Genomic DNA, 55,572 nt, shown 5'->3' on the forward strand with positions numbered 1-55,572 from the left:
GTCACCCTTGATGTCCGCGGCGAACACCGCCACCCCGGCATCACTGAAGGCTTCCGCCAAGCGCTGCAGGGTGACGGTCTTGCCCGTGCCGGTGGCGCCCGCCACCAGACCGTGGCGGTTGGCCAGGCGCATGGCCTGGGCGATCGGCTGACCGTTGAGATCGGCACCGATAACGAGTTGCAATGAGTCAGGCATTTTGTCACCCCTGGTTAATCTTTGGCCTTACACGGTCGATATTAAGAATTGATGGATCAGAAGTATCTGAAATAAAGGTCAGGTAATTCCCTTGGGATAGATGGAGATATCAGCTTACTTATAACACCGCCTATTTTGCGCGCCCTTCCAACCCGATGCCCTGGACTCAAAGACCTTAGCGGACACCCAAGCCATGAACAAAAATCTGCGCTTCAGCCACAAGATCCTGCTTGCCGCCTCGCTGATCGTCATAGCTGCCTTTGCACTATTCACGCTCTACAACGATTACCTGCAACGCAACGCCATTCGTGATGATCTGGACAACTATCTTCAGGAAATGGGCGACGTCACGGCAAAAAATATTCAGACCTGGCTCGCCGGCCGCGCCTTGCTGATCGAAAACATCTCGCAGTCGGTGGCCCTCAACACCGATCCGGCCAATGTCAGCAACCTGCTGGAACAGAAGTCGGTGAGCTCGACCTTCATGGGCGCCTACCTGGGCAACCAGGATGGCACCTTCATCATCCGCCCGAACAGCAAGATGCCCGACGGCTACGATCCACGCGCGCGCCCCTGGTACAAAAGCGCCGAAAGCACCAGCGGCTCAGCCCTCACCGAACCCTACATCGACCTTGCCTCCGGCCAGTTGGTGATTTCCATCGTCGACAGCGTGGTCAAGGCCGGGCAGAAGATCGGCGTGGTCGGTGGCGACCTGAGCCTGCAAGTGATTGCCGACAGCATCAATGCCCTGGACTTCGACGGCATGGGCTACGCCTTCCTGATCAGTGCCGACGGCAAGATCCTGGTGCACCCGGACAAGAACCTGGTGATGAAGACCCTCAAGGATGTCTATCCCCAGGACACCCCGAAGATCAACAGTGAACTGAGCGAGGTCAGCGTCGACGGCAAGACCCGCATTGTCACCTTCACGCCGATCAAGGGCCTGTCCTCGGTGAACTGGTACATCGGCCTGTCAGTGGACAAGGACAAGGCCTTCTCCATGCTCAGCGAATTCCGCACCTCGGCCCTCATCGCCACCCTGACGGCCGTGGCCCTGACCATTGCTCTGCTGGGCTTGCTGATCCGCCTGCTGATGCAGCCGCTGCATGTGATGACCCGGGCCATGCAGGACATCGCCGACGGCGAAGGTGATCTGACCCGGCGGCTGAACATCCATAACCAGGACGAATTCGGCATCCTCGGCACCGCCTTCAACCGCTTTGTAGAGCGCATCCACGGCTCGATCCGCGAAGTATCCTCGGCCACCGAGCACGTCAACGAAGTGGCCCTGCGGGTGGTCAGCGCTTCCAACTCGTCGATGCTCAACTCCGACGAGCAGGCCAGCCGTACCAACAGCGTGGCTGCGGCAATCAATCAACTGGGGGCCGCGGCCCAGGAAATCGCCCGCAATGCCGCCCAGGCCTCGCAACAGGCCAGTGATGCCCGCAACCTGGCCGAAGACGGCCAGCAAGTGGTGGATCGCAGCATCCAGGCGATGAACCAGCTGTCGGACATGATCAGCGCCTCCAGCAGCAACATCGAGACCCTCAACAGCAAGACCGTGAACATCGGGCAGATTCTCGAAGTCATCACCAGCATTTCCCAGCAGACCAACCTGCTGGCGCTCAACGCGGCCATCGAAGCGGCCCGGGCCGGTGAAGCCGGTCGCGGGTTTGCCGTGGTCGCCGATGAAGTGCGCAACCTTGCTCACCGCACCCAGGAGTCGGCGCAGCAGGTGCAAACCATGATCGAGGAACTGCAAGTGGGTGCCCGCGAATCGGTCAGCACCATGAGCAACAGCCAGCGCCATAGCCAGGACAGCGTGGAAATCGCCAACCAGGCCGGGGAACGACTGAACAGCGTGACCCAGCGCATTGGTGAAATCGACGGCATGAACCAATCGGTGGCCACCGCCACCGAGGAGCAGACCTCGGTGGTGGAGTCCATCAACATGGACATCACCGAGATCAACACCCTGAATCAGGAAGGCGTGGAAAACCTTCAGGCCACCCTGCGGGCCTGTTCAGATCTGGAGCAGCAGGCCACGCGCCTGAAACACCTGGTGGGCAGTTTCCGGATCTGAGGGAGCGCTGCACAAGCTTCAGCCGGCAATGGGCCCCTGCTTCAGGCGCCCGTTGTCAGCCCGCGATTCATTGCGGCTCCGGCTTCGGTGCCGGCTCTTGCTGCAATTGCTGCCACAGTTCGGCAGCACCGGGAAACTCGGTGCCGTCATCGGCATCGAGGGCATCGGGGTCGTAACGGCTCAGACAGCCTTCGCCGAGGGTGGCGGGCGCTTGGGAAGTGGCTTTGTCCAGCGGATCGGTCATCAGGCTGACCTCATCAAGTGAAGAGCCGGGAACGGGGCATTGAAACCTCGCTCCCGGCTGCTTTATCAGAACACCACGGTCTTGTTGCCGTGCACCAGCACGCGGTCTTCCAGGTGGTAGCGCAGGCCACGGGCCAGGACCATCTTCTCCACATCACGACCGAAACGCACCATGTCCTCGATGCTGTCGCTGTGGCTGACCCGCACCACGTCCTGCTCGATGATCGGACCGGCGTCCAGCTCTTCGGTGACGTAGTGGCAGGTGGCGCCAATCAGCTTCACGCCACGCAGGGATGCCTGGTGGTAAGGCTTGGCACCGACGAAGGACGGCAGGAAGCTGTGGTGGATGTTGATCACCTTGTGGGCATATTCGCTGCACAGTTCCGGCGGCAGGATCTGCATGTAGCGCGCCAGCACCACCACTTCGGCGTCATGCTGCTTGACCAGGCGCGACACCTCGGCGAACGCCGGCTCCTTGTCCTGCGGATTGACCGGTACGTGGTAGTAAGGAATGCCGTGCCATTCGACCATACTGCGCAGATCGTCGTGGTTGGAGATTACACAGGCGATCTCGCAGTCCAGTTCGTCGCTGTGCCAGCGGTGCAACAGGTCCGCCAGGCAATGGGACTCACGGCTGGCCATCAGCACCACGCGCTTTTTCTCCGCAGTGTCGGTGATCCGCCAGTCCATCGAAAACTCTTCGGCGATAGGCGCGAATGCCTCGCGAAACGCCTCCAGGCCAAAAGGCAGCGAGTCGGCACGAATCTCGTGGCGCATGAAGAACCAACCACTGAGGTTGTCCGAGTGGTGGCTCGCTTCGGTGATCCAACCGTTGTGGGAGGCCAGAAAGTTACTGACTTTGGCAACGATGCCAACGCGGTCAGGGCAAGAAATCACCAACCGAAAGGTGCGCATGAGGGGGAAACTCCAGAACTTCGCAAAGGTCGCCATTCTAGCGATTACGGGAAAAAACTGCAGTATTCATTGCGCCCCCATGCCTTGGTTAGACTGGCAGCGCACCCGAAACCGGCTTATCGAGCACGACTCACCGCGCACAGGTCGCGACTTGCAAATAGCGCTTAACTAATTTGCGAATATCGCAATGCTGTACGCCCACCTATTAAATAGCGAAATGATTTCTACGCCTAAACACACTAAGAGAGACAAATAAAACATCGGTATTATGTTTACTTGCTCAAACTCCCTGACTATTATTGCGACACTGTCACCCCGCCACTCAGCGCCCAATAAGGTAGTCCTCATGTCCCTGATCAACGAATACCGTGCTACAGAAGAAGCAATCAAAGAACTGCAAGCGCGTTTGAAGAACCTGTCCCAAGACGACAAACTGAAAGCCGAACTGGAGTTCGAAGGCAAACTGCGCACTCTGATGGGCGAGTATTCCAAGTCCCTGCGCGACATCATCGCCCTGCTGGATCCGGACTCGAAAGTTAAAGCGCCTCGCGCAGCCGTAAAAACCACCGGCACCAAGCGCGCGCGTAAAGTTAAACAGTACAAGAACCCGCACAACGGTGAAGTCATCGAAACCAAAGGCGGCAACCACAAGACTCTGAAAGAGTGGAAAGCCAAGTGGGGTGGCGATGTGGTTGAAGGCTGGGCAACCCTTCTGGGCTAAGCCTCACAGCTGAGCGCCCGGGCTCTTGCCGCCCGGCAGAAAAAACGCCAGTTCGCTGGCGTTTTTTTATGCCCTGGCCATCTGTTCAAGGGCCAGGGCGCGCGCTCAAAGAGCCAGGCGCTGGGCCAGGGCAGCAACATGTTGCTGCCACTCATCCAGAATCTGGCGCTGCATCGGGTCGGCATTTAACAACGCTTGCTCAAGCGCCTGCCGGAAACTTTCAAGGGTATTGGGCGCACCCAATTGCGGATCAAGCAAACGCTGCTGACAAAAGCCCAGCCAGTGCTCTTGCTCGGCCTTACTCAATGTTCCCGGAAAGTTGCGAGCCCGGTAGCGAAAGAGCAGTTCAGGCAAGCGCTCATCATCGAATGGCCATTGTTCACGGGCCAACTGCAGCGGATCAGCTTCGCGTACTTGCTCACACAAGCGCCGATCACGGTCACCAATAAAGCCGTCGTACAACTGCTGCTCCGGGTCTTCGCTGGCAGCAAATTCATCGGGCCCATAAATCACTGGAAGTTTATCCTGCCAAACTTCCTGAGCCTCCCTCAGAAGCACCGCTCGACGCTGATACAGCTCCATGTCCAAGTGCAGCCGCTGTTGATCTTCGTCACGCAAGACGTTCAATGGCGCCACCACCGGGCAGCGGTTGATATGGATGAGTTTCAACGGCACCGGCAACTCGCCCTCGAGCAGGTCGTCCCGGCGGGTATATAAACGCTGGCGCAAGCTCTCGGCATCCAGGTCGAGCAAGCCTTGCGGATCCAGGTGCAGGTCGCAGACGATCAGGGCATTGCGGTTGCGTGGATGCCAGGCCAGGGGCAAGACCACCCCGATGTAGTGCCGCGCCGCAGAGAAACGCCCGGAAATATGCACCATGGGTTGCAGCAGGCGAACCTGATCCATGACCCGCTGCTTGCTGCGCAGCTGGAACAGCCAGTCATAGAGCTTGGGTTGCTTCTCGCGGATCAGCCGCGCCAGGGCGATCGTCGCCCGGACATCAGACAGGGCATCGTGGGCCTGGCCGTGGTCGATGCCATTGGCCGCCGTCAGCCGCTCCAGCTTCAAGGTCACCTGCCCCTGCTCCTGCGGCCAGTTGATGCCGTGGGGGCGAAGCGCATAGGCGGTGCGCACCACGTCGATCAGGTCCCAGCGACTGTTGCCACCCTGCCACTCCCGAGCGTAGGGATCGAAGAAGTTGCGATACAGGCTGTAGCGGGTCATTTCATCGTCGAAGCGCAGGGTGTTGTAACCGGCACCACAGGTTCCCGGACGCGCCAGCTGGGCGTGCACCCGAGTCATGAATTCGGCCTCACCCAGGCCTTGCTCGGCCAACCGGCTCGGGGTGATGCCGGTGATCATGCAGGCTGCCGGATGCGGCAGGATGTCGTCGCTGGGCTGGCAATAGAGGTTGACCGGCTCATCGATTTCATTGAGTGCCAGGTCGGTGCGAATACCGGCCACTTGCAGCGGTCGATCGCTGCGCGGATTGATGCCGGTGGTTTCGTAGTCGTACCAGAAGATGGAGGTCACGGCCTGTTCCTGAACTTAAAGACCGCCGCAGTCTAGGCGCTCAAGCGCTGCCAGGGCCAGCCGCGCGTGCCCGTACCCGGCAGCAGGGGCGGTTTAAATCGTAGTTAATGATGTCGTTTGCCCCCCGGACACTGCTAGCATCGGCGCTGGATTTTTTTCTACCAGGTCAAGCCGACACCTCCCCCATGCTTGAAATGACAGCAACGCCAAGGAACGCACCGCTGCACCCACCGCTGGATACGCGGTATCAGGTGGAAACCCCCGAGGGCATCGATCTGCCCCTGCGGCCGGCAGGATTGCTAGTGCGCAGCCTGGCCTTCAGCCTCGACCTGGGCGTCCGCGCTCTGGTGCTCGGCCTGCTGTTTATCGTCCTCGGCTTTTTCGGCGAGATCGGCGTCGGTATCGGTTCTATCCTGCTGTTCCTGGTCAGCTGGTGGTACATGGTGCTGTTCGAAGTCCTGAATCAGGGCCGCTCTCCCGGCAAGCAACTGATGGGACTGCGAGTCGTGCAGGACGACGGCACCCCCATCGGCTGGAGCGCCTCCCTGACCCGCAACCTGTTGCGTTTTGCCGACATGCTGCCGTTCGGCTATTTCCTCGGCGCCATCAGTTGCCTGCAGCATCCGACCTTCAAGCGCCTCGGCGACCTGGCCGCGGGCACCCTGGTGATCTATCGCGAGCAACCGGTCAAGCGACCGGACCTGCCGCCCGCCGTCCCCCGCTCCGCGCCCTTCGCCCTGAGCCTGAATGAACAACGAGCGATCCTCGGTTTCGCCGAACGCCAGGGCCAGCTGTCGAGCGAGCGGGCCCAGGAGCTGGCGAACATCCTCGCGCAACCCTTGCACGTGCCCGGCGACCAGGCCGTTGCCGAACTCAATGGCATTGCCCGCGGCCTACTGGGAACGACATGAAGCAAAGCCTTTTCGAAAGCCGGCACCAGGCGCAATGGCAGCACTTCGAGCAGTTGCTCGAGCAACTGGAACGCCGCCGGGCCAAACCCGAGGATTGCCAGACCTTCGTCCAGGACTACCGGCGCTTGTGCCAGCACCTGGCCCTGGCCCAGGAGCGAGGCTACAGCAGCTACCTGGTTGACCCGCTGCAGCAACTGGCCTTGCGCGGCCATCAGCAGCTGTACCGCCAGCGCACGACCATCAGTGCCAACCTGCTGGGCTTCGTGCTGGCCGGTTTCCCCCGTGTGGTGCGCCAGGAATGGCGCCTGGTGCTGATTGCCAGCCTGTTGTTCTTCGGCAGCCTGCTGGGCATCGGTGTGCTGGTGTACCTGTTCCCCGACCTGATCTACAGCCTGGTGGACTCCCAGCAACTGACACAGATGCAAAGCATGTACGACCCTGCCGCGGGGCGCCTGGGACGGGCCGCCGAGCGCGCCTCGAGCGAAGACTGGGTGATGTTCGGCTACTACATCATGCACAACATCGGCATCGCCTTTCAGACCTTCGCCAGCGGGCTGCTGTTTGGCCTGGGCAGCGTGTTTTTCCTGTTCTTCAACGGCCTGATGATTGGCGCCATCGCCGGCCACCTGACCCAGATCGGCTTCGGCCAGACCTTCTGGCCCTTCGTCATCGGCCATGGCGCCTTTGAACTCAGCGCCATCGCCCTGTCGGGTGCCGCCGGGCTGAAACTGGGCTGGGCGCTGATCGCCCCCGGCCGCCTGACCCGCGCAGAAGCCTTGCTGCAGGCGGCGCGGGTCAGCGTGCAACTGATCTACGGGGTCATTGTATTTCTGCTGATCGCCGCCTTTGTCGAAGCCTACTGGTCCTCCCTGACCTGGCCAGCACCCTGGATCAAATACAGCATCGGCACCGCGCTCTGGAGCCTGGTGATCGCCTACCTGACCCTGGCCGGACGAGATACCCATGCGCCTGAGTGATGCCAGCGTCGTGATCCGCCCACGCAGTTCCTGGGAGGCCATGGACCTGGGCATACTCCTGAGCCAACAGCACCGCCGACTGCTGATGACCAGCTGGGCCATCGTCAGCCTGCCGGTGTTCGCCCTGCTCAGCCTGTTGCTGTGGGAATCCCCGACGCTTGCGGTGCTGCTGTTCTGGTGGCTGAAGCCGGCATTCGAACGCCTGCCGCTGTACATCCTGTCCAAGGCGCTGTTCGGCGAAACACCCAGCCTGGGCCAGGCCCTGAGGCAATGGCCACGGCTGCTCAGGCCCCAGTTGCTGGCCAGCCTGACCTGGCGACGCTTGAGCATGAGTCGCAGCTTCATCATGCCGGTGGTCCAGCTCGAAGGCCTCGGCGGCGACGCCCGGCAACAGCGCCTGGCGGTGCTGCTGCAGAGAAATGCCGGAGGCGCGCGCTGGCTGACCCTGATCGGCATGCACCTGGAGGGCGCACTGTGGATCGGCCTGTTGGTGCTGTTCTACCTGTTACTGCCCCAGCAGATCGAGCTCGACTGGAACTGGCAGACCCTGATACTCGCGGCCCAACAGGACTGGCTATGGCTGGAACACCTGACCAACGTCTTCTATGCCCTGGTGCTGGTGATCTGGGAGCCGATCTACGTGGCCTGCGGTTTCAGCCTGTACCTCAACCGCCGAACCGAACTGGAAGCCTGGGACATCGAATTGGTCTTCCGGCGCCTGCGCCAGCGATTGGCAGGTGCCGCCGCATTGGTGCTGGTGGCAGGCCTGATGCTGCTGGCGCCAAGCCAGTCGCTCTGGGCGGCAACGCCCAGCAGTTCGGTGGCCGGCCCCGAAGCCCCACGCTTGCTACAGCAACCGCTGACCAGCAAGGCTTCAAAGGAAAGCATCCAGAGCATCCTGGACGCCCCGCCGTTCAAGAATCAGGAGTCGGTGACTCGCTATCGTTTTGGCGATGAACAATCACCGAACAAGGATGCCAAAGAGAAGCCGCCAGGATGGCTCAAGAACCTGCTGGAACGCCTCGGCCAGGACAGTTTCGGCGGTTTCGCCAAGGGCCTGGAAATCCTTCTCTGGGGGCTGCTGCTCGGCGCTCTGGGCTGGTTGATCTGGCGCTATCGCGACTGGCTGCAGGCCTTTGTCGGCCGCCGGCCACGACCGCGCCAGAAGCGCCCTGCGGCCAGGCCCCAGCAACTGTTCGGCCTGGAAGTCAGCAGCGAAAGCCTGCCCGCCGATGTCGCGGCCCGCGCCGAAGAGCTCTGGGCCAGCCAGCCCCGGGAGGCCCTGGGCCTGCTGTACCGAGCGCTGCTCAGCCGGTTGCTGGAGGACTATCACCTGCCCCTCGGCGTGGCCGATACCGAAGGCCAGGTACTGCAGCGGATCAAGGACCTGCAACAGCCGCAACTGGAAGCGTTCAGCGTCAGCCTGACCCGTCACTGGCAGAACATGGCCTACGGTCATCAGGTACCGGGCAGCGAACTGCAACAGCAACTGTGCAATGGCTGGCGCGGCCTGTTCGGCCCGGGAGCGCAATCATGAAGCGCTATCTGTGGGGCGCCCTGGCGTTGCTGCTGGTCCTGATCCTGGGTGCAAGCGGCTACTACCTGTACCGACAGGCCACGCCCTACCAGGAAATGGTCGACCACGGCCCTTCTCCCGAAGCCCGTGCCAACCCCTACCTGGCGGCAGAAATGTTCATGCGCGCGCGCGGCCTCAAGGTAGACCACGCCAATGGCCTGGAAGTGCTGGCCACCCTGAAACCCGTCGGCAACAGCTTGCTGTTGCTGGGGGAGCGCACGAACATGAGCCCGCGCCAGGTCGACCAAGTGCTGGACTGGACCCGCGCCGGCGGCCGCCTGGTGTTTGTCGCCGAAGCCCTGTGGGACCCGGACACCGAGCAGAGCGGCGACCTGCTGCTGGACCGGGTGCAAATCCACCAGCTGCTGAGCAAGGACCTCGAGGAACCGCCGGAGCCGGAGGCCGACGACGCCTTTCCGCAATTGACCAAGGTCTACCTGGAGGACGAACAGGCGCCGGCCTACATCGGTTTTGACACCGACTTCCACCTGGACGATCCGGACAGCCTCGCGCAGTCCTGGGCCAACAGTGGCAGTGCCACCCACATGATCCAGCTCGACTACGGCGAAGGTTCGGTCACCGTGCTCACCGACGCCGACATCTGGAAAGCGCCGGCCATCGGCCTGTACGACAACGCCTGGCTGCTGTGGTACCTGAACACCGATACCGCGGTGACCCTGCTGTTCAATACCGATCATCCAAGCCTCTGGCAGTTGCTCTGGCGCTATTTCCCCCAGGCCCTGGTGGCCCTGACCCTGTTGCTCGGCCTGTGGCTCTGGCAGGCTGGCACGCGTCAAGGTCCCCTGCTTGCACCAGCCCCCAAGGCCCGGCGCCAGTTGCTCGAACACTTGCGCGCCAGCGCCGACTTTCTGTTGCGCCACGGCGGCCACCAAGCCTTGCTGCATGCCCTGCAACTGGATATCCGACGTCGAGCGCGGCGCCGCCACCCCGGTTTCGAGCAGTTGGCACCGCAGGCCCAGTGGGACGTGCTCGCCCAGCTCAGCCAACAACCTGTCGACACCATCAGACAGGCCCTGCAACCCTTGTCCGGGCAACGCCTTTCCAGCGTTGACTTCAGCCACCAGGTCGCCCACCTGCAAACTCTCAGGAATGCCCTATGAGCGAACAACCCGTCGAACAACCCCTCGAGCCCTCCGAGACGCCTGCTCCCCAGGCCCATGCCGCCCAACAGCGGCAGCGGGCCAGCCAGTTGGCCCAGGCCGTGCGCCAGGAATTGCAGAAGGTCGTGATCGGCCAGGAAGCGGTGATCGATGATGTGCTGACCGCGTTGATTGCCGGCGGCCACGTGCTCCTCGAGGGCGTGCCCGGCCTCGGCAAGACCTTGCTGGTACGCGCCCTGGCCCGCTGCTTTGGTGGCGAGTTCGCACGGATCCAGTTCACCCCGGACCTGATGCCCAGCGACGTCACCGGGCATGCGGTGTACGACCTGCAGACCGAGCAGTTCAAGCTGCGCAAGGGCCCCTTGTTCACCAACCTGCTGCTGGCGGACGAAATCAACCGGGCACCGGCCAAGACCCAGGCCGCCCTGCTCGAAGCCATGCAGGAACGCCAGGTGACCCTTGAAGGGCGGGCGCTGCCCATCGGCCAGCCGTTCATGGTCCTGGCAACCCAGAACCCCATCGAGCAGGAAGGCACCTACCCGTTGCCGGAAGCCGAGCTGGATCGCTTCATGCTCAAGCTGCGCATGGACTACCCGGAGGCCGAGGAGGAGCTGAACATGGTCCGCCAGGTCGCTCGTTCGACCCGCGCCGACATGCTCGACGTGCAGCCCCTGCGTACCGTGCTGCAGGCCAAGGATGTATTGGCCCTGCAACGCATTGCCAGCGACCTGCCACTGGACGAACAGGTGCTCGACTATGCGGTGCGTCTGGCCCGGGCCACCCGCAGCTGGCCCGGCCTGACCCTCGGCGCCGGGCCTCGTGCCTCGATCGCCCTGGTGCGCGGAGCCCGGGCCCGGGCCTTGCTGCGCGGCGGCGAATTCGTGATTCCGGATGACATCAAGGGCTGTGCCATGGCCGTGCTGCGCCATCGGGTACGGGTCGCTCCGGAACTGGACATCGAAGGCCTGTCGGTGGAGCACGTGCTCAAGCAGATGCTTGAACAGATTCCGGCGCCCCGCCTGTGAGCCGTCCACGCCGATGAAGCCGACTCGTCTGCTGTTGATCTGGCTGGGCACCCTGGCCGGCCTGGACATCCTCCTGGGTACGCTGCGCGCTCTGGGGATCGAAGCCTTCCCGCGCCTGGACTCGATCGCCTGGGGCCTGTTGCTGGCGCTGTTGCTGCTGGCGCTGCTGGATGCCCTGCGCCTATTGCGCCGGCAATCACCAGAGGTCCGTCGGCAACTACCCGGCAGCCTCCCCTTGGGACGCTGGAGCGAAGTGCAACTGGAGATCAGCCATCACGGGCAACAGCCTGTTGAGGTACAGCTGTTCGACCATCCGCCCCAGGGCCTGGTGTTCGAGCACCTGCCGCAATCGGTCAGCCTGGAGCCTGGCCAGGTGGCGCGAGTCGGCTACAACGTGCGACCACTGCAACGCGGTCATTTCAATTTCGAGCGGTGCGAAGTCAGCCTGCCCAGCCCCCTGGGCCTGTGGCGTGCCAGACGGCGGCTGGCGGTGGGCGGCAGTACTCGGGTCTACCCGGATTTTGCTCGACTCTATGGAGCGCAGTTGCTAGCGGTGGACAATTGGCTCAGCCAGCTCGGAGTGCGCCAGCGCCAACGCCGGGGCCTGGGGCTGGAGTTCAACCAGCTGCGCGAGTTTCGCGAGGGTGACAGCCTGCGACAGATCGACTGGAAGGCCACCGCCCGCCAGCGCACCCCCATCGCCCGGGAGTACCAGGACGAACGCGACCAGCAGATCATTTTCATGCTCGACTGTGGGCGCCGCATGCGCAGCCAGGACGGTGAACTGTCGCACTTCGACCACGCCCTCAACGCTTGCCTGCTGTTGAGCTACGTCGCCCTGCGCCAGGGCGATGCAGTGGGCTTGAGCAGTTTTGCTGCCGAGCGCTCACGCTACCTTGCTCCGGTCAAGGGCTCGGCCCAGCTCAGCGTGCTGCTCAATGGCGTCTACGACCTGGACACCAGCCAGCGCCCAGCCGACTACCAGGCTGCCGCCAACGAGCTGCTGGCCCGGCAGAAACGCCGAGCCCTGGTGGTGTTGGTCACCAACCTGCGGGACGAAGACGACCAGGAGCTGCTGACCGCGGTCAAGCGCATCAGTCGCCAGCACCGGGTGCTGGTGGCCAGCCTGCGCGAAGAAGTCCTCGACCAGTTGCGCCAGAGCCCGGTGCAGACCCTGCCCGAGGCACTGGCCTACAGCGCCGCGGTAAATTACCTGAACCACCGCGCCGAGCTTCATGAGCGCCTCAGCGCCCACGGCGTCTCCTTGCTCGACGCCCGTCCGGGGGAGCTGGGTGCTGAACTGGTCAGCCGCTATCTGAACTGGAAAAAAGCCGGCAGCCTGTAGCGGCTGCCCTGGCCCTCAGGCCGATGTCTGCAACGGATGGAAGCTGAAATAGTGGCGCAGGGCCTGTTCCCATTCGGCAAATTCCGGCGCTGCCCGCAACAGGCTGAAGCCACTGTCGTAGTGATGGGGAGTGAGGTCCTCATGGCACCACAGGCAGCGGGCGCTGAAGTCGATGAGTTGCACCTGCCCGTCACCGCTGAGGGTCTTGACCCGCAGCTCGAACTCGGCGCCAATCAGCATCGGCAACGAGCTGATCAGCATCAGCCCATCGGCCGACACATTGCCGAGAAAACCCACCGGCCTGTCAGTGAAGCGGTTGAAGACTTTCAAATAAGACGGCAATTGGTGCCGTTCGATCCGACGTTCCGTGAACATGCTGGGTATCGCTATAAAAGGTCATTAAGCATGACCGCACTAGTGCTTCGCAACGGGCCCCGAGTAACGGCCCGCTCTCCCGGATTCGATGGACGAGGAAAATCGCCAGAAGGATTTCAACAGTACTGCCCCAGGCCAAGCCGAGGCCGTGTTCGAACAACCTGTACAAATGTTAGCTCAAGCTCGGGGCACAACTGCAGTGGCCCTGACAAACGTCGATCACAATGCCGTGCGGCGAACCTGGGCGGCACCGTTTGCCGGGAAGTGTCCCAGCTGCTGCAGGGTCTCCAACCGGGCTCGGGCACGGTAGGCATACTCGCTGCTGGGGTATTCGGTGATGATGAACTGGTAGGTCTGCGCGGCATCGACGAACAGTTTCTGACGCTCCAGGCATTGCCCGCGCAGCATCGACACTTCCGGCTGGATGTAGCGACGGGCGCGACTGTCACGATCGACCTGGCTCAACTCGAGCATCACGCTCTCGCAGTTGCCGCGGTCATAGGCGCGGTAGGCGTTATTCAAATGATGGTTCATGGACCAGCGGGTACAGCCGACAACACTGACGGCCAGGGCAGCAATGAGTACGAATCGCATGGGGTATCTCCTGTCTTGTGCAGTGTATCGACTCATCGGCAAAAATCTTCAAGGTTGTTGCGGCAAACAAACAAAGCAATAAGTAGTGCAAACGAACAATGACTACAACTTGCGAGCATAGTAGCCTCTCGTTGCGCTTGAACTCAGGAGTCCGTGCATGTCCGTTCGTCGTACCAAAATCGTTGCCACCCTTGGCCCGGCCAGTAACTCGCCGGAAGTTCTCGAACAGTTGATTCTCGCAGGCCTGGACGTTGCCCGCCTGAACTTCTCCCACGGCACGCCGGACGAGCACAAGGCTCGCGCCCAACTGGTCCGCGACCTGGCCGCCAAGCACGGGCGCTTCGTCGCCATCCTCGGCGACCTGCAGGGTCCGAAGATCCGCATCGCCAAGTTCGCCAACAAGCGTATCGAACTGAAGGTCGGTGACAAGTTCACCTTCTCCACCGTCCACCCGCTGACCGCAGGCACCCAGGACATCGTCGGCATCGACTACCCGGACCTGGTCAAGGACTGCGGGGTCAATGACGAACTGCTGCTGGACGACGGCCGCGTGGTCATGCGTGTGGAGACCGCCACCAGCACCGAGCTGCATTGCGTAGTGACCGTCGGCGGCCCGCTGTCGGACCACAAGGGCATCAACCGTCGTGGCGGCGGCCTGACGGCACCGGCCCTGACCGAAAAAGACAAGGCCGACATCAAGCTGGCAGCAGAGATGCAAGCCGACTACCTGGCGGTGTCCTTCCCTCGCGATGCGGCCGATATGGAATATGCCCGCAAGCTGCGTGACGAAGCCGGCAGCACTGCCTGGCTGGTGGCGAAGATCGAACGCGCCGAAGCCGTAGCCGACGATGAAACCCTCGACGGCCTGATCAACGCCAGTGACGCCGTGATGGTTGCCCGTGGCGACCTGGGCGTGGAAATCGGCGATGCCGAGCTGGTGGCGATCCAGAAGAAAATCATCCTCCACGCTCGTCGCCACAACAAGGCGGTGATCGTGGCGACCCAGATGATGGAGTCGATGATCCAGAACCCGATGCCGACCCGTGCCGAAGTGTCCGACGTGGCCAACGCCGTGCTCGACTACACCGACGCGGTGATGCTCTCGGCGGAAAGCGCCGCTGGCGCCTACCCGCTCGAAGCAGTGCAAGCCATGGCGCGGATCTGCGTCGGCGCGGAAAAGCACCCCACCAGCAAGACCTCCAGCCACCGCATGGGCAAGGTGTTCGAAAGCTGCGACCAGAGCATCGCTTTGGCCGCCATGTACACCGCCAACCACTTCCCCGGCGTGAAGGCGATCATCGCCCTGACCGAAAGTGGCTACACCCCGCTGATCATGTCGCGCATCCGTTCCTCGGTGCCGATCTACGCCTACTCCCCGCACCGTGAAACCCAGGCGCGCGCGGCGATGTTCCGCGGCGTCTACACCATTCCGTTCGACCCGGCTTCCCTGCCACCCGAGCAGGTCAGCCAGGCGGCGATCGACGAGCTGCTCAAGCGTGGCGTGGTCGAGAAAGGCGACTGGGTGATCCTCACCAAGGGCGACAGCTACCACACCACCGGCGGCACCAACGGCATGAAGATCCTGCACGTTGGCGACCCGATGGTCTAAGTGCTGGCTCGCTGAACGCAAAAGCCCCGTAGTGCAAACGCCGGGGCTTTTTTCATGCTGGTTTCAAGCTCGGCAGGTGTCGTGACAGCGGGACGGAAAACACCGGCATCAAGCCTTGGCAAGAAACCCCGACAAGGCCGCAATCGCTTCTGGCGAGCGCAGGCGCTGGGTGAACATCGCGCCCTCTTCCTCTATCACCTGGCGCAGTTGCTGGCGATCCGCGGCCTTCATCAAGCGCTTGCTGACCTGCACCGCTTCCGGTGCCAGCTGGCTGAAACGCAGCGCCACTTCCCGGGCCTTGGCCAAGGTGGCCGCGCCATCGCCCAGGGCGGCCGTGGCAATCCCCCAGGCCGCCGCCTGCTCGCCGCTGAATCCCTCGCCGAGCAACAACAGTTCGGCGGCTTTGGCCTGCCCCAGAAGACGCGGCAGGATCAGACTTGAACCAAACTCCGGGCACAGCCCGAGGTTGACGAACGGCATGCGCAAACGGGCATCACGACTGACATAAACCAGGTCGCAATGCAGCAGCAGGGTGGTGCCGATGCCCACGGCAGCGCCGGCCACGGCCGCCACTACCGGCTTGCGGCACTCCAGCAGGTTGCGCATGAACTGGAACACCGGGCTGTCGAGATCCCGGGGCGGTTGCTGCACAAAGTCGGCGATGTCGTTGCCGGCGGTAAAGCACTCACTGCTGCCGCAGATCAGCAATGCGTTGATCTCGGGGTCCGCGTCGGCATCGGCCAGGGCCTCTGCCAGACGGCTGTACATGGCACGGGTCAGGGCGTTTTTCTTGTCGGGACGGTTCAGGCGCAGGGTCAGCAGCCCGCCCTCGCGTTGCAGCTCGATGGCATCGGTCATGAAGATCTCGCTCTGGAAGAATCAGCGCTCAACCACGCGGCAGGAATACGTCGGCCAGCAGTTGATTGCGCGGCAGCCCCGCCAGGTACAGGCGCCGGGCAAAGGCGTCGAGACTGTCGGGGTCTCCGCAGAGTAAGGCCTGGGTTTGCCGGGAAACAAGCCGCAGTTGCGCCAAAGCCGCCGCCAGCTGCGCCCCTTGCCACAGCTCGACGCTCAGTTGCGGGCGGTTGGCCGCCAGCGCAGCCAAGGGTTTGGCCAGGTAGTGCTGAGTATCGTCATGGGCCAGGTGAATGACGCGGATAGGGCCTTGGTGATCCTGACGCAAGGCTTCACGCAGAACCCCGAACAATGGCCCAAGCCCGGTGCCCGAGGCCAGCAGCCAGAGCGGTCGCTGCTGCCAGTCTGGGTCGTAGTGCAAGGCACCGCCGCGCAATTCGCCCAGGCGCAGCGGGTCCCCCAACTGCAACCGGCGGGCGGCGTCGCAGAACTGCCCCGGCAGCCTGCAGTCCAGGTGGAACTCCAGGAAGCGGTCTTCCTCGGGCAGGCTGGCCAGGGAATAAGGCCGAGCGACCTGGCCATTCGCCCACAGCACCAGATGCTGGCCGGCGCGATAGCGCAGCGGTCGCTCGGGTTGCAAACGCAGGCGCAGGACCGTGGTCGACAACCAGTCGAGCCCGACCACGGTGGCAGGCAAGCCGTCACGCAGGGGATCGAACGTCTCGACCTGCAGGTCCTCCACCACCCGGCACTGGCAAGCCAGCCGCCAGCCGCGACGCCGTTGCTCGTCACTGAGGGCATCCGGCCGGCTGTCACTGGGCGTGCCCTGGACACAGTGCACCAGGCAGGCATGGCAACTGCCGGCACGGCAGCTGTAGGGCACCGCCACCCCAGCCTGGTTCAAGGCATCGAGCAGGTTGCTTCCGGGCTCCACCGACCAGCGCTGCGTACCAACCGTCACTTCAGGCATCGAGCTGCTCCCAGGCCGCGAAGCAGCGATTGCGACCGTCACGCTTGGCTCGGTACAGCGCCTGGTCGGCGCGCTGCAGGGCATTGTCCAGATCGTCCCCGGCCTGCAGCAGGGTCATGCCCGCGGACAGGCTCAGGTCGTGCACCTTCAGGCCCACCAACTGCACCTCCATGAACGCCAGGCGCAACCGCTCGCAGCAGGCCGTCAGGCGCTCGGCATCACAGGCGGGCAGCAGCACCACGAACTCCTCGCCACCATAGCGGGCGAGCACATCACCGTCCCGCAGGCAGGCCGTGGCGACGGCGGCGAAGGCCTGCAGCACCTGGTCCCCCGCGGCATGACCGTGAAGATCGTTGATGCGCTTGAAATGGTCCAGGTCAATCAACGCCAGCCCATGCACCGCGTCCTGGTCCATGGCCTGCAGTTCGCGGCTGGTGATGCGCAGGAAATGCCGGCGGTTGAACAGGCCGGTCAACTCATCGGTCGCCACCAGGTCCTCCAGTTGCCGCATCATTCCCCGCAGGGTGTCCTGATGGGCCTGCAGGGCGAAGCGCCGCTGGCGCATGCGTGAGCGCGACGCCTGGACATAGGCGGCGTAGAGGCTCATCCAGGCCAGCATCACCAGCAAGGCACAGAGCTGCAGCGCAGCCAGCTGCGGATCACCGAGCACAAAGCGATAGCCATCCCACAGGTTGATCCCGGCAAAACAGAAAAAGATCAGGGTCGCGCAGCGCAGGTAAGCCCGACGAGATAAATGAAACAGGCCGAACAGCAAGGGCAGGATATAGAACATCAGGAATACCCCCCGCACCTGATCCAGATGAGCGATCAGCCAACTCTGCCAGGCGATGCCCAGGACCACCTGGACCTCGGTCAGGCTGGGATCGGCAAAGCCCAGGTTGCGCCCGCTGACAAAGACCCAGTACAGCAGTCCCTGGCTGGCCAGCACCAGGCCGCTGGCCAGCAGCGCACTGCTGCTGGAGGCGCGGAAATGTCCCGTGAGAACGGCCAGCCAGAACAGCAGCAGAATCAGTCCGTAGGTGCCCGCAGCAAGCGTGAAACGCTTGAGTATCAAGCTCTGGATGGCTTTATGGGTCAATCGTTGACTCACCGTGAGAAAGGAGGCGTAAAGAGTTTCCTACCCTGCAGGCCACTTGCCACTTTAGTGCTGCGACCGACAAATGACTATCTCAATTTTAAGCCGCGCTCCGAGGTTTGGCCGCAGATCCACGCAAGAACAGTGCCCATTCGATGGGCGACTTTCGTTTGCCTGGCTGGCGGGTGTGCCCGGCATCCAGGCGCGGTATACTGCGGCGCCTTTTTAGCGTCGCGCCAGTTGTTGTCCGGCGTGCCTTGAAGGTGACTGCAACCGACCGATGCACCCAAGCTGCAGCCACCTTATTAAATGTTCCCGTCTTTTAGAGGAGCGCGACTCATGACCGTGATCAAGCAAGACGACCTGATTCAGAGCGTTGCCGACGCCCTGCAGTTCATTTCCTACTACCACCCCGTGGACTTCATCCAGGCGATGCACGAGGCCTACCTGCGCGAAGAATCGCCGGCCGCCCGTGACTCCATGGCACAGATCCTGATCAACTCGCGCATGTGCGCCACCGGCCACCGGCCGATCTGCCAGGACACCGGCATCGTCACCGTATTCGTCCGCGTAGGCATGGACGTGCGCTGGGACGGCGCCACCATGGGCCTGGACGACATGATCAACGAGGGCGTGCGTCGCGCCTACAACCTGCCGGAAAACGTCCTGCGTGCTTCCATCCTGGCCGACCCGGCAGGCGCCCGGAAGAACACCAAGGACAACACCCCGGCGGTGATCCACTACTCCATCGTCCCGGGCAACACCGTGGAAGTGGACGTGGCCGCCAAGGGCGGCGGTTCCGAGAACAAGTCGAAGATGGCCATGCTCAACCCGTCCGACTCCATCGTCGACTGGGTCCTGAAAACCGTACCGACCATGGGCGCCGGCTGGTGCCCGCCAGGCATGCTCGGCATCGGCATCGGCGGCACCGCGGAGAAAGCTGCGGTGATGGCCAAGGAAGTGTTGATGGAATCCATCGACATCCACGAGCTCAAGGCTCGCGGCCCGTCCAACCGCATCGAAGAAATGCGCCTGGAGCTGTTCGAGAAGGTCAACCAGCTGGGCATCGGCGCCCAGGGCCTGGGCGGCCTGACCACCGTGCTCGACGTGAAGATCATGGACTACCCGACCCACGCCGCCTCGCTGCCGGTGTGCATGATCCCCAACTGCGCCGCCACCCGTCACGCGCACTTCGTGCTCGACGGCTCGGGCCCTGCCTCCCTGGAAGCACCGCCCCTGGACGCCTACCCGGAAATCGTCTGGGAAGCCGGCCCGTCGGCCCGTCGCGTCGACCTCGACACCCTGACCCCGGAAGACGTGCAGAGCTGGAAGCCGGGCGAAACCGTCCTGCTCAACGGCAAGATGCTCACCGGCCGCGATGCGGCTCACAAGCGCATGGTGGAAATGCTCAACAAGGGTGAAAGCCTGCCCGTGGACCTCAAGGGTCGCTTCATCTACTACGTCGGCCCGGTCGATCCGATCGGTGACGAAGTGGTTGGCCCCGCCGGCCCGACCACCGCGACACGGATGGACAAGTTCACCCGGCAGATCCTCGAGCAGACCGGCCTGCTGGGCATGATCGGCAAGTCCGAGCGCGGCCCGACCGCCATCGAGGCGATCAAGGACAACAAGGCCGTGTACCTGATGGCCGTCGGCGGCGCTGCCTACCTGGTGGCCCAGGCGATCAAGAAGTCCAAGGTCCTGGCCTTTGCCGAACTGGGCATGGAGGCGATCTACGAGTTCGAGGTCAAGGACATGCCAGTGACCGTCGCGGTCGACAGCAAGGGCGAGTCGGTACACATCACAGGTCCCGCCATCTGGCAGAAGAAGATCAGTGACAGCCTGGCGGTAGAAGTGCAGTAAGCCCTTCCCTGCAAGGCCCAGGCGGCGGCGCTGTTGATCAAACAGCCCGCCGCCTTTTTATCGCCTGCGCTTTGCCGACACTGTCCGCGATCAACGTTCCACGCGGCGCTCATGCTATCGTTCCCGCCCCCATTGCAGCCTGCCCTGACTCATGGCCCAGATCTCTCGCCCCCTACGCCTGACGCTCTACATCCTGGTGATTCTCGCTGGCACCGTGCTCAGCGCCGGCCTGGCCATGCGCCACGCCGAGCGCCAGACGCTGGTGGAAGAAGCCGCCCGCGCCAATGAGCAGCTGGGGCTGTACGCCAACTCCCTGCATACCTTGATCGAACGCTACCGTGCCCTGCCGGCGGTCCTGGCCCTGGACCCGGAACTGCGCTCGGCCTTGCACGGCCCCGTCACGCCGCAGACCCAGGATGCCCTGAACCGCAAGCTGGAGAAGATCAACGGCGCTGCTCGCTCCTCGACCCTGGAGTTGCTCAACCATGAAGGCCTGGCCGTGGCGGCCAGCAACTGGCGCCTGCCCAGCAGCTATGTCGGCCACAACTACGGTTTCCGTCCCTACTTCCGGCAAACCCGCAGCCAGGGCAGCGGGCGCTTCTATGCGGTCGGGGTGACCAGTGGCATTCCCGGTTATTTCCTCTCCAGCGCGGTCCAGGGTGACAACGATGAGTTCCTCGGGGCCATGGTGGTCAAGCTGGAGTTTCCCGAACTGGAGCATGAGTGGAGCCAGGGCAGCGACACCCTGCTGGTAAGCGATGCCCGGGGCATTATCTTCATCGCCAACCAGCCCGGCTGGCGCTACCGGCTGCTGCAGCCGCTGACCGTCAACGACCTGGACGAGATCAAGCGCACCCGCCAGTACGACAAGCAGCCACTGACCCCCCTGCAGCACCAGGCGCTGCAACGGTTCGACGACAACAGCAGCCTGGTCCGGGTGGACGGCCCCGACGGCGCGGCCAACTATCTCTGGGAATCCCTGCCACTGAGTGCCGAAGGCTGGACCCTGCACCTGCTGCGCAAGCCGCCGAGCGCCTTCGAGGAAAGCCGCAATGCCGGGCTCGCCGCGGCCGGTGCCTGGTTGACCCTGGTGTTCCTGCTGCTGTTCCTGAGCCAGCGCTGGCGCCTGGGGAAAATCCGCCAGCGCAACCGCGAAGAGCTTGAACAACTGGTGCACGAGCGTACCCGCGATCTGCGCACCGCCCAGGAAGGCCTGGTGCAGTCGGCCAAGCTGGCCGCCCTGGGACAGATGTCCGCGGCCCTGGCCCACGAAATCAACCAGCCCCTGACGGCCCAGCGCATGCAACTGGCAACCCTGAGGCTGTTGCTGGACCACGGCCGGGTGGATGAAGCCTACAAGGCCCTGCGGCCCCTGGACGACATGCTGTCGCGCATGGCCGCCCTGACCAGCCATCTCAAGACCTTCGCCCGCAAGAGCCCCGGCGGCCTGCGCGAACGCCTCGACCTGGCAGCGGTGGTGGACCAGTCGCTGCACTTGCTGGAAACCCGCCTGCGTTCCGAAGGCATCGACACCGTGCTGCACCTGACTCGCCCGGCCTGGGTACGGGGCGATGCCATCCGCCTGGAACAGGTGCTGATCAACTTGCTGCGCAACGCCCTCGACGCCATGCAGGACAAACCCTGCAAGCGCCTGCAAATCAGCCTCGAAGCCGAGGACCAGCTGTGGCAATTGCGGGTGGCCGACAGCGGCGGCGGAATCGCCGAAGAGCACCTGCTCAGCGTGTTCGACCCGTTCTTCACCACCAAGCCGGTGGGCGACGGCCTGGGGCTGGGGCTGGCGGTGTCCTATGCCATCGTCCATGAGCTGGGGGGCCGCCTGAGCGTGGTCAATCAGGACCAGGGCGCGGTGTTCACCCTGAGCCTGCCCATTGACCTGGAGGCACATATCCAATGCTGAACTCCGTGATCGTGGTGGATGACGAAGCCAGCATCCGCACCGCCATCGAACAATGGCTGAGCCTCTCGGGTTTCGAGGTCCAGCTGTTCAGCCGCGCCGAAGAGTGCCTGGCACAATTGCCCAAGGACTTCCCCGGGGTCGTCCTCAGCGATGTGCGCATGCCCGGCATCAGCGGCCTGGAGCTGCTGGCCCAGGTCCAGCAACTCGATCCCGACCTGCCGGTCATCCTTCTGACCGGCCACGGCGACGTGCCCATGGCGGTAGAAGCCATGCGCGATGGCGCCTACGACTTCCTGGAAAAACCCTTCAGCCCCGACACCTTGCTCAGCAGCCTGCGCCGGGCCCTGGACAAGCGTCGCCTGGTACTGGAGAACCGCCACCTGCACCAGCAAGCCGACAGCCGGGCCAAGCTCGACGCCACCTTGCTCGGGGTGTCCCGGGCACTGCAGACCTTGCGGCGCCAGGTATTGGAGTTGGCGGCCTTGCCGGTCAATGTGCTGATCCGCGGCGAAACCGGCAGCGGCAAGGAACTGATTGCCCGTTGCCTGCACGATTTCGGACCTCGGGCGGGCAAGCCCTTCGTTGCCCTGAACTGCGCTGCCATCCCCGAGCCGCTGTTCGAGGCCGAGCTGTTCGGCCATGAGAGCGGCGCCTTCACCGGGGCCCAGGGCAAGCGCATCGGCAAACTGGAATACGCCGACGGCGGCACCTTGTTCCTCGACGAGATCGAAAGCATGCCCCTGGCCCAGCAGGTCAAGCTGCTGCGGGTGCTGCAGGAACAGAAGCTCGAGCGCCTGGGCTCCAACCAGAGCATCAAGGTCGACCTGCGGATCATCGCTGCCACCAAACCCGACCTGCTGGACGAAGCTCGGGCCGGACGCTTTCGCGAAGACCTGGCCTATCGCCTGACCGTCGCCGAACTGCGCCTGCCGCCATTGCGCGAGCGCCGCGAAGACATTCCGCTGCTGTATGAACACTTCGCCCAGGCCGCCGCCGAACGCCTGGGCCGCAGCGTCACGCCCCTGGGCGGCACACAGTTGAGCCGCCTGCTCAGCCATGACTGGCCGGGCAACGTGCGCGAACTGGCCAACGTCGCCGAGCGCCAGCTACTGGGCCTGAACGACCCGGCCCCCGAGCTTATCGAGCCCGGCCAGTCCCTTGCAGCCCAGCAGGAAGCCTTCGAAGCCCAATGCCTGCGCGCTGCCCTGACCCGGCACAAGGGCGAGATCAAGGCCGTGCTCCTTGAGTTGCAACTGCCGCGCCGGACACTGAATGAAAAGATGCAGCGACATGGCCTGACACGAGAGATGTTTATCGGCGGCAACTGAAAGCCTCAAGCTGCAAGACTTGCAGCTTGAGGCTTGAGGCTTGCAGCTGCCCCTAGGCAAGTTCCCGCTCACCCGCGCCCCTCGCATGAGCGGAATTCCGCTTATCCAGACAGACAAACCCTTCTAGGCCGGGGCTCTCGCTCCTGGCACAGGTCCTGCTATAGCCCTGGCAGGCTGCGCTTGCGCGCACTCCACAAAAACAATGAATAGAAGGGTCCTTCATGGATATCTCTAACACCCTGCCTGCCGGCTCGACGGCGGCGCCTGCCAAAGAAAAGACCACCGCCAGCCGGCTGAAATCGATTTTCAGCGGGTCCGTGGGCAACATGGTCGAGTGGTACGACTGGTACGTCTACGCGGCGTTCTCGCTGTACTTCGCCAAAGTCTTCTTCCCCAAGGGCGACACCACCGCCCAGTTGCTGAACACCGCCGCGATCTTCGCCGTGGGCTTTTTGATGCGCCCGATCGGTGGCTGGCTGATGGGCCTGTACGCCGACCGCAAGGGCCGCAAGGCAGCGCTGATGGCCTCGGTGCTGCTGATGTGCTTCGGCTCGCTGATCATCGCCCTGACCCCGGGTTATGAAACCATCGGTGTCGGTGCACCGATCCTGCTGGTGCTCGCGCGCCTGATGCAGGGCCTGTCGGTGGGTGGCGAATACGGCACCTCGGCCACCTACCTCAGCGAGATGGCGACCAAGGAGCGCCGCGGCTTCTTCTCCAGCTTCCAGTACGTGACCCTGATCTCCGGCCAGCTCATCGCCCTGGCGGTGCTGATCGTGCTGCAGAACCTGCTGACCACTGAAGAGCTGCAATCCTGGGGCTGGCGGATTCCGTTCGGCATCGGTGCCCTGTGTGCGGTGGTCGCGCTCTACCTGCGTCGTGGCATGGAAGAAACCGAGTCCTTCACCAAGAAGAAGGAAAAGCCGAAAGAAAGCCTGATGCGCACCCTGATGCGTCACCCCAAGGAGCTGATGACCGTGGTTGGCCTGACCATGGGCGGCACCCTGGCCTTCTACACCTACACCACCTACATGCAGAAATACCTGGTGAACACCGTCGGCATGAGCATCTCCGACTCCACCACCATCTCCGCAGCGACGCTGTTCCTGTTCATGTGCCTGCAACCGGTGATCGGCGCCCTGTCGGACAAGGTCGGACGGCGGCCGATCCTGATCGCCTTCGGCATCCTCGGCACCTTGTTCACCGTGCCGATCCTCACCACCCTGCACACCATCCAGAGCTGGTGGGGCGCGTTCTTCCTGATCATGGCGGCGCTGATCATCGTCAGCGGCTACACCTCGATCAACGCCGTGGTCAAGGCCGAGCTGTTTCCCACTGAAATCCGTGCCCTGGGCGTGGGCCTGCCCTACGCGCTGACGGTATCGATCTTCGGCGGCACCGCGGAATACATTGCCCTGTGGTTCAAGAGCATCGGCATGGAAACCGGCTACTACTGGTACGTCACCGCCTGCATCGCCTGTTCGCTGCTGGTCTACGCGACCATGAAGGACACTCGCAAGCACTCGCGGATCGAGACCGACTGACAGGCAGAACAGAGCGCGAGGGTGCAAGGCCCTCGCGCCAGTGTTTCAGCTGGATCGAATCGCGAGCACGCTCGCTCCTGCAGGCTGATGGGACTTCATGCATCAGCGAGCTTGCACGTGATGGTGTGGCGCAGTACTCGGGCAATCACCCCAACTGCGCTGCCACCCGCCGCTCGCCACGGTTCCGGTAGTACGCAGCCCCAGCGATCATCACCAGCAGAATCCCCGCCAATACCGCCGACGAGCCAATAGTGCCGAAGTCCAGGCCACCCTTTTCATGGGGCTTGGTGAGGAAGTCGCCCAGGGTCGCGCCAAACGGCCGGGTCAGCACGAACGCCACCCAGAACAGCAGTACCGACGAGAGCCGGGTGAAGTACTTGAGCAACACCACCACGGCGATGGTCGAACCGATCAGCAGCGCCCCACCGGCAAAGCCCAGCCCCGAGTCGTCCGCCAGGTAATCGCCCAGGGCCGTGCCCAGGGTGTTGGAAAACAGAATCGCCATCCAGTAGAACATCTCGCCGCGCAGGGTCTGGATCTTGTTGACGTTCAGCGAATCGCCGCTCAAACGCCAGGCAGCGAAGATCGCCAGCAGCAGCCCGATCAGGATCAGCGAGCCGCTGGCATACCCCAGGCCCAGGGTGCGGTCCATAAAGTCCGACATGGTGGTGCCGGCGGTGCTGGTGGACAGGATCACGATCCAGTACAGCACCGGGTTGTAGGTTTTCGAAAACAGCTGGGTAACCAGGGTCAACAGAAACACGCTGATCAAGATCATCGAGCTGATGGCGTACCCCACATTCAGGGTCATCGACAGCAAGTCGCCGGCTGTTTCGCCCAGGGTTGTCGCGCAGATTTTCATGACCCAAAAGGCCAGGGTGATCTGAGGAAGTTTGTTCATTTGCAGAGCCGCTCCGAGGGTCACATTCAAGACGGCCTGTCTTGGTTTGCAGGCCTGCGCGGAGGCTGAATGTCGAAGCGTGAAAAATAGGTAGGGCTTGAATGAAAAAACCGTTGGCGTGTTTTTTTGCAGGTTTGCTGCTCAATTAATGATCAGTTAATGCTCGATACTTAGCCTACTACTGAATCCGGCCACCTAACTGGCCCGTATACAGAGTGAGGCTTGAGTGCGCTAACCGATGGCGAATGACGAGCAGTAATACATCGATAAAACAGATTTAATTGAGCATTTATTTGCGCTTTTCAATCAGTTTTACCGGAGTAGGATTGATCCCAAGCCCAACGCACACACCTCAACGAACCCGGAGTCACCACCATGAAAAGCAAACTGATCCTCGCCTTCACCCTGTCGGTACTGGCTGCCAACACTTTCGCCGCTGACGGCTACGACCGCACCGGTTCCGCTACCTTCGCTGCCGACGGCTACGACCGCACCGGTTCCGCCACCTTTGCCGCCGACGGCTACGACCGCACCGGTTCCGCTACCTTCGCTGCCGACGGCTACGACCGCACCGGTTCCGCCACCTTTGCCGCCGACGGCTACGACCGCACCGGTTCCGCTACCTTCGCTGCCGACGGCTACGACCGCACCGGTTCCGCCACCTTCGCTGCCGACGGCTACGACCGCACCGGTTCCGCTACTGTTGCTGAAGACGGCTATGACCGTACCGGTTCCGCCACCTTCGCCGCCGATGGCTACGACCGCACCGGTTCCGCTACCTTCGCTGCCGACGGCTACGACCGCACCGGTTCCGCCACCTTTGCCGCCGACGGCTACGACCGCACCGGTTCCGCCACCTTTGCCGCCGACGGCTACGACCGCACCGGTTCCGCCACCTTCGCTGCCGACGGCTACGACCGCACCGGTTCCGCCACCTTCGCCGCCGACGGCTACGACCGCACCGGCTCTGCCACCATCAGTTGATCGACCCACGCGACATCACAGCCCGGCTTCGGCCGGGCTTAGTCTTTTCGGGCGGGTGAACCTCTCTTCACCCCGGTGGCAGAGGCTGGAATTCAACGCTCGAGCACTGCACTATGGCGCCCTTCAATCGCCGCCCCCAGCAGGAACCTTGAGCCATGCCTGACGATATCCACTTTTACGAACCTGCCCTGGGCCACGGTCTGCCCCACGACCCGTTCAATGCCATCGTCGGCCCGCGTCCTATCGGCTGGATCTCATCCCAAGACAGTGAAGGCCGCCTGAACCTTGCGCCCTACAGTTTCTTCAATGCCTTCAACTACATTCCGCCGATCATTGGTTTCTCCAGCGTCGGGCGCAAAGACAGCCTGAACAACATCGAACAGACCGGCGAGTTCGCCTGGAACCTGGCCACCCGCCCTCTGGCCGAACAGATGAACCAGAGTTGCGCCGCCGTGCCCGCCGAAGTCGACGAGTTCGTCTTGGCCGGCCTGACGCCGCTGGCTTCAAAAGTCATCAGCGTGCCCCGGGTCGCCGAGAGCCCGGTGTCCTTCGAGTGCAAGGTCACTCAGATCATTCAACTGCAGCGGGCGGACCAGGCATTGGTGCCAAGCTGGCTGATCCTCGGCGAAGTAGTGGCCGTGCATATTGCCAAGTGGCTGCTCAAGGACGGGATCTACGACACCGCCGCGGCAGAACCCATTCTGCGCGGCGGCGGACCGGCGGATTACTTCCAGTTGGGGCCCGAGGCCCTGTTCAAGATGCACCGCCCGGGGGCGGTCAAATAGTCTTCCAGCTCAACTCGCCGTCCTGGTCGACGTCGTCCAACTGTTCGAGTTGCTGCTCGGCAGCCAGGTCGGCGTCATGAGCGGTCTTGAACTTCTGCTCAGCGAGGACTTTGTGAAAGCGCGGAGCCCCTGAGGCGCCGAGGGCCTTGACGGCGATGGCGGCGCTGTATCCCCCCTCCCCTGGAACCACAGCGGAAACTGCTTCGTAGTGTGCGAATTCTTTGCGTGCCATGTTGCGGGTCCTGGCCTATGGAAAGTCGGCCATTCTAAACCCTCAGCTGGCCAGCTTGTGCAGCGGTGCGCACTGCAGTTGTGCGTATTCGCCATGGGCCTCGAGTGCCGACACGGTGTTGAAGGTGTGGAAGTCCAGGCTGTTGACCACCAGGTCCTGGACCAGCTCGGCGAAGATTGCCATGGCCGGCGAGCTGAAATAGGCGGTCATCGCCTGCTGGCTGCTCCAGTAGCCCGACACCAGCCACAGGTCGGCATCGCATTGCGAATGCTGCAGGGCGAAGTGCAGGCAGCCGGCGGCCTGGCGCGAGGGTTCGATCAGGCAGCTCAAGCGCGCTCCAAGCTCGGTGGAGCGCCCGGCCCGGGCCCGGACAAAAGCCATGTGACTGACAGGTATAGGCGTGGACATGTGCAACCCTCCCAGGGTGTTGTCGTGGCAGCCGGGGGACGGGCTGCGACAGGATCAACGATACGGGGGGCGGGCGGGCTGACGTTAGTCGATTCCTGCCGCAGCTTTGCCCAATCCTGCGACCCGCACCTCGCACCACCACCGATGCAGCGTCATCGGCAGAAGAATCACAGCGGTGTTTCAAGCAAGTGAAACGCCCGACCATCGGCCCGTGTTGTCTATCGCGCGCGCAAGCAGCAGGATCAGGCAAGTTTTACGCAGGAATCGCCTACCCGCCCCGCTTGCACAAACTTAAGCTGTGCCAATCGAAAACACCCGGAGGCTGCCCCCATGTCATCACTGCAGAACCTGCAGGCTCCCCTGGATCCGGAGATGGAACGGCAGCGCGTGGAACTGGCCGCGATCATCGATCGCAACACCGCCGAGGACGGCAGCTACGCCACGGCCATCGACTCGCTGTTCGTCTCCCGCCACAGCAGTTCCCACCAGTTCGCCCCGGTGCTGGCACAACCTGCGCTGTGCATCATGGCCCAGGGCCGCAAGGAAGTGCGCCTGGCCGATGAAACCTACAATTACGACCCGTTGAACTACCTGGTGGTCTCGGTTTCCGTGCCCCTGAGCGGCAAGGTGGCGATGGTTTCTCCGGAGGAGCCGATCCTGGCCCTGCGCCTGGACATCGACCCCGGCGAGATCAACGCACTGATCGCCGATGCCGGCCCCCTGGGCGTGCCCGCCAGGCCCACCGGGCGCGGGCTGTACGTGGAACGCCTGGACCCGGCGATGCTGGACGCGGTGCTGCGCCTGACCCGCCTGCTGGACACCCCGAAAGACATCAACATGCTCGCGCCCCTGGTGCGCCGGGAGATTCTCTATCGCCTGCTGCGCAGCCCCCAGGGCCATCGCTTGTATGAAATTGCCACCACCAACAGCCAGAGCCATCGAGTCAACCAGGCGATCAAATGGCTCAACGGCAACTACGTACAGCCGTTGCGCATCGATGACCTGGCGCGGGAAGTGAATCTCAGCGTCTCGACCCTGCACCACCGCTTCAAGTCGATGACCGCCATGAGCCCGTTGCAGTACCAGAAGCAGTTGCGCCTGCAGGAAGCCCGGCGGCTGATGCTGGCCGAAGGGCTGGAAGCCTCGGCGGCGGGGTACCGGGTCGGCTATGAAAGCCCCTCGCAGTTCAGCCGCGAGTACAGCCGGCTGTTCGGCGCACCGCCCTTGCGGGACATGGCGCGCCTGCGGGTAGGCATGTGATGGCCGGCGCCCCTACCGGGCGCGGACCACATGCTTGATTTCCTGAAACGCCTGTAGCCCCCAAGGGCCCAGCTCACGACCGATACTGCTCTGCTTGTAGCCACCCCAGGCAGTCTGGGGAAAGATCACCTGGGGCGCATTGATCCACACCAGGCCGGCCTGCAAGGCGTTGGCCACACGCTCGGCATTGGCGACATCGGCCCCCACCACGCTGGCCACCAGGCCGAACTCGCTGTCATTGGCCAGCTCGATGGCCTGCTGCTCGCTGCTGACGCTGCGCACGCACAGCACTGGACCAAAGATCTCCTCGCGCCACAGTGCACTGTCCAGCGGCACCTCGGTGAATACCGTGGGTTGAATGAAGTAACCCTGTTGCAAGGCGGCGGGACGGGAACCACCACAGACCAGCTTGGCGCCGCTGTTCACTCCTCGATCGATGTGCCCCAGCACCCGCTGGTATTGCGCCTGGTTGACCAGCGCGCCCATCTCCACCTCGGGGTCGAAGGGCTCGGCCACGCGTATGGCTTCGGCCCGGGCCTTGAGACGCAGGAGGAACTCATCCGCCAGTTCGTCGGCCACCAGCACCCGGCTGGTGGCGGAACACATTTGCCCGGCATTGAAGAAACCTCCGCCGCAGGCCAGCTCCACCGCCAGGTCCAGGTCGGCGTCCGCCAGCACCAGCAAGGACGACTTGCCTCCCAGCTCCAGGCTCACCCCCTTGACGGTTTCCGCCGCGCGCTGCATCACCTGCACCCCTACCGCGTTGCTGCCGGTGAAGGAAATCTTCGCCACCCGCGGATCGCTCGCCAAGGGCGCGCCCACGGCCAGGCCGGTGCCGCAGACCAGGTTGAACACCCCCTGGGGCAAGCCGCTCTCGGCAATGATCGCCGCCAGTTCCAGCTCGGGCAGCGGCGTGACCTCGGACGGCTTGAGCACCACGCTGCATCCCGCAGCCAGGGCCGGCGCCAGCTTCCAGGCGGTGGTGACCATGGGGAAGTTCCACGGCACGATCAGCCCGACAATGCCCACCGGCTCGCGCCGCAGGCGTGCACAAAAATCTGCGCTGGGCAAGGCAACATCCGCGTCCTGGGCAGCATCCAGCCCCTCGGCCAAACCGGCGTAGTAGTCGAAGGTGGCGATCACATCGTCCACATCCAGGGCGGCTTCGAACTGCGGCTTGCCGTTGTTGCTCGACTGCAAGTGCATCAGCCGTTCACGGCGCTCGGCCACCCCTGCCGCAATCTTGCGCAGCACCTGGGCCCGCTCGGCCCCGGTGCTGCGCGCCCAGCGCCCAAGGCCGGCGCTGGCGGCACGCAGTGCCTGGTCCACCGCCTCGGCACCACCGCCTGCCACCTGGGCCAAGAGGGCCTCGGTGGACGGGTTGATCACTGGCAGGAGTGCGTCGCCGGCGCTCCAGTGGCCGTCGATGTACAGGCCGTTCAACGGTTGCAGCGCGCTCATGCCGGTACTCCCTGGGTCCAGCGGTTCTGGTCGATTTCAATCAGGGTCGGCCCCTGGCGATCCGCAGCCAGGCGCAACGCCGCACGCAATTGCTCGATATCGTCGATGCGCTCGGCGGCGCAACCCAGGCCCTTGGCCACCGCGATGAAGTCCGGGGTGTAGATGTCGACGCCTACCGGCTCGATGGCGCGATTGACCATGTACTTCTTGATCTCTTCATAGCCCTGGTTATTCCACAGCAGGACGATGACCGGCGTCTGCGCTTCCACCGCGCAAGCCAGCTCGGACAGGGTGAACTGCAAGCCGCCGTCGCCGATCAGGCAGGCCACCGGCCGGCGCTGGCGGGGCGTCGAGCCGCCACCGAGCCAGGCGCCAATGGCTGCCGGCAAGGCATAGCCCAGGGTGCCGTAGCCGGTGGAGGAGTTGAACCAGCGGCGCGGCTGCTCAGGGTTGAAGGTGAGGTTGCCGCTGTACACCGGTTGGGTGGAATCGCCGACCAGGACGATCTCCGGCAGCTCGTCGACCACGGTTTCCAGGAACAGCGTCTGGGCCCGGGTCGGGGCATCCCACAAGGCGTCGAGCTCACTGCGCAGGAGCGCCGCACGGGGCGCCCCCCAGTCGCTGCAGCGCTCGGCCAGCGGCTCGCGGGACAGCTCGCTCAACAGTGCCTGGGCAGCGATCCGGGCATCGGCCACCAGGGCCACTTTCGGCGGGTAGTTGCGCACGGTCTGGTCGGCATCGATATCAATGCGCAGCAGGGTGCCGGGAAGCTCGAACCCACCGGCGAAGGTCACGTCGTAGTCGGTTTCCGCCAGCTCGGTGCCGATGGCCAACACCACGTCGGCCTCCGCCACCAGGGCCCGGGTCGCCACCATCGACTGGGTGGAACCGATCAGCAGCGGGTGCGCCGAGGGCAGCATGCCCTTGGCGTTGATGGTCAGGGCCACCGGCGCCTGCAGCCGTTCCGCCAACAGGGTCAAGGGCTCGGCGGCATCGATGGCCCCGCCACCGGCAAGAATCAGCGGGCGCTTGGCGCCTGCCAGCCACTGGCTCATCTGGACCACCGCGGCCGGTGCGGCACCGGCCCGGGCAACCTTGACCGGCTCGCTGGCCAGCAGGTGGTCGGCTTCCTGAACCAGCACGTCGAGGGGAATCTCGATATGCACCGGGCGTGGACGACCGGCCTGGAACAGGGCGAAGGCCCGGGCCAGCACCGCCGGTAATTCATCGGCGCACATCAGGGTGTGGGAAAACGCCGCGACGCCACTGACCAGGGCATTCTGGTTGGGCAACTCGTGGAGCTTGCCGCGCCCGCCGCCCAACTGGCTGCGGGTCTGCACGCTGGAGATCACCAGCATGGGAATCGAATCGGCGTAGGCCTGGCCCATGGCGGTGGTGATGTTGGTCATGCCGGGACCGGTGATGATGAAGCATACGCCCGGCTTGCCGCTGGTCCGGGCATAGCCGTCGGCCATGAAGCCGGCGCCTTGCTCATGGCGCGGGGTGACATGGTTGATGGGCGAGCGGGCCAGGCCGCGATACAACTCGACGGTGTGCACCCCGGGAATGCCGAACACCTGCTCGACCCCATAACCTTCGAGTAACTTGACCAGCACTTCGCCGCACGTCGCCATCTCATCGCCCTTCTTATTGGTTGAAATCCGCACGCTTGAGCACTGGCCGAAAACCGCCATCAAGCGCCGAGAAGGGGGTATTGGAACGGGGGGCCTGTAGCCGGAACAATGGATAAAAAGTCATACTAGCCATGTCCTCACGTCATGCCTTGGCTCCCCATGAAACGCTTGCCTCCCCTGCCCGCGCTGCACACGTTCCTGATCACCGCCCAGTGCTGCAATTTCACCCGGGCCGCCGAACAGCTGCACATCACCCAAGGCGCGGTGAGCCGGCAGATTGCCGGGCTGGAAAGTCACCTGGGCTACCCGCTGTTCCAGCGTCAGGCCCGGGGCCTGAGCCTCACCGCCGAAGGGCTGCAATGGCTGCCCCGGATGCAGCAGGTATTCGAGCTGATCAATGGCGCCGTGGACGAGATCGGCGGCCAGAATCGCAACCTGCGCCTCAAGGCCCCGACCTGTGTGATGCGCTGGCTATTGCCCCGGCTGCTGCGGTGGCAGAAGGAGCGCCCGGACGTCCCGGTGCAACTGACCACGACCATTCAGCATGGCGTGGACTTCAGCCGCGAGCCCTTCGACGCCGCAGTCATGTACGGTGCCCCGCCCCCCCCGACCCTGGGCTCGCGCTACCTGTTCAACGAGCAACTGACGCCGGTCTGCTCGCGGCCGCTGCTTGAGGGGTCGATCCCTCTCAAGGTCCCGGCGGACCTGCAACAACACCTGCTGTTGCACCCCTCCCATGACCAGCGCGACTGGCAGACCTGGCTCAAGGCCGCAGGCACGCCGCTCAATACCCTGGGCAAGGGCCAGCACTTCGAGACCCTGGACCTGGCGATGTCCGTGGCCTCCCAGGGGACCGGGGTGGCGATTGGTGATTGGGCGTTGATTGGCGACGACCTGAGTGCCGGGCGGCTGGTCATGCCCTTTGAATTGAAGGTCCCGACGGGGCAGGCGTATTACCTGGTGTACCCGGAGCAAGCGGGGCCCTCGGTGCAATTGCAGCAATTGCTGGACTGGCTGGTGGAGCAGGCGCAGGAGCGCTGAGCGCTGAGCGAAGGCTGCGCGGTACGCCGATGAGTCGGCAATACCGCGGCCCGAGGGTCTATCAGTAACCGACGGTGAAACGCTGGCGAATGTGGGCCGGTTTTTCCACTTCATCGATCAAGGCAATGGCGTAGTCGGCGAAGGTGATCCAGCTGCGCCCTTCTGCGCTGACCAGCAAGTCGTCCTGGCCCAGGCGGAAGTGCCCGGTGCGCTCACCCTCGACGAACTCCGCCGAGGGCGAGAGGAAGGTCCAGTCCAGATCCTGCTCCTTGCGCAGGGTGTCCAGGTAGACGCCACCGGCGCTGGCTTCGGCCTTGTATTCCTCGGGAAAACCGGGGCTGTCGATGACCTTGGTGCCACCGGGCAACAGCAGCGAACCGGCACCGCCCACCACCAGCAGGCGTTTGACCCCGGCCTTTTTCACCGGATCGATGATGGCGCTGGCAGGGATGGTGGAAAAGTGCGCGGCGCTGATCACCACATCGTGACCGGCCACCGCGGCTTGCAGCGCGGCACTGTCGGCCACATCCACCTCGCGGCTGACCACGCCGGCACGGGAACCGATCTTCGCCGTGTTGCGGGCGATGGCAGTCACGCTGTGGCCGCGACGCAGGGCTTCTTCGAGCAATTGGCTACCGGCCCGGCCGGTGGCACCAATGATTGCGATCTTGCTCATGACAATTCTCCAGTTGGCTAAGAGAGTACAGAGACGCCCGCTCCCGGTACGGGAGCGGGTCAAACCGGTTTCACCACTTCATTTCGCCCTTGGCGACCTTGGCGCTCAGCTCCAGGGAGCTGTCTTCGCCCAGGTCCGGGTAACGCTTCTTCATGGCCGCGATCAGTTCGGCAGAATCCTTGGCCTTGGCGGTTTCCTCGTCGAAGGCCTTGATGTAGTCCGCGGTGAAGTGCACCGGGGCCAGGGTACGGACGCTGTCGCCGAGGAAATGCCCCGGGATCACGGTCTTGGGTTTCAGGCCCTCGATGGTCTTCAGGGTGCTCAACCAGTCCTGGTGGGACTGTGGGGTCTGGGTATCGGCCATCCACACGTGGATGTTCTCCGCCACGACCACACCGCCGACCACCGCCTTGATCGACGGGATCCAGACGAAGCTGCGGTCCGGCTGCTTGCCATCCAGGCCGATGACCTCGAGCTTCTGCCCTTCCAAGGTCAGGCTGTGGCCCTTGAGTGCGCTGGGAACGATGGTCTTGGCCGGTACGTCGGCGCCCATTTTCGGGCCCCAGAAGGCCAGCTTGCCGTCCACGGTGGACTTGATGTGATCGATTGTCGGCTGCGAGGCCACGACCTTGGCGTCGGGGAACGCGGTGGTCAGGGTGTCGAGGCCGAAGTAGTAGTCCGGGTCACCGTGGCTGATGTAGATGGTGGTCAGGCGCTTGCCGCTGGCGCGGATCTTGTCCACCAATTGCTGGGCCTGGGACTTGCCGAACTGGGCATCCACCAGGATCGCGTCCTGCTTGCCGCTGACCAGTACCGAGGTCACCGGGAAGATGGCGTTGGCGCCCGGGTTGTAGACGTCCAGCTTGAGGCTGGGCTCGGCGGCCGCGGCATGGGCGGCAAAACCCAGGGTGGCAGTGGCCAGCAGCAGGCGTTTGAGTGAAGTAAGTCCGATCATGAAGGCAGCTCCAGCATCTGTTGGCTTGGTTGGGAATGGACAAAGCTTAGTTGCCAGACTCGTTACAAAAAATGCGATGCTTGAACATAGTTTGTTTCTGAAAGCGGGCAAATCATGGATCGTCTCCAAGCAATGCAGGTCTTCGTCACTGTCGTCGACCTGGGCAGCCAATCGGCCGCCGCTGACCACCTGGACCTGTCACGGCCGGTGGTGTCCCGGTATCTGGCGGAGCTGGAAGATTGGGTCGGCGCGCGCCTGATGCACCGCACCACCCGCAAGCTCAGCCTGACCGCCGCCGGTGGCGAGCTCCTGCCGCGCTGCCGGCAGATGCTGGAGCTGTCCAACGACATGCAAGCCGCCGTCGGCGAACCGGATGACGCGCCCCGCGGACTGCTGCGCATCAGCGTCAGTACCTCGTTCGGCCAGTCGCAACTGGCCGATGCCATGGCCGACTACGTCAAGCGCTATCCGGGGGTCAGCATCGACCTGCAAATGCTCGACCGCACGGTGAACCTGGTGGACGAGCGCATCGACCTGGCGATCCGCACCAGCAACGATCTGGACCCGAACCTGATCGCCCGGCGCCTGACCGTCTGCCGCTCGGTGATCTGCGCTTCACCGGCGTACCTGCTGGAGCACCCGGCGCCCCAGCGGGTGGAAGAGCTGAGCCGGCACAACTGCCTGACCCACTCCTACTTCGGCAAGAGCTTGTGGCATTTCGAACAGGATGGCGAACAGGTGGCGGTTCCGGTGCAGGGCAACATCAGTGCCAACGAAGCCAGCACCTTGTTGCGTACCACCATGGCCGGGGCCGGCATCGCCATGCTGCCCAGCTATCAGGCCGGGGAATACATCAAGCGCGGAGAGCTGGTACGCCTGCTGGCCAACGCCGAGCCACGGAAAATGAACATGTACGCCGTCTATGCCTCGCGCAAGCACATGCCCGCCACCTTGCGCAGCATGCTGGATTTCCTGGTCCTCAGGTTTCCCCAGGCGCCCGACTGGGACCGCGGTCTATAGAGCGTGCAACGCCGTTGCTCAGGCCTCGATCCAACTGCTGAATACCCTGTCAAACAGCTTGGGTCACAACCTGGCAAGCCCCGGTAACTGACCTATGCTGAAGACAGTACCCATTGAAACCAAGGGGGTATTGTTCAGAGGTCATTGCCATGAACGTCAAGACAAGAAGGTACCTAGCCATTTTCATGACCTGCACCGTGACCCTCGCGCTTTACGGGACCGCGGCCTACCGCGTCGAGCAGGCCCGCATGCAACCGCGCAACTACGCCAGTTGCAACCTGGAGCGCTGCATTCCCCACAATGCCAGTCTGAATGCCCTCAGGTGAAGGACGAAGCCCCGCGATCCCCGGTCTGATCGGCTTTGAGCCGGTCCCGGAATACCTTGGGCGACACACCTTCCCGGCGCCGAAACAGCCGGGTGAAGTTGGTGGGGTCGGAAAACCCCAGGTCACCGGAAATCTCGTAGATGGTCATCCCGGTGTAGGTCAGCAGCCGCTTGGCTTCCAGCAACTGGCGGTCGTGGATGATCTGCAGTGCCGGCTGCCCCGCCAGCTCACGGCAAGTGCCATTGAGGTGTGACACGGAAATGCCCAGCTTATGGGCCAGATCCTCCACCTTCACATGCTCGCGATAGTGGGCCTCGACCAACTGCATGAAACCGTTGAAGTATTCCCGGGCACGCTGGGGCCGCTGGCTGGCGCTGCTGCGTTGCAACGCCTGGCGACCGAGCCAGACCACGATCATGCTGACCAGCGCATGCATGAGCATTTCCCGGGCCGGCTGCTGTCCCTGGTATTCGTTCTGCAAGGCCTCGAACAAACTGTTCAGGTGCTCCTCATCGCTCCGTGCCGGATAGCTTGCGGACTTCGCCAGCATCCGTTCCGAATGCCCCAGTTGAGCTTGCAGGTGGCTGACCAGGGGAGCCGCCAGGGTCACCACATACCCTTCGATGTCTTCGGAAAAACGAAAGCCATGGACCGATAGCGCCGGCAGCACCTGGACCGCCGGCTCGCCCAGCAGCGTTCGCCGGCCTTCGACCTCGAGCTCGGCTTGCCCACGACGGATAAACAGCAATTGGCACAGGTCGGCGTGTCGATGGGGCTTGATTTCCCAGTGGTGCTCGCGGCTGCGCTGGCTGATGGGCTCACAATGGAGCAAATCCGGGGTGGGCCACTCCAGGCTTTCACCATAAAGCTTGAACACGGGGATGGCAGCGAGGGCGGGCTTGTTCATCGCGACAGTCCAGGTCTCAAAGTGGCGGGCAATAGGGGTGGCTGTGGCTGAATGACCGGGCAACCGCAGCGCTTCATCCCTCAGTTGACGGGTTCCTGCAGAAACAATTCAAGCACCGGCAACATGAATCAGCACTCGTTCGGCTGGTTTTCAGAGCGCCGGCACAGGCAACCACTATACAGAATGCGTCCCATTACTAATCAATAGCCGATGTCACAATCTGTTTCACCTTGCCGCCCACGAGACCTTGGGGCCCTCATAAAAAGTCCCCATGGACTTGCTTGTTTAGCTATCTGATAGGTCCCTATCCAGTACACTGGAGCCCATTCCCGCCGGCCTTGCCCCGGCCGGTCAATCACTGCCCACAGGTTTTTCCGTGACTCACCTCCAACAGCCTGCCCCGCCCAAACCGGCCATCCGCAGCGTGCTGATCGCCCTGATGCTGGCGATCTTTCTCGGCGCCCTGGACCAGACCATCGTCGCCGTCTCCATGCCGGCCATTTCCGCCCAGTTCAAGGATGTCAGCCTGTTGGCCTGGGTCATCTCCGGCTACATGGTGGCGATGACCGTGGCTGTCCCGATCTACGGCAAGCTGGGCGATCTCTACGGTCGTCGCCGGCTGATGCTGTTCGGCATGGGCCTGTTCACCCTGGCCTCCCTGTTTTGCGGCCTGGCACAGAACATGGAGCAACTGGTGCTGGCACGGATTGTCCAGGGCATCGGTGCCGGCGGCATGATCTCGGTCAGCCAGGCGATCATCGGCGACATCGTCCCGCCCCGGGAGCGCGGCCGCTACCAGGGTTACTTCAGCAGCATGTATGCGGTGGCCAGCGTCGCCGGGCCGGTGCTGGGCGGCTACATGACCGAGTTCCTGTCCTGGCGCTGGGTATTTTTGATCAACCTGCCCCTGGGCCTGGGCGCCTGGTGGGTGGCCCACCGCACCCTGGTGGGCCTGCCCGTGCCACAGCGCAAGCCGATCATCGACTACCTCGGCACCCTGCTGCTGATTGTTGGCTTGAGCGCCCTGCTGCTGGGCATTACCCAAGTGGGCCAGGGGCATTCCTGGCGCAGTGCCGAAGTGCTCGACCTGCTGGCCATCGCCGTGATTGTCCTGGCGCTGTTCGTCTGGCATGAACGCCGGACCCGTGAACCCCTGCTACCGATGCACCTGTTCGCCAATCGCAATGCGCTGCTGTGCTGGTGCACGATCTTCTTCACCAGCTTCCAGGCCATCTCGCTGATCGTGCTGATGCCCTTGCGCTTCCAGAGCATCACTGGCGCCGGTGCCGACAGCGCCGCCCTGCATTTGTTGCCGCTGGCCATGGGCTTGCCCATGGGCGCCTACTGTGCCGGACGCCTGACCTCGGTGACCGGACGCTACAAGCCGATGATCCTCGGTGGTGCGCTGCTGATGCCCCTGGCGATTCTCGGCATGGCCCTGGCCCCACCTCAGGCGCAGTGGCTCAGCGGCTTGTTCATGCTGCTCTGCGGGATCGCCGGTGGCATGCAGTTCCCCACCTCGCTGGTGGGTACCCAGAACTCGGTGGAGCAACGGGACATCGGCGTCGCCACCAGCACCACCAACCTGTTTCGCGCCCTGGGTGGCGCGGTGGGCGTGGCCCTGATGTCGGCGCTGTTGCTGGCCTTGCTGCAGGACTCGAGCCTGGCGCACTTGAGCGCCGCGGGGCTGATGGGCGAAGGACAATCCAACGCTCTGCTGGAAGGATTGAACGCGGCTCCCGGCCCTGCTCGGGACGCCTTGCGGGGCGAACTGCTGCTGACCTTCCGCCACTTGCTGCTGGTCAGCGCCGGGGTTTCCCTGCTGGGATTGGCCGCGGCGATTGCCATGCCCAATCGCCTGCTGCGTGGCCGTGAAGACAAGGCCCGCTGATCGCCGCCCCCTATCCTCCCTCCACGGACGATAGGGGGTGCTCGAGCTTGCAGCCCGCGGCCATGACGAGGGGCCTGGACCCAGGCCCGGTACTCAGGGGCTGTAGTAACCCACTGCAACCAGCAGCTTGCCTGCCTTGCGCAGATAAGCGTGCTTGTCTTCGACCTTGCCGGTTACCGGGTTCTTCCAGCGGTACTCGTATTCCCCCTGGTCTTGCTGGGCCATGAGTTCCAGTATCGGCTCACCAACCGGTTTGCCTTCGGGATCCTTGATCTTGCTGAAGTCGGTATTGATCAAGCGCAGGTTGGTGCCGTGGGCCAGGTAGCGCCGGCTATCGAGATCCACCACGAACACGTACAGATCATCTTCGAGATACCCGCCCTGCAAATCGTTGATGGCCTTGAGCGTACCCGCCTGGTCCGTACTCAGGGCCGTGGCCGCCCGTTCCAGCAGCGCCTTGGCCTGCTCGGCGGACGCTCGGGGCAAGTAGTACCCCACCGCCAGGATGCGTTCACCGATGCGCTGGAAGTACACACGCTTGCGCTCGATCTTGCCGTCGGCCCAGTTCTGCCAGCGGTACTCGGCCTGCTGTATGCCATTGCCTTCCGGAATCTTCAGGGCGTCCTTGAACGCCTTGCGCAGGTCCGGCCCCAGGACCTCGGACACATCGCGACCGATCAGCGCCGAGGACGGGCCGCCACTGGCCAGCATCACGCCCCGGGTATCCACCACGAACACATAACGGTCGCGGTCGACAAACTCGCCCTGGCGACTGAAGGCGGCAAACGCCTTGTCGCCCTGATCGTGGTAATAGCGCAGGGCCTTTTCCAGCAGTGCCCGGGCCGCCGCGCCATCGTCCACTGCCGGCACTGCCCCATGCAACGGGCCGATACAGAGCAACAGCAGCCAGCCCAGCCAGGTGTTCCTATGCAACAGCTTCATCGCCCGCTCCTTGTTCTTGTTGGCGTTTGAAGAGCGTAGACGGCTGCAGGAGATGGGTGAACATTCAGCGGGCTTTGGCCGGGGCGCCCTCCCTTACAACAGGCGGGAGGGCGTGCCCCATCAAGGGCGGGCGTTGAGTTGCTGCTGCAGGTTCTGGATCTGGCTTTGCAGCGTGTTGATGTTGCGAGTGACCTGACCGCGGAACGCATCGAACTCGGCGGTGCTGGCACCGTTCTGCGCACCAGTGGGGCGATTGTCCTGCTGGCTCTTGAGCACGATCATGTCCTGTTCCAGGCGCTCGATGGCGGCGCCCGGGTTGCCCTGTTTTTTCAACGCGGCGAGGTCGGCGCTCAGGCTCTTGAGCTGGGCATCGACCTTGCCGCCCTCGGCCTGGGTCGACTTCAGGCTTGCCAACTCGCCGCTCAAGGCCTTCACCTGAGCTTGCAGTTGGGCGTTGGCAGCCTGTTGCTCGGTGGCTTGTGCAGTCATCTGCTCCAGGCGCTTGTCCAGGTCCGTGGCCTGCCCTGCCACCCCCTGCTGCTGCCGGCTCTGGTCCTGCAGGCGGCTTTCCAGCTGTTTGATCTGCAGCTTCAATGCCTCGCTGTCGGTCGTGACATTGGTCTGGCTGGCCACCACCTTGCCGGAGATGTCCTGCAGGCGCCCGGCAGCTTCCTCGCTGATCCTGGCAAAGCTTTCCTGGGTCGCCACCAGCTGCTGCTCCATCAGCGAAATCTGCTGGAAGCTCCACCAGGCAAGGCCGATGAAGGCAAAGAACAAGGCGCCAACCAGCGCCCACAGCGGGCCGGTGCTAGGGCCCTTGGCCTTGACCTGCGGTGTGCTGCGCGAATGCACCGTGGTGCGTTCGCGCGCCGCGCTGCTGGTGGGGAAGACATCGTCGTCGAGGGGATCGGCGCGCAGACTGGGAACGTCATCGAAGTCATCGTTTGCATCGTTACGCATGGGGCAACCTTTCTGGACCGCGGTGATGGCTGAGTGCGGCGAGTATAAACCGCTAATTCACCCAGCCAATGCAGAGCACCGGGCAAACTCGCTTCAGTCTTTGGTTTCAGCGGATGTCCTGGGCCTTCCACCAACTGCAGAATTCATCCAGGGCCGTCCACAGGCTGACCTTGGGCTCATAGCCGAGGTAATGCCGGGCACGGCTGATGTCGAGGGTGAAATTCTTGTGCATGACCTGCATGCCCAGGCGCGACAGGGTCGGTTCCGGACGTCCCGGCCAGAGCTTGCAGAAACCTTCGTTGAGCGCCGCCACGCTGTAGGCCAGGCCGTAGGAGCGGTAACGGGTGACTTGCGGCACCTGCATCTGGCGCATCACGTAATTGACCACATCCCACAGCGGCACCGGCGCACCGTTACTGATGTTGTAGACCTTGCCCAGGGCCGAGCCGCTGGCGTGCAGGCTGGCAAACAGGGCGTCGTTGAGGTTGTGCACACTGGTGAAGTCGACCTTGTTCAAGCCATTGCCGACGATGGCCAGGCGTCCCTTGCGCTGCATTCTCAACAGCCGTGGGAAGATGCTCATGTCGCCGGCGCCGGTGACGAAGCGCGGGCGCAATGCAATCACTTCAAGGCCGAACTCCTGGGCACCAAAGACCTTCTGCTCGGCCAGGTACTTGGTGGCGGCATAAGGGTGCTTGAAACGCTTGGGCACTTGTTCTTCGGTCAACCCAAAATGATCCCGGCCATCGAAGTAGATCGACGGCGAGGACAGGTGCACCAGGCGCTGCACCCGCTGTTTGAGGCAGGCCTCGACCACATTCTCGGTGACCAGCACATTGCCCTGGTGGAAGTCCTGATAGCGGCCCCACAGGCCCACGGCGCCGGCGCAATGCACCACGCTGTCGACGTCGCGGCAGAGCTCGCGCACCAGGCCGGCATCGCTCAAGTCGCCCGGGACAAATTCGGCGCCACGGCGTACCAGATGCTCCACGGCTTCGGCGCGACGTCCGTTGACCCGCACCTCCAGGCCCTGCTCAAGGGCAAAACGAGCGAAACGCCCGCCGATGAAGCCGCTTGCGCCGGTAACCAGAATTTTCATGAATATTCCTAAGAAAGCAGTGACGAGCTACGCGCTACAAGCTGCAAGTTAAAAATCAGTGCGCAAGCTGTCTAGTTGCAGCTTGTGGCTTGACGCTTACGGCTGCCCCCAGGGCACCAGCCATTGTGCAGATAAACGTGCCAGGTGCTCGGTCAACAAGCCCAGCAATTGTCCGCCATTGCGCCAATGATGCCAGTACAGCGGCACATCGATGGGTTTATCCGGTAAAAGCTCCACCAGCAAGCCCCGCTGCAACTGCTCGCGAACCTGCAGTTCGGGCACCAGTCCCCAGCCCAGGCCGGCTTCGGTCAGACGGATGAAGCCTTCGGAGGACGGGCACAGATGATGCTCGAACCCGCCATCAACTCCCAGGGACGCCAGGTAGCGATGCTGCAGAAAATCATCGGGGCCGAACACCAGGGCCGGCGTCCGGGCCAATTGCTCGGCACGCACGCCCTGGGGGAAATGCCGGGCAATGAACGCTGGGCTGGCCAGGGCCCTGTAGCGCATGGCCCCCAGCAGCAGGCTGCGAGCGCCGGCCACGGGACGCTCGCTGGCACAGACACAGGCCGCCACCTCCCCGGCACGCATGCGTTTGAGACCTACCGTCTGGTCCTCGACTACCAGGTCCAGGAGCAGCTGATGCTCGGCGCAGAAGTCGCCCACGGCCTGGGCCCACCAGGTGGCCAGGCTGTCGGCGTTGAGGGCGATGCGCAGGCGCTCCGGCAAGCCCTCCTCATCCAGGGCCGGCACCAGGCTTTGCAAGTCCCGCTCCAGCAGGCGCACCTGCTGCACATGGTTGAGCAGGCGCCGGCCGATTTCGGTGGGCGCCGGCGGCGTCACCCGCACCAGCACCGGTTGGCCGACCCGGGCCTCCAGCAGTTTGATGCGCTGGGAAATCGCCGATTGCGACAACCCCAGCACCTGGGCCGCGCGTTCGAATCCTGCCTGCTCGATCACTGCGGCCAGCGCCGAGAGCAACTTGTAGTCGAACATCAGTTTTCCTAATGAGTGATCAGCACTATTGGTTTTTCTTATACCGCCTGAAACCTGAAAATAGCCAGCATCAAGCGTTCGTTCATGCCTCTTCGTTCAAGGATTTTCTTCATGGCTGGTGAAACCTCCCTCGCAACCCTGCTGCGCAGCATGAGCCCGCAGCTCAATGACGGCGAGTATGTGTTCTGCTCCATCACCGACCGCAGTCTGCTGCGCGATTGCGATGTGCTGGGCAGCTTTCACGAGCGCGAGGGGCTGACCGTGATCATCCTGCGCGAACAGGCCGAGCGCCTGGGGCTGAGCTACGACTACGTCGCCGCCTGGATCACCCTCAACGTGCATTCGGCCCTGGAAGCCGTGGGCCTGACCGCGGCCTTTGCCGGGGCCCTGGGCCAGGCCGGGATCAGCTGCAACGTGATCGCCGGCTACTACCACGACCACCTGTTTGTCGGCCAGGCGGATGCCGCGCGAGCCATGCAGGTGCTGCAACAACTGGCCGCCGGCGAGGAGCAGTGATCATGTGGCAAAGCTATGTAAACGGCCTGTTGGTGGCCGCCGGCCTGATCATGGCGATCGGCACTCAGAATGCCTTCGTCCTGGCCCAGAGCCTGCGCCGTGAACATCATTTGCCGGTGGCGGCGCTGTGCGTCACCTGCGATGCGCTGCTGGTGGCCGCCGGGGTGTTCGGCCTGGCCACCGTGCTGACCCAGAGCCCGATGCTGTTGGCGGTGGCACGCTGGGGAGGCGCCGTGTTCCTGATCTGGTACGGCGCCCAGGCCTTGCGTCGGGCCTGCTCCAGACAGAGCCTGCAGCAGGGCGAGGGACAGGCCGTGCGCTCCCTGCGTGCGGTGATGCTCAGCGCCCTGGCGGTGACCCTGCTCAACCCTCACGTGTACCTGGACACCGTGCTGCTGATCGGCTCGCTGGGGGCGCAGCAGACCGAGCCCGGCGCCTACGTGGTGGGGGCTGCCAGCGCTTCGTTGCTGTGGTTCTTCACCCTGGCCCTGGGGGCCGCGTGGCTGGCTCCGTGGCTGGCACGCCCGAGTACCTGGCGGATCCTCGACCTGCTGGTGGCGGTGATGATGTTCAGCGTCGCCTGGCAGTTGATCAGCGCCGCGTAACTTATTCCAAAAGGCTCTGGAACCTCTATCCCACACAGTTGTTGCGTGGTTATGCCGCACCCCCGGTGCTATGATCCGAACCCTGCGCCGCAAAGAGTACAAACTCCCCGGCGCTTGTCTGGCCGCCCGTGATTGGCCTTGCGCTCACCGCAACTGACCTGATTAGGAGAATCATCATGGCTTTCGAATTGCCGCCGCTGCCCTATGCACACGACGCTCTGCAGCCGCACATTTCCAAGGAAACCCTGGAATACCACCACGACAAGCACCACAACACCTACGTCGTGAACCTGAACAACCTGGTGCCAGGCACCGAGTTCGAAGGCAAGACTCTGGAAGAGATCGTCAAGACTTCGTCGGGCGGCATCTTCAACAACGCGGCACAGGTCTGGAACCACACCTTCTACTGGAACTGCCTGGCGCCAAACGCCGGCGGCCAACCTACCGGTGCACTGGCTGAAGCCATCAACGCAGCCTTCGGTTCGTTCGACAAGTTCAAAGAAGAATTCACCAAGACTTCGGTTGGCACCTTCGGTTCCGGCTGGGGCTGGCTGGTGAAAAAGGCTGACGGCTCCCTGGCCCTGGCCAGCACCATCGGCGCCGGCAACCCGCTGACCAGCGGCGACACTCCGCTGCTGACCTGCGACGTCTGGGAACACGCCTACTACATCGACTACCGCAACGTTCGTCCTAAGTACGTCGAAGCGTTCTGGAACCTGGTCAACTGGAAATTCGTGGCCGAGCAGTTCGAAGGCAAGAACTTCGTCGCTTAAGCCCGTTTGCAGCACAAAAAACCCGGCCTGGCCGGGTTTTTTTTGCCTGAAGCAAAGCCGGGATCTTGTCCCGCCCACCTGACGCGCTAAGATTCATTGCAGGTAAAAACAACGCCGCCCCTCAAGTTGCAAGGCGTCGCTACCGACACACTATCCACAGCTGACGCAATCCTGATTCTGATCACCCGGGCCTGGCCCGCAGACGTCCTGTCCTCGGCATTAATGTCACTTTGACGGCCATCACGGGATTGCCAATACTCATGGCAACTTGACGCTACACGCACGGAACAAGGAATAGCCCTTTGAAGCTGGAACTCAAAAACAGCTTGTCGGTGAAGTTGCTCCGGGTTGTGCTGCTGTCGGCACTCATAGTGGGCGTGGTTCTGAGCTGCGCCCAGATCGTCTTCGATGCCTACAAGACTCGGCAGGCGGTCGCTAACGATGCCCAGCGCATTCTCGATATGTTTCGCGACCCATCGACACAGGCGGTCTACAGCCTGGACCGGGAAATGGGCATGCAAGTCATCGAAGGCCTGTTCCAGGATGATGCGGTGCGCATGGCCTCCATTGGCCATCCCAATGAAACCATGCTCGCGGAGAAATCCCGCGACCTGCAAAAATCCTCCAGCCGCTGGCTGACCGACCTGATCCTCGGCCAGGAACGCACCTTCACCACGCAACTGGTGGGGAGGGGCCCCTACAGCGAGTATTACGGCGACCTGAGCATCACCCTCGACACCGCCACCTACGGCCAGGGATTCATCGTCAGTTCGGTGATCATCTTCGTTTCCGGAGTCCTGCGCGCCCTGGCCATGGGCCTGGTGCTGTACCTGGTCTATCACTGGCTGCTGACCAAGCCGCTGTCACGGATCATCGAACACCTGACCACCATCAACCCCGACCGCCCCAGCGAGCACCAGCTGCCCCTGCTCAAGGGCCACGAGAAGAACGAACTGGGGATCTGGATCAATACCGCCAACCAGTTGCTGGCCTCCATCGAGCGCAACACCCATCTGCGTCATGAGGCAGAAAACAGCCTGCTGCGCATGGCCCAGTACGACTTTCTGACCGGCCTGCCGAACCGCCAGCAACTGCAACAGCAACTGGACAAGATCCTGGTGGACGCCGGGCGCCTGCAGCGCCGGGTCGCGGTGCTGTGTGTCGGCCTGGATGATTTCAAGGGCATCAACGAACAATTCAGCTATCAGACCGGCGACCAGTTGCTGCTGGCCCTGGCCGACCGCCTGCGTGGCCACAGCGGCCGCCTCGGTGCCCTGGCACGCCTGGGAGGCGATCAGTTCGCCCTGGTCCAGGCCGATATCGAACAGCCTTATGAGGCCGCGGAACTGGCCCAGAGCATTCTCGATGACCTGGAGGCCACCTTCGCCCTCGACCACCAGGAAATCCGCCTGCGCGCCACCATCGGCATCACCCTGTTCCCGGAAGACGGCGACAGCACGGAAAAACTCCTGCAGAAAGCCGAGCAGACCATGACCCTGGCCAAGAGCCGATCGCGCAATCGCTATCAGTTCTACATCGCCAGCGTCGACAGTGAGATGCGCCGCCGCCGGGAACTGGAAAAGGACCTGCGCGAGGCCCTGGCCCGGGAACAGTTCTTCCTCGTCTACCAGCCACAGATCAGCTACCGCGACCACCGGGTGGTGGGTGTCGAGGCGCTGCTGCGCTGGCAGCACCCGGAACACGGCCTGGTGCCGCCGGACCTGTTCATACCGCTGGCGGAGCAGAACGGCACCATCATCGCCATCGGCGAATGGGTGCTGGACCAGGCCTGCCGTCAATTGCGCGAATGGCACGACATGGGCTTCAGCGACCTGCGCATGGCCGTCAACCTGTCCACCGTGCAGTTGCACCACGCCGAACTGCCGCGGGTGGTCAACAACCTGCTGCAGATCTACCGCCTGCCACCGCGCAGCCTGGAGCTGGAGGTCACCGAGACCGGCCTGATGGAAGACATCAGCACCGCTGCCCAGCACCTGCTGAGCCTGCGTCGCTCCGGTGCGCTGATCGCCATCGACGACTTCGGCACCGGCTATTCGTCCCTGAGCTACCTGAAAAGCCTGCCCCTGGACAAGATCAAGATCGACAAGAGCTTCGTCCAGGACCTGCTCGACGACGATGACGATGCAACCATCGTGCGGGCCATTATCCAACTGGGTAAAAGCCTGGGCATGCAGGTGATCGCCGAGGGCGTGGAAACCGTCGAGCAGGAGGCCTACATCATCGCCGAAGGCTGCCATGAAGGTCAGGGCTACCACTACAGCAAACCCCTGCCTGCACGGGAGCTGAGCGCCTACTTGAAACAGGCGCAGCGCAGCAATGCAGCGATCCTCTGACAGTGGCCTTGCGCTGATCGCCTTGACCCAGCGCAGCCCCCTGTTGAATAAGAAATATTTACAAGCACAACCCTTTACACATAATGCAAATCTTTCGCATTATGTCGCAGTTTTTGCGCGCCCCCGCGCCGTCCACTCCCCTCTCGAAGCAGGATGTTCGCCATGATTCGTATGCCTCTGGCTACCGCCAGTCTGTTGGCCATCGCTATTTCCCTCGCCGGCTGTGGCGAAGGCAAAGACGACAAGGCTGCCGCTCAAGCGCCGACCCCGGCTGCCAGCACTGCCACCCCAGCCACTGACGCTGCCGGCAAGGTCGACGAAGCCGCGGCCAAGGCCGTAGTCGCGCATTACGCCGACATGGTATTCGCCGTTTACAGCGACTCCGAATCCACCGCGAAAACCCTGCAAACCGCCATCGATGCCTTCCTCGCCAAGCCCAACGACGACACCCTAAAGGCCGCCAAGGCCGCCTGGGTCGCCGCTCGTGTGCCTTACCTGCAGAGCGAAGTGTTCCGCTTCGGCAACACCATCATCGACGACTGGGAAGGCCAGGTGAACTCCTGGCCCCTGGACGAAGGCCTGATCGACTACGTCGACAAGAGCTACGAGCATGCCCTGGGCAACCCCGGTGCCACCGCCAACATCATCGCCAACACCGAGATCCAGGTCGGCGAAGACAAGGTCGACGTGAAAGACATCACCCCGGAAAAACTCGCCAGCCTCAATGAGCTGGGCGGTGCCGAGGCCAACGTCGCCACGGGCTACCACGCCATCGAATTCCTGCTCTGGGGCCAGGACCTCAACGGTACCGGTCCTGGTGCCGGCGCCCGTCCGGCGTCCGACTACCTGGAAGGCGCCGGCGCCACCGGCGGCCACAACGATCGTCGTCGTGCCTACCTGAAGGCGGTGACTCAACTGCTGGTCAACGACCTGGAAGAAATGGTCGGCAACTGGAAGCCCGACGTGGCCGACAACTATCGCGCCACCCTGGAAGCCGAACCGGCTGAAACCGGCCTGCGCAAGATGCTGTTCGGCATGGGCAGCCTGTCCCTGGGCGAACTGGCGGGCGAGCGGATGAAGGTGTCCCTGGAAGCCAACTCCCCAGAAGACGAGCAGGATTGCTTCAGCGACAACACCCACAACTCGCACTTCTACGATGCCAAGGGCATTCGCAACGTCTACCTGGGCGAATACACCCGTACCGACGGCAGCAAGATGACCGGCGCCAGCCTGTCGTCCCTGGTGGCCAAGGCCGACCCGGCCGCCGATGCCGCCCTGAAAGACGATCTGGCCGCTACCGAAGCCAAGATCCAGGTCATGGTCGACCACGCCAACAAGGGTGAGCACTACGACCAGCTGATCGCCGCCGGCAACGAATCGGGCAACCAGATCGTGCGCGACGCCATCGCCGCCCTGGTCAAGCAGACCGGTTCGATCGAACAGGCCGCAGGCAAGCTGGGCATCAGCGACCTGAACCCGGACAACGCCGATCACGAGTTCTGATCCCCATCGCTGCACTTGAAAAGGCGACTTTAGGGTCGCCTTTTTCATGGCCGGCGCACTCCTTTCCCGGGGCCGGGAAACGCCCTCGCGCTTGAAAATACCAGCCAATTACCGCTGTCAGAGCGCCTGGCCCGGCCATCGCGCCACGGTCGATTGGACCTGTGACTCAAGGCCCGTCGAAAGCCCTTGTCGCCGCCGCCACAAACCACCACCGGCACTGTCAGGGAGCATCATGGCCACCGCGGCAAGCTTGTCCTGGGTCAAACCAAACGATAATTCCTCTTATTCAATCCAGGCCGCCCTGTTAGACTTTGCGCCCTTGTTTTGCTCGTCTTGCAGGATGTCCGATGCCTTCGTTGCCGCTGCGCTGGTCCGCTCTGTTCATGGCCCTGGGCCTGAGTGCCTGCGATGACGCTCCGCGCTTTACCCAGGCCGAACCTGGAGAAGCCCGCGCAGGTGGCGCAACCACGGTCAACAAGACCGACCGCAATGCCTTTTCCCTGCCCTCGGCCAACCTGGCGCCCACTCGCCGCCTGGATTTCAGCGTCGGCAACAGTTTCTTTCGCAATCCCTGGGTGATCGCCCCGTCCACCACCACTGCCCGTGACGGCCTCGGCCCGCTGTTCAACACCAACGCCTGCCAGAACTGCCATATCAAGGACGGTCGCGGCCATCCGCCCGCGCCAGATGCGTTGAATGCAGTGTCGATGCTGGTTCGCCTGTCGATCCCCGATACGCCGGACTACGCCCGGCTCATCGAACAGGTCGGCGTGGTACCGGAGCCGGTGTACGGCGGCCAGTTGCAAGACATGGCCGTACCCGGGGTCGCTCCCGAAGGCCGGGTACGGGTGGACTACCAGCCGGTGCCGGTGCAGTTCAAGGACGGCACCCGGGTGGAATTGCGCAAGCCCATACTGCAGATCACCGACCTGGGCTACGGCCCGATGCACCCGGACACCCGCTTCTCGGCCCGAATAGCCCCGCCGATGATCGGCCTGGGCCTGCTGGAGGCCATCCCCGAAGAGGCGATCCTGGCCAACGCCCAGCCCGCCGCCGGGGCCGCAAATCCCATTGCCGGACGCCCCAATTGGGTCTGGGACGACGCCCAGCAAAAGACCGTACTCGGGCGTTTTGGCTGGAAAGCCGGGCAACCCAACCTCAATCAACAAAATGTTCACGCGTTTTCTGGTGATATGGGCCTGACCACCAGCCTGAGGCCCTTCGATGACTGCACCAACGCACAAACCGCCTGCAAGCAGGCCCCCAACGGCAATGGCCCGGACGGTGAGCCTGAGGTCAGCGACAACATCCTGCGCCTGGTGCTGTTCTATACCCGTAACCTGGCCGTTCCTGCGCGCCGCGACGTCGATTCGCCCCAGGTCCTGGCCGGCAAGAACCTGTTTTTCCAGGCCGGCTGCCAGTCTTGCCACACCCCAAGCTTCACCACCGCGGCCAACGCCGCCGAACCCGAGCTGGCCAATCAAGTGATCCGCCCCTACAGCGACCTGCTGCTGCACGACATGGGCGAAGGCCTGGCCGACCAGCGCAGCGAATTCAAGGCCAGCGGCCGCGACTGGCGCACGGCGCCACTGTGGGGCATCGGCCTGACCGAAACGGTCAGCGGCCATACCCAGTTCCTGCATGACGGCCGTGCCCGCAACCTGATGGAAGCGGTGCTCTGGCACGGCGGTGAAGCCGAAGGCGCGAAACAGCAGGTGCTGGCCTTCAATGCCGAGCAGCGTGCTGCGCTGCTGGCATTCCTGAATTCTCTCTAAACCTCGACTCACACGCTTCTCCACAATAAAGGGAGCCCGAACATGTTCCGCCCCAAACTGCTATTCACCAGCCTTGCCGCACTCGCCCTGGGCGCCTGCTCACCCCAGGACCCACAAGCCGTGACCTCGGCCGCCATCGCCAAGCAGGTGATCCTGCCGACCTACAGCCGCTGGGTCGAAGCCGACCGCCAACTGGCCGTCAGCGCCCTGGCTTTCTGTGAAGGCAAGGAGAGCCTGGACACTGCCCGCGCCGACTTCCTCCATGCACAAAAAGCCTGGGCTGAACTGCAGCCGCTGCTGATCGGCCCGCTGGCCGAGGGCAACCGCTCCTGGCAGGTGCAGTTCTGGCCGGACAAGAAGAACCTGGTGGGCCGTCAGGTTGAGCAACTGGTCACTGCCAACCCGCAGATCGATGCCGCTGCGCTGGCCAAGTCCAGTGTCGTGGTCCAGGGCCTGTCGGCCTACGAATACATCCTCTTCGACAGCAAGATCGACATGGCCGACAGCGCGCAGAAAGCCCGCTATTGCCCGCTGCTGACCGCCATCGGCGAACGCCAGAAGCAACTGGCGGAAGAGATCCTCGCCGGCTGGAATACCACCGACGGCATGCTGGCGCAGATGAGCAAGTTCCCCAACCAGCGCTACGCCGACTCCCACGAGGCCATCGCCGACCTGCTACGGGTCCAGGTCACCGCTCTGGATACCCTGAAGAAAAAGCTCGGCACCCCGATGGGTCGCCAGACCAAGGGCATTCCCCAGCCATTCCAGGCCGATGCCTGGCGCAGCCAGTCCTCCCTGCAGGGCCTGGAAGCCAGCCTCAGCGCGGCCCAGACCGTATGGGCCGGGGTCGACAACAAGGGCCTGCGCGGCCTGCTGCCAGCCGACCAGAAACCATTGGCCGACAAGATCGACGCGGCCTACGCGGCCTCGTTGAAACTCTTTGCCAGCACCCAGCGCTCGCTCAGTGAAATGCTCGGTGACGATGCCGGTCGCCAGCAACTCAACGACCTGTACGACAGCCTCAACGTGGTCCACCGCCTGCACGAAGGCGAGCTGGCCAAGGCGCTGGGGATCCAACTGGGCTTCAATGCCAACGACGGTGACTGATGATGCTGCGACGTCAGGCTTTGGCGCTGGGCAGCCTGCTGCTCAGCGCGGTGACCTTGGGCGGCTGGACGCTGTTCAGGCAAAAGGGCAAGCAGCCCTTGCTGCTTTCGGCCAGGGACGATGGTGACGGCAAGCATTACGCCGTCGGTTATCAGCTGGACGGTAAACAGGTGTTTGCCACCCAGGTCGGCCAGCGTTGCCATGACATCATCAATCACCCGCAGTTGCCGATCGCCCTGTTCGTGGCCCGGCGCCCGGGCACCGAGAGCTACCTGATCGACCTGCGCAACGGCACCCTGCTGCAGACCGTCACCTCGCAAGCCGACCGGCATTTCTACGGGCATGCGGTGATCCACAAAGACGGCGAATGGCTGTACGCCACCGAGAACGATACCCGGGACCCGGGCCGCGGCCTGCTGGGTGTCTATCGCTTTGAAGGCGAGCGCCTGGTGCACAGCGGCGAGTTGTCGACCCACGGCATCGGCCCCCACCAGGTGTCATGGATGCCCGACGGTGAAACCCTGGTGGTGGCCAACGGTGGTATCCGTACCGAAGCAGAAAGCCGGGTGGAGATGAACCTCGATGCCATGGAACCGAGCCTGGTACTGATGCAACGCGACGGCACCCTGCTGAGCAAGGAAACCCTGGCCCAGCAGATGAACAGCGTGCGCCACATGGGCATCGCCAGCGACGGCACCATCGTCACCGGCCAGCAGTTCATGGGCGCCGCCCACGAATCCTCGGAGCTCTTGGCGATCAAGCGCCCGGGGCAACCTTTCACCGCCTTCCCGGTACCCGAGCAGCAGTTGCAGGCCATGGGGCACTACACCGCCAGCGTCGCAGTGCACAGCGACCTGCGGCTGGTGGCCCTGACCGCCCCACGGGGCAACCGCTTCTTCATCTGGGACCTGGACAGCGGCGCCGTGCGAGTCGACGCGCCACTGCCGGACTGTGCCGGGGTCGGCGCCGTGGCCGACGGCTTTGTGGTGACCTCGGGACAAGGTCGCTGCCGCTTCTACGATTGCCGCCAGGCACAGATTGCAGCCCAGCCTCTGGACCTGCCCGCCGGCCTCTGGGACAACCACCTGCACCTGATCTGAAGTCGGCGGCTCTTCACCCTGCCGGTATCGTGACCCTGCCGGGCAAAGTGGACAGCCGCACTGCGGACAAGCAAAAGGCCTCGCAGTGCGAGGCCTTCGGATGGTGAAGCATGCAATTCAACTCTGAGGTTTCAACCCCTGGGTCAGGCCGAACATGAACAACAGCAGGTCATGATCGGGCTTGGCCGCCGCCGAGACTTTCGCCACTCGTGGCAGCGGGCAATGCTCGCCCTCAGCAGCGCTGAGAACCTGCGTTCGCGGTTGCTCCCAGACAACCAGGGCCAAGGAAGCAACTGCCAAGGCTCCTGCCAGGAATAAACCTCGTGCAATTTCTAGCTTCATAGCTATAAACCTTTGATAGAGCTGCCAAACGCCGTTTTGTAAAAGTAGTAGAGCTTTTGCCAGTCCGTGTCATTCCACGACGAATGGCGACGCAGTTGCTTGAGGTCATGGGCGGCTGCGCGGCGACGGCTCAAACGCTGCCGGCACTTCTCGAAATCCAGCAAGGCAATCTTCACCTGGGCCTGCTCACCCTCGCCGTCCACCCGCACGAACACATGCTTGGCGTACAGGCAGCCATGCTGCCAACGACCTCTGTGCATGCGTGCCAGCGTCTCGGCCAAGGCCTGCAGTACTTTCTGGTGAAACGCCTCGCCGTGGCGCTCGCGCCCACCGGCGGCATACCAGTTGTCGATCTCGGTGTAGCCCTCAAGCGCAGCCGTGACCAGCAGCGCCTGCCATTGATTCTCGGGGCCGCGCCGGGCACCGCAGAACACCAGTTCCGGGACCTTGATCTCCAACAGGCGCAGGCCCTGCAGCGCAGCATGCTCGCGCAGAACTGTCGGTCGCCCAAACGGATGCAGCCAACTGCGGTGAATATGCCCCACCTGACGCTTGGCATAGAGCAGTTGCCCTTTGCTGTTCAGAATGCGTTGTACGCCGCTCTCCCCGCCTCGACGCTGATTGGGTTCCTCGACCCATTCACCCTGTTTGTTCCAGAAGTATTCGAAGCAATCTGTGGGCGCGGCGTCCATTTCCGAAGCACATTCAACAGCCATCCTCTTACCTCTTACGTAGTACGTACACTCGCCACATGGCGTAGAGCGGAAAGAAGTCCAGGTGCTCCTGGACACGAAAACCGGCTTGCCTGAATTCTTCTTCAACCGTAGCCGCCGGTAACACGAAACGATTCTGGTAACCCTCCTGCCCAACCTCGGACAATCGCTTGCGCTCCATGCGCTTGCGTTTCCAGGCCTTGAAGTTGCCATCGACCCACAACGAGATGATCACACTGTCCCGGGTAACCCGCTGGAACTCCCGTAACAGGGCCACCCGGTGTTCGGCCTTGCCGATGTGGTGCAACAAGCGCATGGAAAAAATGCAGTCCACTGCGTTATCCGGCAAATCAATGGCAAACGCGGACGTTTGCAAAGGTTGTACCCGTTTCACCACGTCGGAAGGTTGCGCCACCGTGGCGGTGCTCAGCATAGCTGCTGAATTGTCGGCGCCAATGATCACCCGATTGGTTTTTTCCGCCAGCAGCGGCCAGAAGCGCCCGGCACCGCATGGAAGGTCCAGGACCAGCCCTGGTTCTCCCGCCAGGCTCAGCGCAGTGCGGGCCAGCTGTTCATCTCGTTTGTGGGACAACTGGCGTGCCAGGCCATCCTGGTGCTTGAGCAGGTATTCCTGCGCGTGCTGGGCATCGTACTTGTCGGAAAATTCCAGCTTGATCGGGGTCGCCATCATCAAAGTCTCCTGTATCTGATGGCGCCACCTTAGGCAGCGGCGTGTCAGCGACAGGTCATCCCTTTGTGAAAACTTCGTACCGTCCAACGAGGAAATATTTCAGAGTTTTACAGGGCACCGACAGTGGCCTGGGGCCACTTCAGGAGAGAAATCGACAAGCAGCAGGCCCCGAAGAACAGGGCCCGGAAAGAATAATCAGGCCTTGGCCGGTTGCAACTGGACGTAAAAACGACAGCCATTGGGCGCCATGGTGCTGAGGCTGACACTCCAGCCCTGGTTCTCGCAGATCCGCTGGACCAGGGACAAGCCCAGCCCCAATCCTTCACCACGCTTTTCGTCGCCGCGCACAAAGGGTTGGAACATCGCCTCGCGCTTTTCTTCGGGAATCCCTACGCCGCTGTCCTCTACCACAAAACCATCGGTTGTCAGGCTGAGCCGGATAAACCCCTGCTCGGTGTAGTGCAGGGCATTGCGCAACAGGTTGCCCATGACCGCGTGCAGGAAGGTTGCGTTATAACGCGTATCGCCGGGTTGACCGGGCTCAAAGATCAGCTGGATACCCTTGTCCTGTATCGGTCCGCTCCACACCCCCAACAGATCGTTGGCGACCTGGGTCAAGGTCAGTTGTGGCGACATGCTCGCGTCTTCGCGCTGGGCTCTGGCCAGCATCAGGAAGGTCTGCACCAGTTCGCGCATCTCTTCGCAGGCCCGGGCAATACGCTCGACCTGGGCTCGCCCGCGCGGGTCCAGCCCGGGATTCTCCAGCAGCAGTTCGCAGGAAGTGGCCAGGACCATCAACGGCGTGCGCAACTCGTGGC

At 63.2% G+C, this 55,572-nt stretch carries 53 protein-coding genes and 1 pseudogene (2 of these 54 running past the window's edge); 29 read left to right on the plus strand and 25 right to left on the minus strand.

All coding sequences use genetic code 11. From position 1 onward, the window contains the following. Positions 1-195, minus strand: the start of a protein-coding gene (locus tag ACZ5BO_RS27430; RefSeq protein WP_025126782.1) for a helicase HerA-like domain-containing protein. 1,287 nt of this gene lie to the left of the window's left edge; the window shows 195 of its 1,482 coding nt (coding positions 1-195); its start codon is at positions 193-195; its stop codon lies off the left edge, out of view. Between the two features lie 193 nt (positions 196-388). Here ACZ5BO_RS27430 and ACZ5BO_RS27435 point away from each other — a divergent pair. Then, a pseudogene (locus tag ACZ5BO_RS27435) lies at positions 389-1,420 on the plus strand (HAMP domain-containing protein); the annotation flags it as partial. 93 nt (positions 1,421-1,513) lie between these two features. After that, entirely contained in the window at positions 1,514-2,278 is a 765-nt protein-coding gene (locus ACZ5BO_RS27440; protein ID WP_371261281.1) for a methyl-accepting chemotaxis protein, read from the plus strand. Positions 2,279-2,345: 67 nt separating this feature from the next. Here ACZ5BO_RS27440 and ACZ5BO_RS27445 read toward each other — a convergent pair whose 3' ends face one another. Further along, the gene (locus ACZ5BO_RS27445; protein ID WP_464697054.1) at positions 2,346-2,522 is read right to left on the minus strand and encodes a hypothetical protein; all 177 of its coding nucleotides are present in this window, start codon (positions 2,520-2,522) and stop codon (positions 2,346-2,348) included. Positions 2,523-2,587: 65 nt separating this feature from the next. Beyond that, complete coding sequence (gene purU / locus ACZ5BO_RS27450) at positions 2,588-3,436, minus strand: formyltetrahydrofolate deformylase (RefSeq protein ID WP_025126780.1); 849 nt, start codon at positions 3,434-3,436, stop codon at positions 2,588-2,590. 346 nt (positions 3,437-3,782) lie between these two features. Here purU and mvaT point away from each other — a divergent pair, with 346 nt between their 5' ends. Further along, on the plus strand, positions 3,783-4,157 hold the full coding sequence (gene mvaT / locus ACZ5BO_RS27455) for a histone-like nucleoid-structuring protein MvaT (protein WP_025126779.1): 375 nt from the start codon (positions 3,783-3,785) through the stop codon (positions 4,155-4,157). Between the two features lie 105 nt (positions 4,158-4,262). Here the strand turns inward: mvaT and sbcB are convergent, their stop codons facing one another. Then, positions 4,263-5,690, minus strand: a complete 1,428-nt coding sequence (sbcB, locus tag ACZ5BO_RS27460; protein WP_464697056.1) for an exodeoxyribonuclease I — start codon at positions 5,688-5,690, stop codon at positions 4,263-4,265. A 185-nt stretch (positions 5,691-5,875) separates the two neighbouring features. Here sbcB and ACZ5BO_RS27465 point away from each other — a divergent pair, with 185 nt between their 5' ends. Genes ACZ5BO_RS27465 through ACZ5BO_RS27490 form a run of 6 tightly spaced genes read left to right on the plus strand, consistent with a single transcriptional unit; the run spans position 5,876 to position 12,645 of the window. Then, complete coding sequence (locus tag ACZ5BO_RS27465; protein ID WP_025126777.1) at positions 5,876-6,601, plus strand: RDD family protein; 726 nt, start codon at positions 5,876-5,878, stop codon at positions 6,599-6,601. Beyond that, complete coding sequence (locus tag ACZ5BO_RS27470; protein ID WP_464697057.1) at positions 6,598-7,578, plus strand: stage II sporulation protein M; 981 nt, start codon at positions 6,598-6,600, stop codon at positions 7,576-7,578. Before ACZ5BO_RS27465 ends, ACZ5BO_RS27470 begins: the two co-directional genes overlap by 4 nt. Continuing rightward, positions 7,565-9,115 (plus strand): DUF4129 domain-containing protein, encoded by a 1,551-nt coding sequence (locus tag ACZ5BO_RS27475; RefSeq protein WP_464697058.1) that lies wholly within the window; start codon positions 7,565-7,567, stop codon positions 9,113-9,115. The genes ACZ5BO_RS27470 and ACZ5BO_RS27475 overlap by 14 nt, the downstream gene beginning before the upstream one ends. Next, the gene (locus tag ACZ5BO_RS27480) at positions 9,112-10,275 is read left to right on the plus strand and encodes a DUF4350 domain-containing protein (RefSeq protein ID WP_464697059.1); all 1,164 of its coding nucleotides are present in this window, start codon (positions 9,112-9,114) and stop codon (positions 10,273-10,275) included. Before ACZ5BO_RS27475 ends, ACZ5BO_RS27480 begins: the two co-directional genes overlap by 4 nt. Continuing rightward, the gene (locus ACZ5BO_RS27485; protein WP_025126766.1) at positions 10,272-11,300 is read left to right on the plus strand and encodes an AAA family ATPase; all 1,029 of its coding nucleotides are present in this window, start codon (positions 10,272-10,274) and stop codon (positions 11,298-11,300) included. Before ACZ5BO_RS27480 ends, ACZ5BO_RS27485 begins: the two co-directional genes overlap by 4 nt. A gap of 13 nt (positions 11,301-11,313) precedes the next feature. Beyond that, positions 11,314-12,645, plus strand: coding sequence for a DUF58 domain-containing protein (locus ACZ5BO_RS27490; RefSeq protein ID WP_464697060.1), 1,332 nt, complete (start codon positions 11,314-11,316; stop codon positions 12,643-12,645). A gap of 15 nt (positions 12,646-12,660) precedes the next feature. Here ACZ5BO_RS27490 and ACZ5BO_RS27495 read toward each other — a convergent pair whose 3' ends face one another. Then, complete coding sequence (locus ACZ5BO_RS27495) at positions 12,661-13,020, minus strand: PilZ domain-containing protein (RefSeq protein WP_025126764.1); 360 nt, start codon at positions 13,018-13,020, stop codon at positions 12,661-12,663. 219 nt (positions 13,021-13,239) lie between these two features. Further along, on the minus strand, positions 13,240-13,614 hold the full coding sequence (locus ACZ5BO_RS27500; protein ID WP_025126763.1) for a tol-pal system YbgF family protein: 375 nt from the start codon (positions 13,612-13,614) through the stop codon (positions 13,240-13,242). A gap of 157 nt (positions 13,615-13,771) precedes the next feature. Here ACZ5BO_RS27500 and pyk point away from each other — a divergent pair, with 157 nt between their 5' ends. Then, positions 13,772-15,223 (plus strand): pyruvate kinase, encoded by a 1,452-nt coding sequence (pyk, locus tag ACZ5BO_RS27505; protein WP_025126762.1) that lies wholly within the window; start codon positions 13,772-13,774, stop codon positions 15,221-15,223. A 108-nt stretch (positions 15,224-15,331) separates the two neighbouring features. On the opposite strand, the gene ACZ5BO_RS27510 is transcribed toward pyk, so the two are convergent. Genes ACZ5BO_RS27510 through ACZ5BO_RS27520 form a run of 3 tightly spaced genes read right to left on the minus strand, consistent with a single transcriptional unit; the run spans position 15,332 to position 18,147 of the window. After that, positions 15,332-16,081 carry an enoyl-CoA hydratase-related protein gene (locus ACZ5BO_RS27510; protein WP_025126761.1) on the minus strand — a complete coding sequence of 250 codons (750 nt, stop codon included), beginning with the start codon at positions 16,079-16,081 and terminating at the stop codon, positions 15,332-15,334. A 28-nt stretch (positions 16,082-16,109) separates the two neighbouring features. Further along, positions 16,110-17,048, minus strand: coding sequence for an iron-sulfur-binding ferredoxin reductase (locus ACZ5BO_RS27515; RefSeq protein ID WP_025126760.1), 939 nt, complete (start codon positions 17,046-17,048; stop codon positions 16,110-16,112). Beyond that, complete coding sequence (locus ACZ5BO_RS27520; protein WP_025126759.1) at positions 17,041-18,147, minus strand: GGDEF domain-containing protein; 1,107 nt, start codon at positions 18,145-18,147, stop codon at positions 17,041-17,043. The genes ACZ5BO_RS27515 and ACZ5BO_RS27520 overlap by 8 nt, the downstream gene beginning before the upstream one ends. A 336-nt stretch (positions 18,148-18,483) precedes the next feature. On the opposite strand from ACZ5BO_RS27520, the gene ACZ5BO_RS27525 reads away from it, so the two are divergent. The 4 genes from ACZ5BO_RS27525 to ACZ5BO_RS27540 all read left to right on the plus strand — a co-directional run bounded on the left by ACZ5BO_RS27525 (position 18,484) and on the right by ACZ5BO_RS27540 (position 24,797). Then, positions 18,484-20,007 carry a fumarate hydratase gene (locus tag ACZ5BO_RS27525; RefSeq protein WP_025126758.1) on the plus strand — a complete coding sequence of 508 codons (1,524 nt, stop codon included), beginning with the start codon at positions 18,484-18,486 and terminating at the stop codon, positions 20,005-20,007. A gap of 151 nt (positions 20,008-20,158) precedes the next feature. Beyond that, the gene (locus ACZ5BO_RS27530; protein ID WP_025126757.1) at positions 20,159-21,925 is read left to right on the plus strand and encodes an ATP-binding protein; all 1,767 of its coding nucleotides are present in this window, start codon (positions 20,159-20,161) and stop codon (positions 21,923-21,925) included. Continuing rightward, the gene (locus tag ACZ5BO_RS27535) at positions 21,919-23,253 is read left to right on the plus strand and encodes a sigma-54-dependent transcriptional regulator (protein WP_025126756.1); all 1,335 of its coding nucleotides are present in this window, start codon (positions 21,919-21,921) and stop codon (positions 23,251-23,253) included. The genes ACZ5BO_RS27530 and ACZ5BO_RS27535 overlap by 7 nt, the downstream gene beginning before the upstream one ends. 221 nt (positions 23,254-23,474) lie before the next feature. Next, positions 23,475-24,797 carry an MFS transporter gene (locus ACZ5BO_RS27540; RefSeq protein ID WP_025126755.1) on the plus strand — a complete coding sequence of 441 codons (1,323 nt, stop codon included), beginning with the start codon at positions 23,475-23,477 and terminating at the stop codon, positions 24,795-24,797. A 145-nt stretch (positions 24,798-24,942) separates the two neighbouring features. Here the strand turns inward: ACZ5BO_RS27540 and ACZ5BO_RS27545 are convergent, their stop codons facing one another. Beyond that, complete coding sequence (locus ACZ5BO_RS27545) at positions 24,943-25,698, minus strand: COG4705 family protein (RefSeq protein WP_025126754.1); 756 nt, start codon at positions 25,696-25,698, stop codon at positions 24,943-24,945. A gap of 375 nt (positions 25,699-26,073) precedes the next feature. On the opposite strand from ACZ5BO_RS27545, the gene ACZ5BO_RS27550 reads away from it, so the two are divergent. Next, entirely contained in the window at positions 26,074-26,682 is a 609-nt protein-coding gene (locus ACZ5BO_RS27550) for a heme utilization protein (protein WP_464697061.1), read from the plus strand. Positions 26,683-26,837: 155 nt separating this feature from the next. Further along, the gene (locus ACZ5BO_RS27555; RefSeq protein ID WP_025129694.1) at positions 26,838-27,467 is read left to right on the plus strand and encodes a flavin reductase family protein; all 630 of its coding nucleotides are present in this window, start codon (positions 26,838-26,840) and stop codon (positions 27,465-27,467) included. Here ACZ5BO_RS27555 and ACZ5BO_RS27560 read toward each other — a convergent pair. Both ACZ5BO_RS27560 and ACZ5BO_RS27565 read right to left on the minus strand, forming a co-directional pair. Next, a complete protein-coding gene (locus tag ACZ5BO_RS27560; protein ID WP_025129693.1) occupies positions 27,460-27,699 on the minus strand; it encodes a hypothetical protein in 240 nt (79 codons plus the stop codon). The genes ACZ5BO_RS27555 and ACZ5BO_RS27560 overlap by 8 nt on opposite strands. A 42-nt stretch (positions 27,700-27,741) precedes the next feature. Beyond that, positions 27,742-28,107 (minus strand): putative quinol monooxygenase, encoded by a 366-nt coding sequence (locus ACZ5BO_RS27565; RefSeq protein WP_025129692.1) that lies wholly within the window; start codon positions 28,105-28,107, stop codon positions 27,742-27,744. 330 nt (positions 28,108-28,437) lie between these two features. Between ACZ5BO_RS27565 and ACZ5BO_RS27570 the strand changes: the two genes are divergently transcribed. Beyond that, positions 28,438-29,367: an AraC family transcriptional regulator gene (locus ACZ5BO_RS27570; RefSeq protein WP_025129691.1), complete on the plus strand. Its 930-nt coding sequence runs from the start codon at positions 28,438-28,440 to the stop codon at positions 29,365-29,367. A gap of 12 nt (positions 29,368-29,379) precedes the next feature. On the opposite strand, the gene ACZ5BO_RS27575 is transcribed toward ACZ5BO_RS27570, so the two are convergent. Together ACZ5BO_RS27575 and ACZ5BO_RS27580 are read right to left on the minus strand one after the other, a co-directional pair. Beyond that, positions 29,380-30,828, minus strand: a complete 1,449-nt coding sequence (locus ACZ5BO_RS27575; protein WP_464697062.1) for an aldehyde dehydrogenase family protein — start codon at positions 30,826-30,828, stop codon at positions 29,380-29,382. Then, complete coding sequence (locus ACZ5BO_RS27580; protein ID WP_464697063.1) at positions 30,825-32,462, minus strand: 5-guanidino-2-oxopentanoate decarboxylase; 1,638 nt, start codon at positions 32,460-32,462, stop codon at positions 30,825-30,827. Before ACZ5BO_RS27580 ends, ACZ5BO_RS27575 begins: the two co-directional genes overlap by 4 nt. A gap of 159 nt (positions 32,463-32,621) precedes the next feature. Here ACZ5BO_RS27580 and ACZ5BO_RS27585 point away from each other — a divergent pair, with 159 nt between their 5' ends. Continuing rightward, positions 32,622-33,503 carry a LysR substrate-binding domain-containing protein gene (locus tag ACZ5BO_RS27585; RefSeq protein ID WP_464697064.1) on the plus strand — a complete coding sequence of 294 codons (882 nt, stop codon included), beginning with the start codon at positions 32,622-32,624 and terminating at the stop codon, positions 33,501-33,503. 61 nt (positions 33,504-33,564) lie between these two features. Here ACZ5BO_RS27585 and ACZ5BO_RS27590 read toward each other — a convergent pair whose 3' ends face one another. Both ACZ5BO_RS27590 and ACZ5BO_RS27595 read right to left on the minus strand, forming a co-directional pair. After that, a complete protein-coding gene (locus ACZ5BO_RS27590) occupies positions 33,565-34,179 on the minus strand; it encodes an NAD(P)-dependent oxidoreductase (RefSeq protein ID WP_464697065.1) in 615 nt (204 codons plus the stop codon). A gap of 70 nt (positions 34,180-34,249) precedes the next feature. Next, complete coding sequence (locus ACZ5BO_RS27595; protein ID WP_025129686.1) at positions 34,250-35,134, minus strand: MBL fold metallo-hydrolase; 885 nt, start codon at positions 35,132-35,134, stop codon at positions 34,250-34,252. Positions 35,135-35,248: 114 nt separating this feature from the next. On the opposite strand from ACZ5BO_RS27595, the gene ACZ5BO_RS27600 reads away from it, so the two are divergent. Together ACZ5BO_RS27600 and ACZ5BO_RS27605 are read left to right on the plus strand one after the other, a co-directional pair. Further along, positions 35,249-36,154: a LysR family transcriptional regulator gene (locus tag ACZ5BO_RS27600; RefSeq protein WP_025129685.1), complete on the plus strand. Its 906-nt coding sequence runs from the start codon at positions 35,249-35,251 to the stop codon at positions 36,152-36,154. 197 nt (positions 36,155-36,351) lie between these two features. Further along, on the plus strand, positions 36,352-36,480 hold the full coding sequence (locus ACZ5BO_RS27605; RefSeq protein WP_464701432.1) for a hypothetical protein: 129 nt from the start codon (positions 36,352-36,354) through the stop codon (positions 36,478-36,480). On the opposite strand, the gene ACZ5BO_RS27610 is transcribed toward ACZ5BO_RS27605, so the two are convergent. Continuing rightward, positions 36,473-37,387, minus strand: coding sequence for a helix-turn-helix domain-containing protein (locus ACZ5BO_RS27610; RefSeq protein WP_025129684.1), 915 nt, complete (start codon positions 37,385-37,387; stop codon positions 36,473-36,475). The two genes, ACZ5BO_RS27605 and ACZ5BO_RS27610, sit on opposite strands and share 8 nt — an antisense overlap. 376 nt (positions 37,388-37,763) lie before the next feature. Between ACZ5BO_RS27610 and ACZ5BO_RS27615 the strand changes: the two genes are divergently transcribed. Continuing rightward, positions 37,764-39,278: an MDR family MFS transporter gene (locus ACZ5BO_RS27615; protein ID WP_025129683.1), complete on the plus strand. Its 1,515-nt coding sequence runs from the start codon at positions 37,764-37,766 to the stop codon at positions 39,276-39,278. A gap of 93 nt (positions 39,279-39,371) precedes the next feature. Here ACZ5BO_RS27615 and ACZ5BO_RS27620 read toward each other — a convergent pair whose 3' ends face one another. From ACZ5BO_RS27620 to ACZ5BO_RS27635, 4 genes are all read right to left on the minus strand, one after another. After that, the gene (locus ACZ5BO_RS27620) at positions 39,372-40,220 is read right to left on the minus strand and encodes a cache domain-containing protein (RefSeq protein ID WP_025129682.1); all 849 of its coding nucleotides are present in this window, start codon (positions 40,218-40,220) and stop codon (positions 39,372-39,374) included. 120 nt (positions 40,221-40,340) lie between these two features. Beyond that, positions 40,341-41,180, minus strand: coding sequence for an ATPase (locus ACZ5BO_RS27625; RefSeq protein WP_464697067.1), 840 nt, complete (start codon positions 41,178-41,180; stop codon positions 40,341-40,343). 106 nt (positions 41,181-41,286) lie between these two features. Continuing rightward, entirely contained in the window at positions 41,287-42,279 is a 993-nt protein-coding gene (locus tag ACZ5BO_RS27630) for an NAD-dependent epimerase/dehydratase family protein (protein ID WP_464697068.1), read from the minus strand. A gap of 96 nt (positions 42,280-42,375) precedes the next feature. Then, a complete protein-coding gene (locus ACZ5BO_RS27635; RefSeq protein ID WP_025129679.1) occupies positions 42,376-43,275 on the minus strand; it encodes a LysR family transcriptional regulator ArgP in 900 nt (299 codons plus the stop codon). A gap of 111 nt (positions 43,276-43,386) precedes the next feature. On the opposite strand from ACZ5BO_RS27635, the gene ACZ5BO_RS27640 reads away from it, so the two are divergent. The 8 genes from ACZ5BO_RS27640 (at position 43,387) to ACZ5BO_RS27675 (ending at position 53,008) form a co-directional block, all read left to right on the plus strand. Further along, entirely contained in the window at positions 43,387-43,791 is a 405-nt protein-coding gene (locus ACZ5BO_RS27640; RefSeq protein WP_025129678.1) for an ACT domain-containing protein, read from the plus strand. A gap of 2 nt (positions 43,792-43,793) precedes the next feature. Further along, positions 43,794-44,396 carry a LysE/ArgO family amino acid transporter gene (locus ACZ5BO_RS27645; protein WP_464697069.1) on the plus strand — a complete coding sequence of 201 codons (603 nt, stop codon included), beginning with the start codon at positions 43,794-43,796 and terminating at the stop codon, positions 44,394-44,396. Between the two features lie 176 nt (positions 44,397-44,572). Further along, positions 44,573-45,169 (plus strand): superoxide dismutase, encoded by a 597-nt coding sequence (locus ACZ5BO_RS27650; protein WP_011063080.1) that lies wholly within the window; start codon positions 44,573-44,575, stop codon positions 45,167-45,169. Between the two features lie 302 nt (positions 45,170-45,471). Beyond that, positions 45,472-47,523, plus strand: a complete 2,052-nt coding sequence (locus tag ACZ5BO_RS27655) for a putative bifunctional diguanylate cyclase/phosphodiesterase (RefSeq protein WP_025129676.1) — start codon at positions 45,472-45,474, stop codon at positions 47,521-47,523. A gap of 162 nt (positions 47,524-47,685) precedes the next feature. Beyond that, the gene (locus tag ACZ5BO_RS27660; protein ID WP_464697070.1) at positions 47,686-49,026 is read left to right on the plus strand and encodes an imelysin family protein; all 1,341 of its coding nucleotides are present in this window, start codon (positions 47,686-47,688) and stop codon (positions 49,024-49,026) included. 347 nt (positions 49,027-49,373) lie between these two features. After that, complete coding sequence (locus ACZ5BO_RS27665) at positions 49,374-50,801, plus strand: di-heme oxidoreductase family protein (protein ID WP_464697071.1); 1,428 nt, start codon at positions 49,374-49,376, stop codon at positions 50,799-50,801. Positions 50,802-50,843: 42 nt separating this feature from the next. Continuing rightward, on the plus strand, positions 50,844-51,908 hold the full coding sequence (locus tag ACZ5BO_RS27670; RefSeq protein ID WP_464697072.1) for an imelysin family protein: 1,065 nt from the start codon (positions 50,844-50,846) through the stop codon (positions 51,906-51,908). A 2-nt stretch (positions 51,909-51,910) separates the two neighbouring features. Beyond that, a complete protein-coding gene (locus tag ACZ5BO_RS27675; protein ID WP_025129672.1) occupies positions 51,911-53,008 on the plus strand; it encodes a DUF1513 domain-containing protein in 1,098 nt (365 codons plus the stop codon). 117 nt (positions 53,009-53,125) lie between these two features. On the opposite strand, the gene ACZ5BO_RS27680 is transcribed toward ACZ5BO_RS27675, so the two are convergent. The 4 genes from ACZ5BO_RS27680 to ACZ5BO_RS27695 form a co-directional block, all read right to left on the minus strand. Continuing rightward, a complete protein-coding gene (locus tag ACZ5BO_RS27680; RefSeq protein ID WP_025129671.1) occupies positions 53,126-53,350 on the minus strand; it encodes a hypothetical protein in 225 nt (74 codons plus the stop codon). Positions 53,351-53,352: 2 nt separating this feature from the next. Next, complete coding sequence (locus tag ACZ5BO_RS27685; protein WP_025129670.1) at positions 53,353-54,066, minus strand: lipopolysaccharide kinase InaA family protein; 714 nt, start codon at positions 54,064-54,066, stop codon at positions 53,353-53,355. A 4-nt stretch (positions 54,067-54,070) separates the two neighbouring features. Next, on the minus strand, positions 54,071-54,751 hold the full coding sequence (locus ACZ5BO_RS27690; RefSeq protein WP_464701391.1) for a class I SAM-dependent methyltransferase: 681 nt from the start codon (positions 54,749-54,751) through the stop codon (positions 54,071-54,073). 198 nt (positions 54,752-54,949) lie between these two features. Then, on the minus strand, positions 54,950-55,572 hold the end of the coding sequence (locus ACZ5BO_RS27695) for a sensor histidine kinase (protein ID WP_025129668.1). The gene runs 658 nt beyond the window's last position; 623 of the gene's 1,281 nt are visible here — the last part of the coding sequence; the start codon falls outside the window, past its right edge — the gene reads right to left on this strand; its stop codon occupies positions 54,950-54,952.

Source organism: Pseudomonas sp. FFPRI_1, from assembly GCF_055384485.1.

Excerpts from the sequence above, each read along its gene's own strand:
- ACZ5BO_RS27440 (WP_371261281.1), top strand. The coding sequence starts at position 1,514 with ATGCTCAACTCCGACGAGCAGGCCAGCCGTACCAACAGCGTGGCTGCG.
- ACZ5BO_RS27445 (WP_464697054.1), bottom strand. The coding sequence starts at position 2,522 with ATGACCGATCCGCTGGACAAAGCCACTTCCCAAGCGCCCGCCACCCTC.
- purU (WP_025126780.1), bottom strand. The coding sequence starts at position 3,436 with ATGCGCACCTTTCGGTTGGTGATTTCTTGCCCTGACCGCGTTGGCATC.
- mvaT (WP_025126779.1), top strand. The coding sequence starts at position 3,783 with ATGTCCCTGATCAACGAATACCGTGCTACAGAAGAAGCAATCAAAGAA.
- ACZ5BO_RS27465 (WP_025126777.1), top strand. The coding sequence starts at position 5,876 with ATGCTTGAAATGACAGCAACGCCAAGGAACGCACCGCTGCACCCACCG.
- ACZ5BO_RS27470 (WP_464697057.1), top strand. The coding sequence starts at position 6,598 with ATGAAGCAAAGCCTTTTCGAAAGCCGGCACCAGGCGCAATGGCAGCAC.
- ACZ5BO_RS27475 (WP_464697058.1), top strand. The coding sequence starts at position 7,565 with ATGCGCCTGAGTGATGCCAGCGTCGTGATCCGCCCACGCAGTTCCTGG.
- ACZ5BO_RS27480 (WP_464697059.1), top strand. The coding sequence starts at position 9,112 with ATGAAGCGCTATCTGTGGGGCGCCCTGGCGTTGCTGCTGGTCCTGATC.
- ACZ5BO_RS27485 (WP_025126766.1), top strand. The coding sequence starts at position 10,272 with ATGAGCGAACAACCCGTCGAACAACCCCTCGAGCCCTCCGAGACGCCT.
- ACZ5BO_RS27490 (WP_464697060.1), top strand. The coding sequence starts at position 11,314 with ATGAAGCCGACTCGTCTGCTGTTGATCTGGCTGGGCACCCTGGCCGGC.
- ACZ5BO_RS27495 (WP_025126764.1), bottom strand. The coding sequence starts at position 13,020 with ATGTTCACGGAACGTCGGATCGAACGGCACCAATTGCCGTCTTATTTG.
- ACZ5BO_RS27500 (WP_025126763.1), bottom strand. The coding sequence starts at position 13,614 with ATGCGATTCGTACTCATTGCTGCCCTGGCCGTCAGTGTTGTCGGCTGT.
- pyk (WP_025126762.1), top strand. The coding sequence starts at position 13,772 with ATGTCCGTTCGTCGTACCAAAATCGTTGCCACCCTTGGCCCGGCCAGT.
- ACZ5BO_RS27510 (WP_025126761.1), bottom strand. The coding sequence starts at position 16,081 with ATGACCGATGCCATCGAGCTGCAACGCGAGGGCGGGCTGCTGACCCTG.
- ACZ5BO_RS27515 (WP_025126760.1), bottom strand. The coding sequence starts at position 17,048 with ATGCCTGAAGTGACGGTTGGTACGCAGCGCTGGTCGGTGGAGCCCGGA.
- ACZ5BO_RS27525 (WP_025126758.1), top strand. The coding sequence starts at position 18,484 with ATGACCGTGATCAAGCAAGACGACCTGATTCAGAGCGTTGCCGACGCC.
- ACZ5BO_RS27530 (WP_025126757.1), top strand. The coding sequence starts at position 20,159 with ATGGCCCAGATCTCTCGCCCCCTACGCCTGACGCTCTACATCCTGGTG.
- ACZ5BO_RS27535 (WP_025126756.1), top strand. The coding sequence starts at position 21,919 with ATGCTGAACTCCGTGATCGTGGTGGATGACGAAGCCAGCATCCGCACC.
- ACZ5BO_RS27540 (WP_025126755.1), top strand. The coding sequence starts at position 23,475 with ATGGATATCTCTAACACCCTGCCTGCCGGCTCGACGGCGGCGCCTGCC.
- ACZ5BO_RS27545 (WP_025126754.1), bottom strand. The coding sequence starts at position 25,698 with ATGAACAAACTTCCTCAGATCACCCTGGCCTTTTGGGTCATGAAAATC.
- ACZ5BO_RS27550 (WP_464697061.1), top strand. The coding sequence starts at position 26,074 with ATGAAAAGCAAACTGATCCTCGCCTTCACCCTGTCGGTACTGGCTGCC.
- ACZ5BO_RS27555 (WP_025129694.1), top strand. The coding sequence starts at position 26,838 with ATGCCTGACGATATCCACTTTTACGAACCTGCCCTGGGCCACGGTCTG.
- ACZ5BO_RS27560 (WP_025129693.1), bottom strand. The coding sequence starts at position 27,699 with ATGGCACGCAAAGAATTCGCACACTACGAAGCAGTTTCCGCTGTGGTT.
- ACZ5BO_RS27565 (WP_025129692.1), bottom strand. The coding sequence starts at position 28,107 with ATGTCCACGCCTATACCTGTCAGTCACATGGCTTTTGTCCGGGCCCGG.
- ACZ5BO_RS27570 (WP_025129691.1), top strand. The coding sequence starts at position 28,438 with ATGTCATCACTGCAGAACCTGCAGGCTCCCCTGGATCCGGAGATGGAA.
- ACZ5BO_RS27575 (WP_464697062.1), bottom strand. The coding sequence starts at position 30,828 with ATGAGCGCGCTGCAACCGTTGAACGGCCTGTACATCGACGGCCACTGG.
- ACZ5BO_RS27580 (WP_464697063.1), bottom strand. The coding sequence starts at position 32,462 with ATGGCGACGTGCGGCGAAGTGCTGGTCAAGTTACTCGAAGGTTATGGG.
- ACZ5BO_RS27585 (WP_464697064.1), top strand. The coding sequence starts at position 32,622 with ATGAAACGCTTGCCTCCCCTGCCCGCGCTGCACACGTTCCTGATCACC.
- ACZ5BO_RS27590 (WP_464697065.1), bottom strand. The coding sequence starts at position 34,179 with ATGAGCAAGATCGCAATCATTGGTGCCACCGGCCGGGCCGGTAGCCAA.
- ACZ5BO_RS27595 (WP_025129686.1), bottom strand. The coding sequence starts at position 35,134 with ATGATCGGACTTACTTCACTCAAACGCCTGCTGCTGGCCACTGCCACC.
- ACZ5BO_RS27600 (WP_025129685.1), top strand. The coding sequence starts at position 35,249 with ATGGATCGTCTCCAAGCAATGCAGGTCTTCGTCACTGTCGTCGACCTG.
- ACZ5BO_RS27610 (WP_025129684.1), bottom strand. The coding sequence starts at position 37,387 with ATGAACAAGCCCGCCCTCGCTGCCATCCCCGTGTTCAAGCTTTATGGT.
- ACZ5BO_RS27620 (WP_025129682.1), bottom strand. The coding sequence starts at position 40,220 with ATGAAGCTGTTGCATAGGAACACCTGGCTGGGCTGGCTGCTGTTGCTC.
- ACZ5BO_RS27625 (WP_464697067.1), bottom strand. The coding sequence starts at position 41,180 with ATGCGTAACGATGCAAACGATGACTTCGATGACGTTCCCAGTCTGCGC.
- ACZ5BO_RS27630 (WP_464697068.1), bottom strand. The coding sequence starts at position 42,279 with ATGAAAATTCTGGTTACCGGCGCAAGCGGCTTCATCGGCGGGCGTTTC.
- ACZ5BO_RS27635 (WP_025129679.1), bottom strand. The coding sequence starts at position 43,275 with ATGTTCGACTACAAGTTGCTCTCGGCGCTGGCCGCAGTGATCGAGCAG.
- ACZ5BO_RS27640 (WP_025129678.1), top strand. The coding sequence starts at position 43,387 with ATGGCTGGTGAAACCTCCCTCGCAACCCTGCTGCGCAGCATGAGCCCG.
- ACZ5BO_RS27645 (WP_464697069.1), top strand. The coding sequence starts at position 43,794 with ATGTGGCAAAGCTATGTAAACGGCCTGTTGGTGGCCGCCGGCCTGATC.
- ACZ5BO_RS27650 (WP_011063080.1), top strand. The coding sequence starts at position 44,573 with ATGGCTTTCGAATTGCCGCCGCTGCCCTATGCACACGACGCTCTGCAG.
- ACZ5BO_RS27660 (WP_464697070.1), top strand. The coding sequence starts at position 47,686 with ATGATTCGTATGCCTCTGGCTACCGCCAGTCTGTTGGCCATCGCTATT.
- ACZ5BO_RS27665 (WP_464697071.1), top strand. The coding sequence starts at position 49,374 with ATGCCTTCGTTGCCGCTGCGCTGGTCCGCTCTGTTCATGGCCCTGGGC.
- ACZ5BO_RS27670 (WP_464697072.1), top strand. The coding sequence starts at position 50,844 with ATGTTCCGCCCCAAACTGCTATTCACCAGCCTTGCCGCACTCGCCCTG.
- ACZ5BO_RS27675 (WP_025129672.1), top strand. The coding sequence starts at position 51,911 with ATGCTGCGACGTCAGGCTTTGGCGCTGGGCAGCCTGCTGCTCAGCGCG.
- ACZ5BO_RS27680 (WP_025129671.1), bottom strand. The coding sequence starts at position 53,350 with ATGAAGCTAGAAATTGCACGAGGTTTATTCCTGGCAGGAGCCTTGGCA.
- ACZ5BO_RS27685 (WP_025129670.1), bottom strand. The coding sequence starts at position 54,066 with ATGGCTGTTGAATGTGCTTCGGAAATGGACGCCGCGCCCACAGATTGC.
- ACZ5BO_RS27690 (WP_464701391.1), bottom strand. The coding sequence starts at position 54,751 with ATGGCGACCCCGATCAAGCTGGAATTTTCCGACAAGTACGATGCCCAG.